Consider the following 57,671-nt stretch of genomic DNA (forward strand, 5'->3'; position numbering starts at 1 on the left):
AAGAATATCGTCCCAGCTTAATACGCCGGTCAGCAACAGGATCGATAAACCAATTAGCGCGGCGCTGGTGGGATTAACGGTCCAGCCGCTGCCCATGAGCATCGCAGGAACACCCGCCCACAGGCACAGCAGCAAAATGAAAACGGCCAGGGTGATTTTTTCTGCCAGCGAGAGCGGGCCAAGCGCATCCAGCTTTTGCCGGGCGAACTGCGGCGCATTCGGCGTGCGCGTAATAGCAGGTGGGTAGAGCCACCAGATAACGATGGGCATCGCGACCAGGGACACTACGGCAGGAAGCAGCGCGGCAATAGCCCACATGCCCCAGGTCATATTCAGCACCCCATCCGTCCCCTTCGTCAAAAAGCTGACAATTAACGGGTTAGGCGCGGTTGCGGTAATAAACATCGCCGAACTGATCGGGTTAATGTTGTAGTTCACCAGCGCGAGATAACGCCCGGTGGACCCATTCTCGCTATTTCCCGGCTGCGAGCCGAGGCTTTCCGCAATCGCCCGCATCACCGGATGGATAATGCCGCCGCCGCGCGCGGTGTTGCTTGGCGTCACCGGCGCAATCAGCGTTTCAGCGAGGGTTAATGCCCAGGCGATACCCAGCGTTCTTTTACCGAACAGCGCGATAAATCCATAGCCAATACGCGCGCCCAGTCCTGTTTTCAACAGACTTTGCGACAGCATGATGGATAAGCCAATCAGCCAGATCAGCGGATTAGAAAAACCGCTCAGCGCATCGTTCAGCGCCGCCGAGGGCTTTCCTGGGTGGGTAACGCAGGTCATGGCTACCAGCATAATCGCCACAATTGCGATAGCGCCAATGGGCATGGCTTTACCGATAATCGCCGCGATCGTGCCGATAAACAGCGCCAGCAGATGCCACGCCTCCGGGGTAACGGAGGGGGGACACGGGATAACAAACCAGATAGTCAGCGTAATCACGAGCGAGATGATGGCTGGCCAACATCGGATGGGGGTCAATCTGTCCATGAATCAGTCCTTGAATTTCCAGTGCGCAAATCAGCGTCCGGTATTAACCTCCATCGGCATATATAAAACAACTCACCATCTCACAAAACAAAAAATTAACACCGTAGTGAAACTATAATTTTCCCAACAAATTAAACCAGGCGTAATCCAGCGGCAGCAGCACCAGCCAGGTTGCCAGCGCCAGCACAATGCACAGCAGCATTCCCGCTCTGGCTGGCACCTTGCCTAACGCCATCGCCACCACAATCGGCGAAGCCTGATAAGGCAACAGTGGCGTGGAATACCCCATAACCTGAATCATAATCACCGACAGCAGCGGAAAACCTGTGGCATCAGAAAAACTCTGCGCCAGCGTGGTATACAGCGCCGGAACGCCATTGGCCGTCATGATGAAGTTTAGTGCGGTAGTAATACCGTTCAGCGCCAAAAAGCTGGTAAAGGGCCGTTGCGGATCTAACGGCATTACGGTTAACAGCGCCTCTCCCACCGCATTACCAATACCGGTTTGCGTCACGGTAATTGCCAGCCCCAGAATCCCCGCCACGTAGATACAGGTGCGAATATTCACCCCGGTGGAGAACTCTTCTCCGCTGATGAACCCCACGCGCGGCAACAGCGTGATGACCGCCGCAGCCAGCCCTGTCCACGCAGGACCAACGCCGTGCCAGCTTTCGCTCACCCACATGACCAGCACCACCGCCAGCATCCAGGCCAGTCGTATTTCCGCACGACTCATCGGTTCAGGGGGCGTCAGTTCGCGCGGCGCGTGCGGCTTGCCCGGAAACAGCCAGCAGATAAGAACAATGAGTAACCCTCCTTTCAACCACCCCAGCACCGGCGTGTGCAACAGCAGATAGGGAAGATAATTCAGGTGGATGCCATAGGATCCCTCCGCCGCACCGCTCATGACCAGGTTGGGCACGTTGGCGGGAAGAATAGTGGCAGAAAGCTGGAAGGTCCCGAATCCAACGGCCAGCGCCAGGCCATACCAGGCACGGGTACCGTCGTTAATTCCGGCGCGTTTTGCCATCGCCGCGACAATTGGCATCAGCAGAGCAATACGCCCCATATTAGACGGCATTACAAAGGCCAGCGCATAGCTGAGCAGCACCACGCTTGCCACCATTAACGGCCAGGAGTCGGTTAACCTTGAGGACAACGCTCGCGCCGCCCTGTCCGCCAGCCCCGTTTTGCGAATGGCCACCCCCAGCACAAACCCGCTGAAAACCAGCCAGAATGCCGAAGACGCAAAGCCGCCAAAGATAACGTCCGGCGGCGCGATTTTCGCCACCATCGCGACGGAAAAGAACAGCAGCGCGGTTATGAATTCCGGTAACAGCGAGGTCGCCCAGAGGAGAATGGTGATGCCAACCACCAGCGAAGGGATAAACAGAGGGTGCGAAAGCCAAAGCGACATGCCTGTCTCCTGTTGTTTTTTTCAACAAGAATACGGGGACAGACATGCGGAGTAAATGCCGGATTAGCCAGGACTACTGATGGTGTTTATTCACAAGGACAATCAATCACACCCAATCATCCCGGCTGGCTTGCAAATGCATTTTGTTGCGTCGATTTATCTTAATTGACGCCAGAGCACCAGAGTCATGCCAAAGGTATTCCGCACCGCATACCGATATGCTGCCACCGCGATTACACCAATAAAATTGCTGATTTAACTGGCGACTCCCTCGCCGGGAAAACACCCTTTCTATTCCTCATTTGCCAGCAGCTTACAGTCGTGATCCTGAATCTCCTCTGCCGAGGCGCGATTAAGCGTCAGCAGATTACGCTGTGTCGCCAGCAGAACGAAAGAATCATCGCTCTGACGCGCCATCGCCAGCGCATAGCGCCCCATATGGTCACGCGCATCCGGAACTTCTTCCGCCAGCATCATAAAGGGGCTGCGCTGCACAAGTTCACTTTCCGTAACACGGCGCGCCAGATACTCATGTCCACGCAAACCGCCCGGCAGCGGTAGCCAACGGGTGCCGATTTTTGCGAGGTTATCGTCAAGCTGCGCTCTCACATCCGGCCGCAGGCAGGAAATATGGATGTGGAAGTGGTTTTGCGTCCGTCCGGTACGTGAGTTAATCGTCAGTGAGACGGTGCGGTCCGGGATATCCTGACCGTATTTCTGGCTCATAAAACTGCGTGCCTGCCAGGCCAGCCAGAAAAAGTTCGGCGTATACGGCTCTGTCAGTAACGAGCTTTCGGTTCCGTTAATACGGTACGTGGGCATCAGCAGATATTGCAGAGGACCGTGACGGTCCTTAAACACTACGTATCCGGCGTCGGGTTTAACTTCAATGCACGGCGCAGGACTTTGCCGTTGCAGTTGATTGGGTAAGCATTGCTCAAGGACAATCTTACGCAATGCATCCGGATTACCGGCAAACTTCCAGTAACCGATGCCCCCTGCGACGGTAATAACGATAATTGCCAGTAAAAAATAGCCTGCCTTTCTCATTACGCGTTCCCTGAATCTCAACGACCCGCAAGAGTAGCGCAAATCTATGACAAATAAAAAACCCGGTCGCGTTATGCCACCGGGCTTTGTTATTTTATTGACCTTAGCGTTTGCTGATCTGGTCGAACGTACCGCCGTTAGAGAAGTGCTCCTTCTGGGCTTTGCTCCAGCCGCCAAACTCCTCATCGATGGTGAACAACTTCAGCTTCGGAAACGCATTTTCGTATTTCTTCGCCACTTCCGCATCGCGCGGACGGTAGTAGTTTTTCGCCGCGATCTCCTGACCTTCCGGGGAATAGAGATACTTCAGATACGCTTGCGCCACCTCTTGCGTCCCTTTCTTCTCAACCACTTTATCCACTACGGAAACGGTCGGCTCCGCGAGAATAGATTCGCCAGGGGTGACAATCTCGAACTTATCTTTGCCCAGTTCATTTGTCGCCAGCAGCGCTTCGTTTTCCCAGGCGATCAGCACATCGCCAATACTGCGCTCAACAAAGGTGTTGGTTGAACCACGCGCGCCGGAGTCCAGCACTTCCACGTTCTTATACAGTGCCTTAACAAAATCCTGCGCTTTTGCCTGGTCGTTGTTGTTATGGTGCAGAGCGTAGCCCCATGCCGCCAGATAGTTCCAGCGGGCGCCGCCGGAGCTCTTCGGGTTCGGCGTAATCACCGACACGCCGGGTTTAATCAGATCGTTCCAGTCATGAATTTGCTTTGGATTGCCCTTGCGCACCAGGAAGACGATGGTGGAGGTGTACGGCGCGGAATTATCCGGCAAACGCTTGATCCAGTCTTTGTTGATGCGTCCACGTTCGGCAATAGCGTCAACGTCATAAGCCAGCGCCAGCGTCACAACATCGGCCTCAATACCGTTGATCACCGAGGTCGCCTGCTTACCAGAACCACCGTGCGACTGGCGAATGACCACATTATCACCGGTTTGCTGTTTCCAGTGCGCGCTGAACGCTTTGTTGTACTGCTCGTACAGCTCGCGCGTTGGATCGTACGACACGTTAAGTAACTGAATATCCTTTGCCAGAACGCTGGTCGATACCAGCAATAATGTTAACCCCACGCCCCATTTGTTCATCGCCCAGCTCTCTTATGTAGTGTTGAGATGAATAAAGCGTGCCAGAAAGGGATCCAAACATTAAAGAATAAAAAAAGATTGGATATAACTTGAGGGAATATATATTGCTACGGGGACGCCTGCGATTTTTGGCCGGATGGCGGCTCACACCTTATCCGGCCTGCTGGTCTCGACGAACTGCAGGCCTGATAAGCGTAGCGCCATCTGGTATAGGGAAAAACGATTAGTACAGTTTTTTCGCGCAGTCCAGCCAGTCACCTTTGAAAGGACGCTTCATATTTTCGATAGCATCAATGATGTCGTGGTGAACCAGTTGCTCGTTCTGGATGCCCACGCAGCGGCCACCGTAGCCTTCCAGCAGCAGATCGATCGCATAAGAGCCCATACGGGAAGCCAGAATACGGTCGTAAGGTACCGGAGAACCCCCGCGTTGAATGTGGCCCAGAACGGTGGCACGCGTTTCACGCCCCGTCTCTTTCTCAATGTAGTGCGCCAGTTCGTCCACGTCACACATATGCTCGGTAATCGCCACGATGGCGTGTTTTTTACCTTTTGCGATACCCGCCTTGATTTCAGCCACCAGGTCATCACGGCTGAATTCGACTTCCGGCACGACGACGAACTCACAACCACCGGCAATAGCCGCCGCCAGGGTCAGATCGCCGCAGTAGCGCCCCATCACTTCAACGATGGAGATACGCTGGTGAGAAGAAGAGGTATCACGCAGGCGGTCAATCGCTTCCACTACAGTACCTAACGCGGTGAAATAACCGATAGTGTAGTCGGTTCCTTTGATGTCGTTGTCAATGGTGCCCGGCAGACCGATGCACGGGAAGCCCGTTTCAGTCAGGCGTTTTGCCCCCATATATGAACCGTCACCACCGATAACGACCAGTGCGTCGATACCGCGTTTCTTCAGGTTTTCGATAGCCACGGCACGGACATTCTCATCACGGAATTCCGGGAAGCGAGCGGAGCCGAGGAAGGTACCGCCACGGTTGATCATATCGGACACGCTGTAACGGTCGAGCTGCACCATGCGATCTTCATACAGACCCAGGTAGCCATCATAAACACCCATTACTTCCAGTCCTTCCGTCAGCGCTGCACGTACAACACCACGGATTGCTGCGTTCATGCCCGGCGCATCACCGCCGCTTGTCAACACACCGATTTTCTTAATCATGACTACCTCTGAACTTTGGAATGCAAAATGAAATCTGTAGCCGGAACACTTTCCTGCACATCGAAACGCTCCAGTGAATATGCAGATAGTATAACAACCACTTCCTGCTGAATTGATTCAGGTCAGGCCAAATGGCGGTAATTTATACACAAAATGCGGGTCAGGCTCTCTTTTTTCACTGACTTACGAAAGCTCAAACCGTTTACCTTCCCTGGGAACGACGGAACAGGGATCCTGATGAATAATCACATCCGATCCTGGAAAACGCCGCAAAATAGCCTGCTCTACTTGTTCAGCCACCACGTGCGCCTGAACGAGAGGCAGATTGTCTTCCATTTCCAAATGAATCTGAATAAAGCGGGTCGGCCCTGACTGCCGCGTGCGAAGATCGTGCGCGCCATTGACCCCAGGCCACGACGTCACTATATCAATAATTTCCTGACGTTCCCCATCAGGCAATGCGCGATCCAGCAATGATTGCACCGCGTCATACCCCATGCGCAACGCGCTATATAAAATATAGATGCCGATTCCCAATGCAAATAGCGCATCAGCCCGATGCCAGCCATACCAGGCCAGACCGAGCGCCACCAGAATCGCACCGTTCATCATAACATCAGACTGATAATGAAGCATATCTGCCCGCACGGCCTGGCTTTGCGTCTTACGCACGACCCAGCGCTGAAACGTGACAAGAATAATAGTGCATATCAGAGCGATAACGGTAACCATAACCCCCACACCGGGATCTTTCATCGGCGTGGGGCTAATCAGATGCTGAATTCCGGTCAAAAACAGAAACAGCGCCGAACCGGAAATAAACATACTTTGCGCCAGCGCCGCCAGCGATTCAGCTTTTCCGTGACCAAAGGTATGTTCATCATCCGCCGGTTGCAGCGAATAGCGCACCACTAACAAATTGGTGAGTGACGCAGCAATATCCACCAGAGAGTCAACCAGCGCAGCCAGAATACTCACCGATCCGGTATACCACCACGCAAAAATTTTGATCAAAAGTAACAGCGACGCCATCACTGTCGCAGCAATTGCCGCCCGGCTGACCAACTGACCATAGGTTTGATTCATAAGCACTCCTGCTATCCGATGCCGCTAGTATAACGGATGGAGTAAATCAGTTAGTGAATAAGAAGATGACAAATTCAGGGCAAAAAAAACCCCCACATCATGTGGGGGAAGACAGGGATGGTGTCTATGGCAAGGAAAACAGGGTTTGTTACTGGGAACGTGAGTTGCTACTACTCAATAACTTCAACGATGAACTTTTTTGCCATTGCGTCACGTCACGCAACTGCTCCATTCGTTGTTGATGTTTCTGGTTCAAAACCGCTTGCTGCTCCGGCGTTAACAGGCGATACATCTGATTGCGGACCCTGGCCATTTCCACCTGGCGTGCAATCTGTTCCTGTGCAATTTTTTCTGCCTGAGCGCGCACAGCGCTTTCATCAAAATTTTCTGCGGTGACAAGGCGATGCATTGTCTCCAGTTCGCTAACATTAACAGGAGGCTGTTCATGCCGTGCCTGCTGCATCAGATCTCGCATCTGCTGACGCTGATGTTCGGTTAAACTTATGCCGTCGAACATATGGCTCTGCGCATTACGCTGAGCTAGCCCTTCGCCTGGATGCCAGTTATCACCTGTAACGACTTCAGCGGCGTGGCTTAAAGGACTGAGTGCCAGCGTTGAGGCCATGACGACAGCGGTAACTTTGCGCATCATTTGCTCCCAAAATCTTTTCTGTCGCGATTCAACGAGAGACAGTTTACGATTCGGGCTGCAAACATGCGTCAGGGGGTGTAAAACAACGTAAAGTCATGGATTAGCGACGCCCGATGACGTAATTTCTGCCTCGGAGGTACTTAAACAATGAATAAAATCCTGTTAGTTGATGATGACCGAGAGCTAACTTCCCTGTTAAAGGAGCTGCTCGAAATGGAAGGTTTCAATGTGCTGGTTGCCCATGACGGGGAGCAGGCGCTTGAACTTCTGGACGACAGCATTGATTTACTTTTGCTCGACGTCATGATGCCGAAGAAAAACGGTATCGATACGTTGAAAGCGCTTCGCCAGACACACCAGACACCTGTCATTATGCTGACAGCACGCGGCAGCGAACTGGATCGCGTCCTCGGCCTTGAGCTGGGCGCAGATGACTATTTGCCTAAACCGTTTAACGATCGCGAACTGGTCGCGCGCATCCGCGCTATTCTGCGCCGCTCTCACTGGAGCGAACAGCAGCAGAACAGCGATAACGGCTCGCCGACGCTGGAAGTGGATGCCTTAAGCCTCAATCCAGGTCGCCAGGAAGCCAGCTTTGATGGTCAAACCCTGGAGTTAACGGGCACCGAATTCACCCTGCTCTATTTGCTGGCACAGCATCTCGGCCAGGTGGTTTCACGTGAACATCTAAGCCAGGAAGTGCTGGGTAAACGCCTGACGCCTTTCGACCGTGCGATCGATATGCATATCTCGAACCTGCGTCGTAAGCTGCCGGAGCGTAAAGACGGGCACCCGTGGTTTAAAACCCTGCGCGGTCGCGGCTATCTGATGGTTTCCGCTTCATGATAGGAAGTTTAACTGCACGCATCTTCGCCATCTTCTGGTTGACGCTGGCGCTGGTGCTGATGCTGGTATTGATGCTACCGAAGCTCGACTCACGCCAGATGACCGAGCTACTGGACAGCGAACAGCGCCAGGGGTTGATGATTGAGCAGCATGTAGAAGCAGAACTCGCGAACGATCCACCCAACGATCTGATGTGGTGGCGTCGCCTGTTCCGTGCGATCGACAAGTGGGCGCCGCCTGGACAGCGGTTATTGCTTGTGACCACCGAAGGACGCGTGATCGGCGCTGAACGCAGCGAAATGCAGATCATTCGCAACTTTATTGGTCAGGCGGATAACGCCGATCATCCGCAAAAGAAGAAATATGGCCGGGTTGAGATGGTGGGGCCGTTTTCCGTCAGAGACGGGGAAGACAACTACCAGCTCTATTTAATCCGACCGGCCAGCAATTCCCAATCCGATTTTATTAATCTGCTGTTTGACCGCCCGCTCCTGTTGCTGATTGTCACCATGCTGGTCAGTTCTCCACTACTGCTTTGGCTTGCCTGGAGCCTGGCAAAACCGGCGCGTAAGCTGAAGAACGCGGCGGATGAGGTGGCTCAGGGCAATCTGCGCCAGCATCCTGAACTGGAAGCAGGTCCGCAGGAATTTCTTGCGGCAGGTGCCAGCTTTAACCAGATGGTGACCGCGCTGGAACGGATGATGACCACCCAGCAGCGTCTGCTGTCGGACATCTCTCACGAGCTCAGAACGCCACTTACGCGTCTGCAACTGGGTACCGCGCTGTTACGTCGCCGCGCCGGTGAGAGTAAAGAGCTGGAGCGCATCGAAACCGAAGCACATCGGCTGGACAGTATGATCAACGATCTGTTGGTGATGTCGCGCAATCAGCAGAAAAATGCGCTGGTTAGCGAAACGATGAAAGCCAACCATCTGTGGGGAGAAGTGCTGGATAACGCCGCCTTTGAAGCCGAGCAGATGGGCAAATCGTTAACGGTTAACTTCCCGCCGGGGCCGTGGCCGCTGTACGGTAACCCAAATGCGCTGGAAAGCGCGCTGGAGAACATCGTTCGCAACGCCCTGCGCTATTCCCATACGAAGATTGAAGTCGGCTTTTCTGTGGATAAGGATGGCATCACGATAACCGTGGACGATGACGGTCCGGGCGTCAGCCCTGAAGATCGTGAGCAAATCTTCCGACCATTCTATCGTACCGATGAGGCGCGCGATCGCGAGTCTGGCGGTACCGGTCTGGGTCTGGCGATTGTTGAAACGGCGATTCAGCAGCATCGCGGCTGGGTGAAGGCCGAAGACAGCCCGTTGGGTGGTTTACGGCTGGTGATCTGGCTACCGCTGTATAAGCGTTCTTAACCGGCTTCCCCGGTAATGTATTGCCGGGGAAGCACAAACCTTATGCTGCTACGGTCGCTGCCGTGAGTTTCTGCTTTTTAATCCGCTTCACCAGCAATGTCGAGCAGATAAAGCCCATCAGACTAAACGCAATCATCACGCTAAAGACATAGTTATAGCCCGTGATGCCGCTGTGAGTATCCAGTAAATAGCCATATAGCGTATAGGCAAACATAGCGGGCATATAGCCGATGATACAGCCAAATGCCATTGCGGAACCCGCATACTCACGTGGGGTACCAATCTCATCCATCGGTGCAAAGAAAATGGCGCGCTGTGAGAAAATAATCGCCCCGAATCCCAGCGTCGCCGCCATACCGATATACACATTCATCGTTTGATGTGGCAGCAGCATAAAAACAACCATAGCTGCAGCAGAGATCAGAAACGTCCACTTCAGGTAAACCGTAGGTGATTTAGCCACCTTATCCGCCAGCAGCCCCCCAATCGGCCCGCCCACCATCTTTAACGCATACTGGTTAATGATGCCGTACGCGCCGACTAATGCCACCGGCAGCATATAGATATCTTTTAAGAACGGAATGAAGTAGGTAAGCCCACAGTACGCGGCGTAAACGAAGAAAATACCTAAAGACGCCAGCCAGACGTTAGTACAGGTCAAAACATGTTTGATACCTTTTAATACTTCTATGTTGGCACTGGCCTTTTCACCGCCTTTAATTTTGTCATCATCGACAATAAAGTAAGTGAGAACGCCCGCAGCCAGCGTAATTAGCGTATAAAACAGCAGTCCAGCCTGCATACCTGCTTTCCCTTCACCAAACTGAACGAAGACAAACAGCGCACCGGAAGCGACAATCACATCCACCACACCGCGTCCGGCTTCTAAAAAGCCAAACATGCGGCCTTGTTCTTCTTGCGTGCCCAGCAGACGAACGGCTTTCAGCAATACAGGCCAATAAACCACATCAGCAAAGAAAGCCATCGCGGCAAAACAAATGAGATAGCCGGTAAATGACGGCAGCGTCGCTAAATACAAGCCGCATAGTCCGACACCGATTAAACCGAATGGAAGTAATATTTTCTTGGAGTAACGGTCTGCTATATAAAGCGAAAGAAAAAGCCCGGTGGTCTGGACGATCGTATAAACCGTAAAACTCAAGCCAATTTGTGTATTGGTTAAACCCCAGTCATTCTGCATTGGTACATAGAACACATCTTTCATACTTGAAAGTTTGAATATGGTTCCGCCGCCTAAAATTAAAAAGCAGAGTCGTGCCCATTTATTCATGAACATGTTTACACCCTCATTGCTTGTTGAGAGAAATATCCAAATAAAGTTAACAATAAAATGATGCAATCAATAAATTTATGGTTTTATTTCCATAAGTTCTTTCGCATTTAATAAGTATTGAGGAAATTACTGGTTATCTACAAATTTGTCACATAAGTCACGAATGTATTTTATTTGAGAAAGGGCATGTTCTTTCTCCTCTGCCAGACGCGCATCAACCAGATGACTATCAGGTAACGGCGTATAACTTGCTTCTCGCCACGGGATCCAGGGATTATCACCTTCATCGTCAAAACGAAATGCCGGAGCATAATATTCGACTTCTTCTTCCAGACCAAAGGCGTGTACTTGTGGCTTATCATCCCCTAACAGTAATAACGTCCTGAGCATCTCTTCCATCGGTAAATCGCCGTACCCGGAACGACAAGCTTCGTGCCCCCAGCCTTTCCCCTCTTTAATCATTTTAGCGTCCTTGATATGTACCTGAGTGATAAGTGGAGACATCACCGTTAAGGCCGCCAGTGGCTGCTCATTTGCATTAATCATGTTGCCAAAATCAAACAAAATAGAGAGATTTTTCATCCTGCTGTTATTAACCAGCGTCACCAGTTCATGGCTCTGCAAATCTTCATGTTGTTCGATAGTAAAGCTCAAGCCGCAATCGTCAAACTGAGACAACCACGCAATATCACTGGAGATCTTATCCAGCACATCGTTCAGATACCCTTCATAACGAGGGTAGAAGCGCACTGAGGTTGCACCAGTTGCAAAAGCAATACGGATAGCATCGGTCAATGTCTCTTTATCCGATGCGCTCGTTTCTATATGCACATCCAGATTATAATTTTTAGCCTTCTCTTTGAAATTTTGTAATTGCAGATCGTTCATTTTCTGAAGGGATTGTGACTCACCATCCTCCACATGTATTTTCACTCCCTTTAATTTTTGCTGATATGCAATATCCAGCAGATCTGCAGGGAGGACTCTCTCGTAGCGCATGTTCAGATGAAACGCATAAGCATGTAAGTACAGTGGTATATTCCTGGCTCGTTCAGCAAGACGCTCTCGGTTAAATTTTTCCATTTTTTTCTCATTCATCACGAATTACAAGTTCCACTGATTCAAGTCGCCAGTATTCAAAATCAACCTGAACCACTTTTTTATCTCGGGTAGCCCGATGTTTTTCTACTAAAATGCCATAAGTATTGGGAGCAACGCCCAGTTCCTTGCAGGCAACCTCTGGCATATTGACGGGTTTAAAAATCATTTCTTTGATATTTAAAACATAGCCAAACTCATCCTCCCAGACCCTGGCAAAAGACTGAGTATCCAGTTTGTTGATAAATCCTGGCGCAACGTTGGCATCGATATAGGACTCATGATAAAACACGCGATGTGAGTCCAGGCCACACCATCCGGTAATCAAATATCTGCTACCCGAAGAAAGAAAAACCTCCTCAACATGATACGGCACCGTCTCGATGGTCTCTTTTGATAAATAGTCCCAAAAAGGTTTGCGCCCCTGGGCACGCGCTTCAGCATTGAAGCTGGAAAGTGATTTTGGGTTATAAATAAATCGCTTCGCCGAAATAAACCAGCCACTGCGATTCTTTCTGAAAATACGCGAATCAATTTCCAGTTCAATCAGAACCTGACGTAAGGTCATACGCTTTGCATCCAGTAACTCACATAGCTCCCTCTCAGAAGGTAATTTTGAGCCAGCGGGCAAATTTTTCTCGTTTAGCCAGCTTTCAAAGCGTTCTCTCAGCACATCAACATTGTTTTTCTTTTTCATTTTGACCAATCTGGTTTAAACCAATTTACAGTTAAGATATTTGAGTACAGGAAATACTCAAGTCTTTTTTCAATACAGAGGTTTTTTTTGTGGACCAGGTATCAAGAATGGATTTTGAAGGGTGTCGTGACAGGCTGGTTGTTAACCGCCATTGGTACGTTGAGTGTATGGAGCATGGCTGATATAAATCAGGGTTTTATCCCTGATTTATAAGGAAAAACTCAGAGGCAGGTTAATTTACTTTCCCCATAAACGCCGGGAATTGTCTTCGATAACACCGCTAAGCCGGCGCTTTTGCATCGTCCGTGTCCAGCTTTTTGACAGCCCGGCAGCGGACAATAAGCGATGGTACTGCTCATCATCAAACGGCATATGCCACGCAATCGCGATCGCTTCCTGCACGCTGACATCACTCACGCGCGACACCCGTTCCAGCGGCGCGTCTGCCGAAACCTGCCCCGCCGCAATGACGCTGCACAGCCAGCCGGTCCTGCCCGCTTCCTGCATCTGGCTTGCCATGTCGCTGATACCAAAATGGTAGTTAAGTTTGAAGCACGGCGAGCGGGGTTGAGTGACCTGAATCAGCGCCTCTCCCCAACGGAAAATATCGCCAATATAGACATTCTGTTCGGTCAGACCTTCCGTAGAGAGATTTTCGCCAAAGGCCGGGGCAGCAAACAAATCCGCCTGTTGCGGAAACGCCCGCATCCAGTGCAGATAGTGTTCACGCGGGTAGTGACACAGCGCACGATCCGGCCCACCGTGAATCTTCTTTTCCGCCTGTTCATCGCCTTCCAGCCCCAGTTCCGTCAGTATCAGCTCGCCATCGACCTGAATTTTCGCAATGGCGCTGGGACGGCTTCCCGTGTAGTCCAGAATCTTGCCTGTAAAAACATCGACCGGATATCGCATCTGTTCCCTCTCCCGCTAAATTTTCTCCATTACACCACATTTATTTTACCTCAGTCGCTCAAAATGAGAGCACGGTTCACATGAAACACAGGTACACGTGATATCAATGATGTGGGTTTTTGAAACGTCATTTCAAATAAGGAGTCAACAACGTGGCTGGTCAATCGCAATTTGCTGGCGTCTGGTGCCCTTCCATCACGCCAATGGATAATGATGGCAGGATCGATCTCAACGGTCTGAGCCAGCATCTCAAACGCCTTACCGAAGCACAGATCGATGTGATTTTGCTGATGGGCAGCATTGGGGAATTTGCCTCTTTCACACTGGAAGAGCGGCTGCTGCTGATCCGTGAAGCGCGCACCATGAGCACGTTGAAAATGGTCGCCAACGTCTCTTCTACCTGTACCCAGGACGTATTGCAGATGGCGCAGGAGGCATATCGCGTCGGTTATGATGCGGTAATGATTCTGCCGCCATACTACTACGGACAAACGCCAAAACAGCTCCTGAGCTACTTCCGCCATCTGGGGAAAACGCTTAGCGGTCAATGGTTCGTCTACAATTTTCCGGCGCGGACCGGCTGCGATCTGACGCCTGGGTTAGTCGCCACACTCGCCGCAGAATTCCCCCGTTTTGCCGGAATCAAAGATACCGTCGACTGCCAGTCCCATACTCGTAGCATGATCCAGCAAACACAAGCCGTCCGGCAGGATTTTGCCGTACTGTCCGGCTATGACGAGTATTACATTCCAAATCTGCTGGCAGGTGGTGCGGGGATTATCTCCGGTTTGAATAACGTCATGCCGGAGCTGTTTGTCAGAGCACGCGAGGCGTTTAAGCAGGGTGATATGCAGGCATTGCAGAATATTCAGCAGAAAATCGGGACTTACATGTCCATCTACGCCATCGGCGAGGATTTTGTCACCACCATCAAAACCGTGGTGTCGCGCAAGTTTGGTTACTGCACCGGTGTGTCACGCAATGCGGGCGGTGCGTTAAGCGAGAATGAGTGTCGGACGATTGATGAAGTGTTTCTGGCCAAAGGCTAAACGGTAAAGCCGGAGGGTGCAGACCATCCGGCTTTACCATACTTCGCATATCGATTGCCGCCGCCAGGCGGCTTCAGCCATACGGAGTCAGACTCACTCAAACTTATTTCTTTGCGGCAAAACGCGCTGCGGCTTCGTCCCAGTTCACGACGTTCCAGAACTCTTTGATGTAGTCCGGACGGCGGTTCTGGAATTTCAGGTAGTAAGCGTGTTCCCACACGTCCAGACCCACAATTGGGAAGCCGGAGGCGCCAGAGATGGCTTCACCCATCAGCGGGGAGTCCTGGTTAGCAGTAGAAACAACAGCCAGTTTATCGCCTTTCAGTACCAGCCACGCCCAGCCGGAGCCGAAACGGGTGGCAGCGGCTTTTTCGAATTCCGCTTTGAAGTTGTCTACGGAACCGAAGTCACGCTCGATAGCGGCTTTCAGGTCGCCCTGCAGGGTGGTGCCTTTTTTCAGGCCTTTCCAGAACAGACTGTGGTTAGCGTGGCCGCCCGCGTTGTTGCGCAGTACGGTTTTTTTATCCGCTGGCAGCTGATCCAGTTTGGTAATCAGCTCTTCAGCAGACAGATTAGCGAATTCCGGCAGACTTTCCAGCGCCGCATTGGCGTTATTCACGTAAGTCTGGTGGTGTTTAGTATGGTGGATTTCCATCGTCTGCTTATCGAAGTGCGGTTCCAGTGCATCATAAGCGTACGGCAAGGATGGCAGTGTATAACTCATATTCTTCTCCAGTCGTGTCGGGCGACGCGTGTTAACGTCGCGTAAGCAATTGGTTCATTATAGTTAATTAAATGATATTGAAAATGATTATCAATGCCGTACTTTTTGTGTGGGTATATCTCCTCGCTTAATGACGTTTTTTACGCACCGATGACCTCCGGCGCACCCAGGTAAAGTCCGAGAAAGATCGTTATGTGAAACAGGGTTTCAATATCTTTATTTCGGTGCCAAATTTTGTCAGCGTTGGCAATATCAAGAAGGTTATTATTTCCTTACGCAATTAGATTCCTGGCAAATGATTACAATTGTGAGGGAATCATGAAGCAACCTGGTCTTAAGCGTCTGGCTATATTGGCCTTTCTTTCCACACTCTCCTTTTTTTCCCACGGCGAAACCGTTTTGCGCCTGGCTTATGCTGAAAACAGCCAGCCGGTGAAGGATGCATTGCACTTCTTCGGGCAGCAGGTGGAAGAGAAAACGGGCGGCGATATCAAAGTACAGTATTTCCCGGATGGTCAACTTGGCGGTGAACGCGAGCTGGTCGAGCTGACGCAGGTCGGCGTCGTGGATATCACGAAGGTCTCATCCGGACTGATGGAGAGTTTTTCTCCCGCCTATGGCGTGTTCTCGCTGCCGTACCTGTTCGCCAGCGTAGAGGAATACTACGCGGTAATGGACAACCCTACGGTGATGGATCCCGTTTACCAGTCTACGTCGGCACAAGGCTTTGTGGGCGTCGGCTGGTACGACTCAGGGGCGCGTAACTTTTATATGAGTAAAGGGCCGATCAAAAGCATTGAAGATCTGCGAGGGAAAAAGATCCGCGTCATGCAGAGCGATACGGCAATTCAAACCCTCAAATTGCTTGGCGCTTCGCCTATCGCTATGGGCCAGGCTGAGGTTTACACCTCATTGCAGCAGGGCATTCTGGATGGCGCGGAGAATAACGAATTCGCCCTGACTATCGCCCGCCACGGTGAGGTCGCACGCTATTACACCTACGATATGCACACCCGCATTCCCGATATTTTGCTCATGAGCACGCTCACGCTGGAAAAACTGACGCCAGAGCAGCAGCGCATCGTGAAGGCCGCTATCCAGGACTCCATCGAATATGAAAAAGCCGCATGGGACAAAGCCGTCGAAAAAACCCGGCTGGCGGCGGTGAAAGATTTTAACGTCGAATTTTTCGAGATCGATAAAAAACCTTTCCAGGAGGCGGTGCAACCTATCTACGAAAGCCTGAAGGCGAAACCGCAACTCTACGCGTTGTATCAACGGATCCAGAACGCCAAAAACTAATCTGTACAGGAAACGAAGATGAACACATTTAGAAAGGGACTTGATACGCTGCTCGGCGGCGTTTGCAGCCTGGTGCTGGCCATTATGGTCGGTATCGCCTGTTGGCAGGTTATCAGCCGGTATATCCTGGGCGTGCCCAGCACCATCACAGAAGAGACGTTGCGCTTTTTACTGGTCTGGGTTTCCATGCTGGGCATGGCCTATGTCGCTGGTCAAAAGCAGCATATCAGCCTCACCCTTCTGCTGGATAAAGTTTCTCCGGGGCTACGCGGCTGGTGGGACATCATCCTGCAGGTCATTTTTATCGCGTTCTCCATTTGGGTTTTGATCATTGGCGGTCTCAAAATTTCTGCCATCTCCATGCTGCAAATTTCGCCTGCGCTGGGTATTCCGATGGGGAAAATTTACTATGCGCTTCCCTGCGCTGGCGTGCTGATCATCCTCTATAGCGTGCTGAATATCGTTGAATCGCTGAAAGCTATCCGCTCCACAACGGATGCCTCTGAACCGACTCTGGAGAAATCACATGATTGACCCGATTTTTGCATCCGGCACGCTCATTGCCGTGTTCGTTGTTTTACTGGCGATGGGAGCCCCGATTGGAATCTGCATCGTAATCTCTTCTTTCAGTACGATGATGCTGGTGCTGCCGTTTGATATTTCCATGTTCGCCACCGCGCAGAAAATGTTCTCCAGCCTGGACAGCTTCGCCTTGCTGGCGGTTCCGTTCTTTGTGCTGTCTGGCGTGATCATGAACAGCGGGGGCATTGCCGCCAGGCTGGTCAATTTCGCCAAACTGTTTACCGGTAAATTGCCGGGTTCACTCTCCTATACCAACATCGTGGGTAATATGATGTTTGGCGCCATTTCCGGATCCGCCATTGCCGCCTCGACGTCGATTGGCGGCGTGATGGTGCCAATGAGCGCACGCGAAGGTTATGACCGCAGTTTTGCCGCAGCGGTGAATATCGCCTCCGCACCGACCGGGATGCTCATTCCGCCAACGACGGCCTTTATTCTGTATGCGCTGGCAAGCGGAGGCACGTCCATTGCGGCGCTGTTCGCGGGTGGTCTGGTCGCAGGGGTGCTTTGGGGCGTGGGATGCATGCTGGTTACGCTGGTCGTCGCGAAACGTCGCAACTATCGCGTCTTTTTCTCTGTACAAAAAGGCATGGCGTTAAAAGTCGCCATCGAGGCGGTTCCCAGCCTGCTGCTGATTGTGATTATCGTGGGGGGAATTGTTCAGGGGATTTTCACCGCGATTGAAGCCTCCGCCATCGCCGTGGTCTATACGCTTCTGTTAACCATGGTGTTTTACCGTACGCTGAAAATCAAAGACCTGCCGTCTATTCTTCTGCAAACGGTGATCATGACTGGCATTATTATGTTCCTGCTGGCCACCTCTTCGGCAATGTCTTTCTCCATGTCGATAACTAATATCCCGGCAGCGTTAAGCGATATGATCCTCAGTATTTCCGCCAATAAGTTGGTCATTTTACTGGTGATCACCGTGTTCTTACTGATCATCGGCGCGTTCATGGATATCGGCCCTGCGATTCTGATTTTTACCCCGATTCTGCTGCCGATTATGACCAAACTGGGCGTCGATCCCATCCACTTTGGCATTATCATGATCTATAACCTGGCGATTGGCACCATTACGCCCCCCGTCGGCAGCGGTTTATACGTCGGGGCCAGCGTAGGGAAGGTAAAAGTTGAAGAAGTCATTAAACCATTAATTCCATTTTATGGTGCGATAATAGGGGTACTTTTATTAATCACCTATATTCCGGAACTGACGTTATTCTTACCACGACTGCTGGGTGTCATGTAACAGCGAAGCCCCCATATAAGCTGGGGGCTTAGAGATAGCCCTGATGGACCGCAAACAAAAAAATGGTTACCTGTACGGGTAACCAAAATAGGGAATATTTTTATATTCCTGCAACTTGAATTATTCAGGGAATCATCAAGGATTTTTATCAGAACGTGTAACCGACACCAACGCGGAAACGGGTTTGTCGCTCATCGCTGTTGCTGCTGACAGAAACATTCCCTACTTCAACGAACGGAGACCACTGGTCAATGATATACGCCGTTCTGAAGTTATATTCATAGTTGTCTTTCCCACCGTCATACAATTTATATTTGTCGGCTTTCTTATAAATACCTTCAATAGTCCAGTCAAAATTATTCCACTTATACCCTGCCCAGGCGTCCATACGATTTATCGTATCGTCATCACGCACATCAGAAGAGCGACGAACGTATTCAAAGCGGTAACGAGCGCCCACCCACCAGCTCTCGTTTAATGTCCAGGTCGCGCGGAAATACGGTTTATAGGTAGAGTAACCATCTCCCGTTTCCAGCACAAAACCCGGCTGCCACGCGACGTTGCCGGTAGTGAACTGATAGCTGGCGGTGTATTCGTTGCCCTGAACCTCCAGATCATTAAACGCTTTACTGGTATCATCACCACCGGATTTAGAAATGGCCTCAATAGCAAAACCGAAGCCGTTTGCAAAACGATGAGAGATATAAGCACGATCATAATTTGCTTTACTGTCATCAAGATATTCATGACGAACATCGACATATACTGCGTGCGCACTTGTTACCATAAGAGGTAATAGTAAGAAAAGAGATTTTCTCATAGCAAGGTCCATTTGATTAAAATTTAAAACGCTATTTTATTAAAACTACGGCAACAGTAATACGCAATTTATTTTTTCAAAACAATATAAATAAACAGCTTTAACTTAAATTTGAGAGTGTGTTCAAAAAGCAAAATAAAATAAATGAAATTTATATTCGCAACAAAATAAATAGCGCCCTGAAATATAAACATGTTTTATATGAGGATATTCTTATGATTATATCACTTTGATTTTCATTATTTATTTTCTTTTATTAACCATGTGAATATAAAAATCAAATTCAAATAAACATTATATATACGGATTTTCGAGGGGGTAAAGTGCTTTTATTTTCAAGGATGTGATCTCACTCGTATCTATCTTTGCATTATTGCCAGCTAATAAGTCTCATGTCTTTATTATTAAGGTATTAAAGGTATTTCTTACTCATCAGTATTTTATCGCAGCAAAGTGAATTATAGCGTCTGTTTCGACATTTTTAAAACGTGACCTTAATCACCTCATTAACGCGCTGATTGCCAGTGAAAGAGAAATGACGGCAATCATTAAAAGGTTATGCTGCTGGACAATTTTTAAACTCCTTACGTTGGACAGGTAAAACCGACCATAAAAACAATGAGGATATGACGTGATGAGTAACGCGATTACGATGGGTATTTTTTGGCATTTTATAGGTGCGGCCAGTGCAGCCTGTTTCTATGCCCCGTTCAAGCAGGTTAAACAGTGGTCATGGGAAACGATGTGGTCGGTTGGCGGGATTGTCTCCTGGCTCATCCTGCCGTGGACCATCAGCGCCATGCTGTTACCCGATTTCTGGGCCTACTACAGTTCCTTTAACCTTTCGACTCTGCTCCCTGTTTTCCTGTTCGGCGCCATGTGGGGCATCGGGAACATTAACTATGGCCTGACCATGCGCTATCTTGGCATGTCGATGGGGATCGGGATCGCCATCGGCATTACGCTGATTGTCGGCACGCTGATGACGCCGATCATTAACGGCAATTTTGATGTGCTCATCAACACCGAAGGCGGACGGATGACCCTGCTGGGCGTGCTGGTCGCGCTGATTGGCGTGGGCATTGTTACCCGTGCGGGTCAGTTAAAAGAACGCAAAATGGGCATCAAAGCGGAAGAGTTCAACCTGAAAAAAGGGCTGGTTCTGGCGGTCATGTGCGGGATCTTCTCTGCCGGGATGTCATTTGCGATGAATGCTGCTAAACCAATGCACGATGCCGCCGCCGCGTTGGGCGTCGATCCGCTGTATGTCGCCCTGCCAAGCTACGTAGTCATCATGGGCGGTGGTGCGGTGATCAATCTGGGATACTGCTTCATTCGTCTGGCAAAAATGAAAAACCTGTCAGTAAAGGCCGACTTCTCTTTAGCAAAACCGCTGATTATCAGCAATATCCTGTTTTCTGCGCTTGCTGGCCTGATGTGGTATCTCCAGTTCTTCTTTTACGCCTGGGGCCATGCCAAAATTCCGGCGCAGTATGATTACATCAGCTGGATGCTGCACATGAGCTTTTACGTGCTGTGTGGCGGGATTGTCGGTCTGGTGCTGAAAGAGTGGAAGAACGCGGGCCGTCGTCCAGTGAGCGTGCTGAGTCTGGGCTGCGTGGTGATTATCATCGCCGCCAACATCGTCGGCATGGGAATGGCAAGCTAGTCGCTTTGCGTACTGAGATGACGCCACTGACTGGGCGTCATCCCGGTTTCCCGGGTGAAGACCACCGAAAAGTAGTTACTGTCCTCAAATCCACACTGCATTGAAATCTCGCTGATCATCAACCGGCTATGTTGCAGCAAGTATTGCGCATGGCAGACCCGCACCTGGCGGAGATACTGATTAATCGTCATGCCGGTCTGACTGCGAAACTGCTGGCGCAGCACCCGCTCGCTACACGCCTCCTGCTCACAAAAATTATCCAGCGAAAACGGGCGCTCCAGGCTGTTCGCCAGGGCGGTAATCAGCTTGTCCAGCAATGTTTCACTGGAGGTAGCCGGAAGATTATCGATGGCATAGCGATGGCGCTTTAGGGTCATCACCAGCTGGCCAAACAGCAGCTCCGCCATACCAAAGGCCAGCGGATCGCGATGTGTGCTTTCATGCTCAAGCTGACCAATAACCTGTCGCGCCTGCGCCATTCCCTGGCTCCCCAGCCGCCAGTGCGGATGGCGCTCGCTGCCGTTAAAGCCGGGGATCGTCTCATCCCAGCAGAGATTCAGCTTCAGCCGCTCCGGGCAGTAAATGACGTTCTGGAGAACCAGATCGTTAACAGAAGTGTAGGAATGTTTATCCTCCGCACGGATATAAAACAGATCGCCGCGGGTAATGCGATAAGGTCGGTCGTTGAGCACATGCAAACCGTTGCCGCGCCAGACCAGCACCAGTTCGCAAAAATCATGAGTATGTTCGGCAAAGACGTTTTGCGGATAGCGATCCGCCACCGCAACGGCCTGATTGTCATCCGCAAAAAAGTCTTTTTTCAGAAGGATTAACTGATTTGCCACCGCAGCACCTCAACCTGAACGCTTGCCGGATGGCACTATGTCTATCCCGCCTACGGATCGTCACCACAGGTCGAATAAACGTAGTGCCATCCGGCACTTAAAGAACATCATTATCGGAAAACTGACGAAGAAAAACGTTGATATCATTCGCGTTACTGGAGCAACGCATCGCGCCCCTGGCGAATATCGCGCGGCGACCAGTCAAACTCGCGGCGAAAAAGCGTAGAAAAATGGTTACTGTCGCCAAAACCGCAGCGATAAGCGATATCCGTGACGCTTTCATCACTATGGCGCAATAAATGGCGAGCTTTGACTAAGCGCAGACGGTTGAGGTAACGCTGCGGCGTCATACCTGTCTGCTGTTTTAACTGCCGATGCAGAGTACGCAGAGAGAGCGAGAACTGGTCTGCCACCGACTCCCAGTACACCTCTTCGGCAAAATGATCCTCCAGCCAGGCCAGCAGCTGATTGAGCCGCGCATCATGATCCGTCGCGCCTTCAATCAGGCTGCCTCGGCGTAACAGCACCAGTAGCTGCATAAACAGGATCTCACGGTTCGCCACCGCTGGCAGATCAAGCTCTTCATCAATTTGCTCCATTTGCGCCACCAGCTGGCGCACCTGCTGCAACGTACTCTGATTGACGCGCCAGTGGGACGGGTACTGCCCGTTCTGTTCCTGCGGCAACAGCTGGCTCAACCCCGCAAGAAACTGAAATGCATCTGGCGAACGGTAGAGCACGTTGGTCAGACAGAGATTGTCAGTATGTTCATACAAGTGCCGGTCATGATCGCGTACAAAACACACCGTACCCCCGCTGATGGTATACGGCTGGCCGTTAAACACATGAATGCCGGTACCATGTTCAACAATCACAATCTCATGGAAATCATGATGATGTTCAGGGAAAGCAGGCTGAGGCAGCCGGGGTTCAATGGCCACAGACGCTTTACCTGATGGAAAAAAATCCACGCTATGCAGTACGGTCATGACAGCTTCCTTCCTGAATGAACATGGCTGAATAGTAATTAAGGGTTACTACCCTCACCTTAAATTTTTGACGCTAAAGCACGTAAACACGGTCAATTTTTCAAGAACAACAGAGAAAAATCAGGAATTGCGGAGGCGGTCACACCCACTCACACCAGGGCGACTCGCGGAAATTGTGAACGCTATCACGTTCATCTTTGCCTTGTTGCCAGCGGCTAATTATGACTGTCAGTTACAAGAAGGTACGTGAGCGAGGGGTTTTTTAGACTGATTGCACTGACTTTCAGAAGGACCTCATCATGACTTTTCGCCATTGCGTCGCAGTCGATCTCGGCGCATCCAGCGGACGCGTAATGTTAGCGCGTTACGACAGTGAACATCGCAACCTGACGCTGCGTGAAATTCACCGTTTCGTGAACTGTCTGCAAAAAAAAGACGGTTTTGATACCTGGGATATCGACAGCCTGGAAGAAGCCATCCGTATCGGGCTGGAAAAAGTCTGCGATGAAGGTATTCGCATTGACAGCATCGGCATTGATACCTGGGGCGTGGATTACGTCCTGATCGATAAACAGGGGCAACGCGTCGGTCTGCCGGTCTCCTACCGCGATAGCCGCACCGCGGGCATTATGCAGCAGGCGCAAAAACAGCTCGGCAAAAGCGATATCTATCATCGCAGCGGCATCCAGTTTTTGCCGTTCAATACGCTGTATCAGCTGCGCGCGCTGGTCGCACAACAGCCCGAACAGGTTCCACAGGTGGCGCATGCCCTGCTCATCCCGGATTACTTCAGCTACCGTCTGACGGGCGAAATGAACTGGGAATACACCAATGCCACCACCACCCAGATGGTCAATATTAACAGCGACGACTGGGATGAGACGCTGCTGGCGTGGACCGGTGCAGACAAAGCGTGGTTTGGTCGCCCCACCCATCCGGGTAACGTCATTGGGTACTGGATCTGCCCACAGAAGAATCAGATCCCCGTCGTCGCCGTCGCCAGCCACGATACCGCCAGCGCGGTGATCGCGTCTCCGCTGGCGGACAAGCACAGTGCTTACCTCTCTTCCGGCACCTGGTCGTTGATGGGTTTTGAAAGCAAGTTGCCTTACACCACCGAAGAGGCGCTGGCCGCCAACATCACGAACGAAGGCGGGGCCGAAGGTCGCTATCGCGTGCTGAAAAACATTATGGGATTGTGGCTGCTCCAGCGTGTCCTGAAGGAGCGGCAGGTTACCAGCCTGCCAACGCTGATCGCCCAGACGGAAGCCCTACCCGCCTGCCAGTTCCTGATCAACCCGAACGACGATCGGTTTATCAATCCCGCCGACATGAGCGCGGAGATCCAGGCAGCCTGTCGCGAATCCGGACAACCGGTACCCGACAGCGATGCCGAACTGGCACGCTGCATCTTTGACAGTCTGGCGCTGCTGTATGCCGACGTCCTGCAGGAGCTGGCAAGCCTGCGCGGGGAAACGTTCACCCAATTACACATTGTCGGTGGTGGTTGCCAGAACACCCTGCTGAACCAGCTGTGCGCCGATGCCTGTGGTATACGCGTGATCGCAGGCCCCATTGAGGCCTCCACCCTCGGCAATATCGGCATTCAACTCATGACCCTGGACGAACTGAATAACGTTGATGAGTTCCGTCAGGTCGTGAGAGCGAACTATGACCTGACGACTTTTACCCCTAATCCAGACAGTGAAATTGCCCGCTATGTTGCGCAGTTTCAACCAACACGACAGACAAAGGAGCTTTGCGCATGACCACTCAACTTGAACAAGCCTGGGAACTGGCGAAACAACGTTTCGCGGCGATTGGTATTGATGTCGAGGAGGCGCTGCGCCAGCTCGATCGTCTGCCGGTGTCTATGCACTGCTGGCAGGGCGACGACGTAGCCGGGTTCGAAAATCCGGAAGGCTCGCTCACTGGCGGGATCCAGGCCACCGGCAACTATCCGGGAAAAGCGCGTAACGCAAGCGAACTGCGCGCCGATCTGGAGCAGGCGCTGAGCCTGATCCCTGGGCCGAAGCGTCTGAACCTGCACGCCATCTATCTCGAGTCCGATACTCCGGTTGCCCGCGACCAAATCAAACCTGAACATTTTAAAAACTGGGTGGAGTGGGCGAAAGCGAACCAGTTAGGGCTGGATTTCAACCCGTCCTGCTTCTCACACCCGCTGAGTGCCGACGGCTTCACGCTGGCGCACGCCGACGACAAAATCCGCCAGTTCTGGATCGATCACTGCAAGGCCAGCCGCCGCGTCTCGGCGTATTTCGGTGAGCAGTTGGGCACCCCGTCGGTGATGAACATCTGGATCCCGGACGGCATGAAAGACATCACCGTTGACCGGTTAGCGCCGCGTAAGCGTCTGCTGGAGGCGCTGGATGAGGTAATCAGTGAGAAGCTGGATCCGGCGCATCACATTGATGCCGTGGAGAGCAAGCTGTTTGGTATCGGCGCGGAGAGCTACACCGTCGGTTCTAACGAGTTCTACATGGGTTACGCCACCAGCCGCCAGACCGCACTGTGTCTGGACGCCGGTCACTTCCATCCGACCGAAGTGATCTCTGACAAAATCTCCTCCGCCATGCTGTATGTGCCGCGCCTGCTGCTGCACGTCAGCCGCCCGGTGCGCTGGGACAGCGACCACGTGGTACTGCTGGATGACGAAACGCAGGCCATTGCCAGCGAGATCGTGCGCCACAACCTGTTCGACCGTGTGCATATCGGCCTCGACTTCTTTGACGCCTCCATCAACCGTATCGCAGCGTGGGTTATCGGCACCCGCAATATGAAAAAAGCGCTGCTGCGCGCCCTGCTGGAACCAACCGAACAGCTGCGCCAGTTTGAAGCCCGCGGTGATTACACCGCCCGCCTGGCTCTGCTGGAAGAACAGAAATCACTGCCGTGGCAGGCCGTGTGGGAGATGTACTGCCAGAGTCACGACACGCCAGCGGGCAGCCAGTGGCTGGAAAACGTTCGGGCGTACGAAAAAGAGATTCTGAGCAAACGTAACTGATCCTTTTGCCGGATGGCGGCCTCGCCTTATCCGGCCAACTGGAATGATGCACACCGTAGGCCCGATAAGCGCTGAGCCATCGGGCATTAAATGAGACAGGTATAAAAACATGCAAAATATTACCCATTCCTGGTTTGTCCAGGGGATGATCAAGGCCACTTCTGATGCCTGGCTGAAAGGCTGGGATGAGCGCAACGGTGGCAACCTGACGCTGCGTCTGGATGAAGCGGACATTGCGCCGTTCAGCGCTGACTTCCACGAAAAACCGCGTTACATCGCCCTGAGTCAGCCGATGCCGCTGCTGGCGAATACGCCGTTTATCGTGACCGGCTCCGGTAAATTCTTCCGCAACGTACAGCTCGATCCGGCAGCGAACTTAGGCGTAGTGAAGATCGACAGCGACGGTGCGGGCTACCATATTCTCTGGGGCCTGACCCACGAAGCGGTACCGACCTCTGAACTGCCTGCGCACTTCCTCTCTCACTGCGAACGCATCAAAGCCACTAACGGCAAAGACCGCGTGATCATGCATTGCCATGCGACCAACCTGATCGCCCTGACCTACGTGCTGGAAAACAACACGCCGCTGATTACCCGCAAACTGTGGGAAGGCAGCACCGAGTGTCTGGTGGTCTTCCCGGACGGCGTTGGCATCCTGCCGTGGATGGTGCCGGGTACCGACGAAATCGGTCAGGCAACCGCCGGGGAAATGCAGAAACATTCGCTGGTACTGTGGCCATTCCACGGTGTGTTTGGCAGTGGACCGACCCTCGACGAAACCTTCGGCCTGATCGATACCGCCGAGAAGTCTGCGGAAGTACTGGTAAAAATCTATTCAATGGGCGGTATGAAGCAGACCATCACGCGTGAAGAGCTGGTAGCACTGGCTAAACGCTTTGGCGTGACCCCGCTGGCCAGCGCCATCGCGCTGTAGATCGCCTCAATCCAACGCCGGATGGCGGTTTTACCTTATCCGGTCTGACAGGCCCGATAAGCGCAGCGCCATCGGGCGATAACGCAAAGGAAAATGTTTATGAGCTTTATGCTGGCACTGCCAAAAATCAGCCTGCATGGCGCCGGAGCCATCGGCGATATGGTTAACCTCGTCGCGAATAAGCAGTGGGGTAAGGCGCTGATCGTCACCGATGGTCAGCTGGTGAAGCTGGGCCTGCTGGACAGCCTGTTCGCCGCGCTGGATGAGCATCAGATGTCTTACCATCTGTTCGATGAGGTGTTCCCGAACCCGACCGAAGCGCTGGTCCAGAAAGGCTTCGCCGCATACCAGGACGCCGCCTGTGACTACATTATCGCCTTCGGCGGCGGTAGCCCCATTGATACCGCCAAAGCGGTGAAAATCCTGACCGCTAACCCCGGTCCTTCAACGGCTTACTCCGGCGTGGGCAAAGTGAAAAATCCGGGCGTTCCGCTGGTGGCCATTAACACCACCGCGGGTACCGCTGCGGAGATGACCAGCAACGCGGTGATCATTGACTCTGCGCGTCAGGTGAAAGAAGTGATCATCGACCCGAACATCATCCCGGATATCGCCGTGGATGACGCCAGCGTGATGCTGGAAATTCCGGCCTCCGTTACGGCGGCAACCGGTATGGATGCCCTGACCCACGCGGTAGAGGCTTATGTTTCCGTCGGCGCGCATCCGCTCACGGATGCCAACGCGCTGGAAGCGATTCGCCTGATCAACCTGTGGCTGCCAAAAGCGGTCGACGACGGTCATAACCTCGAAGCCCGCGAACAAATGGCGTTTGGTCAGTACCTCGCAGGGATGGCGTTTAACAGCGCCGGTCTTGGACTGGTTCATGCGCTGGCACACCAGCCAGGCGCGACCCACAACCTGCCGCACGGCGTCTGCAATGCCATCCTGCTGCCGATTATCGAAAACTTTAACCGCCCGAACGCCGTTGCCCGTTTTGCCCGCGTGACGCAGGCAATGGGAGTGGACACCCGCGGGATGAGCGACGAAGCGGCAAGCATGGAGGCGATCAACGCGATTCGCGCCCTCAGCAAACGCGTGGGAATTCCGGCGGGATTCAGCCAGCTTGGCGTAACCAAAGAGGATATCGAAGGCTGGCTGGACAAAGCCCTCGCCGATCCGTGCGCGCCATGCAATCCGCGCACTGCCAGCCGCGATGAAGTCCGCGAGCTGTACCTGGAGGCGTTATGATCCGTAAAGCCTTTGTGATGCAGGTGAATGCCGACGCGCACGTTGAGTATCAGCGCCGCCATAACCCCATCTGGCCGGAACTGGAAGCCGTGCTGAAGGCCCACGGTGCGCACCATTACGCGATTTATCTCGACCAGGAACGCAACCTGCTGTTCGCCACCGTCGAGATTGAGTCAGAAGAGCGCTGGAACGCCGTTGCCAGCACCAATGTTTGCCAGCGCTGGTGGAAACATATGCGTGACGTTATGCCCGCCAATCCGGACAACAGCCCGGTCAGCGCTGAGTTAAAAGACGTGTTTTATCTGCCTTAACCGCTCTGTTTCCTCTCCTGACGGGGAGGAAACCTTTTTCTCCCGTAAGCAGCATTACTTTCGTTTTGTCACCCACGTCATTGCCCCACGACCCGGCACCTGCTCAGGCCTGCCGATGCTGAAAGTCTCCGGCGTCACCAAACTGGAAGACGGGACGGCATTTAACGACTCGTGTAGCGACAACCGCGCCGACAAGTTCAAAATCAAAAATAACCGGGTGGAAAAATAAAAGCCTGATGACCAGGCTCTAAGAAAAAAGCGCCTGAATCCAGGCGCCTGAGAACAGAAAATCAGAAGAAGTATTTGAAGCGGAGACGCGCGCCGTAACGGTCGTCGTCACTGGAAATTTTCTCATCGCTCTGGATTTTGGAATAATAAGTACCGAGGTAGATATTAAAGTTCTGCATATCCATCACATTCGGGATCAGGTAAGAAGCATGGACGGTATGGATATCGTAAGTCCCTTCATCAGTGATGACGCAGTCGTTATCGCATACAAAACCCTCCGCAAAGTCATCGATTTTGTTATGCGCGTAAATGTAACCAAGTTCGAAGTTTTTCCACAGGGCGTTGGCCGCAGCAGTGAAGTCTTTTTCATTATCCGCATCGAGATAAGCGGTATTCAGGTTGAACACCACGCCATTTTCCGGGTCGGTTTTCAAACCGTTCCACGTCATGGTTAAACCGTAACCGGTACGATCGGACTGATCGACAAACTCACCGGTACTGGTGTATCCGTAGGCGTTATTTACCACCTGCGATTCCATTGCTGCTGCGAAAGAGAGTTCGGTCATTGGCGACCAGGAAACAACAGGACGCAGGTAGACAACGTTTTTCTCTTTTACCATCTCACGGCCATGATAGGTACGCCCTTCAGCAGCAACATTATCACCGTCGGCATAAAGCGATGTACCGTCTTCAATCAGCGAGTTCAGTTCAAAGTACCAGTTATCAATTTGCTTACTTAACAGGAAGTTACCACCAGCATCGGAACGGCCCCGAGCCTCTTTCATCATATAAATATAGCCCTGACCATCGGTATACAAATCGTTGGCCGTATTACCGGAATGCTCAACAAAGGTATCCTGATTCAGCGGGAACATATCGTAAGCTTCGAAACGACCGACTTTTACTTTCCAGTCATTTTCCTGACCGAAGTTAAAATAAGCATCATCAAGGTTCATTTTGCCATACATATCCGCCAACGGTTGCACAGAGAAACCCGCAAAACGCCCGTCATCCAGCTTACGCATTCCGTCGAAACCAATCAGGATACGGCCATCCATATCCCACTGTTCAGTCGTATTATCTTCGTTGAGCCTGGTGAGCGTTCCTTTGCGACTTTCCGCATCCATATTGAATTCCACGTCGCCGTAGATTTTCAAATCGCCATAGCCGGAGAGCACCAGGTTAGGAGTGGTGGCGTTCTTTTTGGTCTCTTGTGCGGGCGTTGTGCCGTTGACTGGCGTATTCCCCTGAGCAACTTTAATTTCCTGGATCTCCGCAGCCTGCTGTACCTGCAATTGCTGCACCTGATTTTCCGCTTTTGCCGCACGGTTTTCCGCTGCTTCCAGCCGGGCTTCCAGTTGTTCGAGCCGCTGTTCCAGAGTCATTTTTTGCGTTTTAGCAAAGCCATTATTTGCCACTAATAATAGACCGATTGCTAAAGCTAACGTCGATTTCTTCATTATTTGCTTTCCTTGAAATAAAGAACGCCCAACGTCTTCCGACCGGAAGACGCGCAATATGCAAATCAAAAAAAAATTATTTTTATAGGTAATACGATGCCGATGACTGAAATAAAATCAGAACATTAAAACGTGGCACCAGTACAGGCTAATATTTATTATCATACTGATTTTTATGTGTAACGTGGATATTTTTAAGAATGTGAGGGATATAACACTAGTGCTGAAATTAACACAAAATAATAAAAACAATTTTATATGGTTCACAGCGAAATATAATTACAAATAATAAAAAAGCGCGAACGATAATCGCTGCGCTTTTATTTAATAAACGTTCAATTAATTCTGTTCAGCCACCAGGATCGCCTGAGTGTCAGGCTCCAGTGCTTTAAAGATATGCGCTTGATCGGCGGGGTAACAAATATAATCGCCCTCACCTAACTCTTCCGGCGCTTCCGTCAATCCCACCATCGCCTTACCCTGCGTTACGATAATATGTTCAACCGATCCCGGTGGATGCGGTTGTGAAATACGATCCGCGCCCGGCTGCGTCAGCAGCAGATAGATATCCCGCCGCGCGCCCGGTGGGCAGGCGGCCAGTAAAATGGCCTGATAGTGGGCCTGCTCGGCCACGACTTTTGTCCCTTCGCCGCGGCGAATCACCTGCGTTTTTTGCTCCTGCGGTTCCATCAGGCGCGCAAAGGGAATATCTAACGCCACACACAGTGACCAGAGCGTTTCCAGACTGGGATTGCCATTACCCGCTTCCAGCTGAGAAAGCGTGGATTTTGCGATTCCCGCTCGTCGGGCGATTTCCGCCAGCGACAGGCCGGTACGCTGACGTTCACGAACCAGACTTTTGGCAATCACACTGATGGGCTGTGTCATACACGACTCCATGTTTTTTATATCGAACGAATCGTTCGCCTTGTAAAACAAATTTTCTACGTTCATTATAATGGAAATTCGTTCGATATGGCTAAAGAGTATGAAACACCCTTTTTCATGTCTCAAAGGAGACACCGTCAAAGCAATATTTTTAGTGTGTCTGGCCGTCGGGATTGTCGGCATGTCTTACGGCTCGCTGGCAATAGCCTACGGCTTCCCCATTTGGGTACCGTTTGTACTCTCCATTTTTGTACTGGCCGGGGCGTCCGAGTTTATGTTTATCGGCATTGTCGCCAGCGGTGGTAATCCACTGGCAGCCGCCGCGGCCGGTTTGCTGGTTAACGCTCGTCACATCCCGTTTGGCGTGACGGTACGCGATCTGGTCGGCACACGCACCGCCAGCTTTTTTGGCTGCCATATCATGAATGATGAAAGCGTGGTGTTCGGTCTGTCGCAAAAAACGCCAGAGCAGCGTAAAGCCGCCTACTGGCTGTGCGGCCTTGGCGTGGCGATCCTGTGGCCGCTGGGAACGTTGCTGGGTACTGTCGTCGGCAAGCTGCTCCCGGCGCCGGAAACGATCGGGCTGGATGCGGTTTTCCCGGCAATTTTACTGGCACTCGTTGTCCCGGCATTTAAAAACCGCACCACGCTGGTCCGCGCCTGTAGCGGCGCGGCGCTGTCGCTTGCCGCCGTCCCCTTTGCCCCGGTGGGGCTACCGGTTCTGCTCTCCCTGCTTGGCTTACTGACGAGGAAAAAATAATGGGTAATATGACGCTGTTTATCGTTGGGATCGCCATGTTATCTCTGGGAACGTATTTAATGCGTTTAGGGGGAGCTAAGCTTGGAAGCCGTTTAGCGTTCTCAGAACGCTCACAGGCGCTGCTTTCCGATGCTGCAACGGTGTTACTGTTCTCCGTCGCCCTGGCAACCACTTTTTACGAGGGAGAGAATTTTGCCGGAATGGCGCGCGTGCTCGGCGTGGCTTTTGCGGTATTTCTCGCCTGGCGCAAAATGCCGCTAATCTTGGTGATCGTTGCCGCCGCGGTGGTAACCGCACTGCTACGAATGGTGGGCATACACTAAAAATATAATTACCCTGGCGAAATATTCATCAGGGTAATTACCTGTAGCGTTATGTGTTTTACCCCACAAAAACAGGCGCTAACTCTGCCTCAAATTGTCACTCCCCCCTGACATATTGCCGCTCATCTCTTCACCGGTTCACCGTTAAAATCAATTAAACAGTTTTTAACGGAGTCCCACTATGACAGCCCTTACAGCTAACTGCATTGACCTGAATATTCAGGGGAATAGCGTTTATGCCATCCTCAAGCAACTGGCGAATATGGCGCTTCAAAATGGCTACGTCTCTGACCGCAGCGCCTTCCTGCAAACGCTCCTGATGCGGGAAAAACTGCATTCTACGGGATTTGGTTCGGGTATCGCCGTCCCTCACGGCAAAAGCGCCTGCGTGAAACACCCCTTTGTTCTGTTCGCCCGTAAAGACCAGCAGGTTGACTGGCAGGCCAGCGATGGCGAAGCCGTCAACTGCTGGATCTGCCTCGGCGTGCCGCAAACCGGCGAGGACGCCCAGGTCAAAATCATTGGCACCCTGTGCCGCAAAATCATCCACCAGGATTTTATCAACCAACTGAAACAGGGTGATGTCAGTCAGGTACTCACTTTGTTAAATCAGACCTTAACCTCATAGGGAAGCGGCTATGGAGTCATCCTTACGTTTAGTGGCGATCACCAACTGCCCGGCGGGTATTGCCCACACTTACATGGTTGCAGAAGCGCTGGAGCAAAAAGCGCGCTCGCTCGGCCATACGATTAAAGTTGAAACCCAGGGCTCAAGCGGCGTCGAAAACCGACTGACCAGTGAAGAGATTGCCGCTGCCGATTACGTTATTCTGGCCACCGGTCGCGGCCTGAGCGGTGAAGATCGCGCACGCTTCGCCGGGAAAAAGGTGTTTGAGATCGCCATCTCCCAGGCGCTGAAGAATATCGACCAGATTTTTACCCGGTTACCCTCTCATTCACAGCTGTTTGCCGCAGACAGCGGCGTGAAGCTGGGTAAACAAGATGTGCAACAGGGCAGCGTGATGAGCCACCTGATGGCGGGGGTTTCTGCGGCTCTGCCGTTTGTTATCGGCGGCGGTATTCTGGTGGCTATCGCCAATATGCTGGTGCAGTTTGGCTTACCCTATACCGATATGTCGAAAGGCGCGCCGTCGTTTACCTGGATTGTCGAATCCATCGGCTATCTGGGCTTCACCTTTATGATCCCGATTATGGGCGCGTATATCGCGTGGTCGATTGCAGACAAACCCGCGTTTGCTCCGGCATTCCTGGTGTGTTATCTGGCCAATGATAAAGGTCTGCTCGGCACTCAGTCGGGCGCGGGTTTTCTCGGTGCGGTGGTGCTGGGGCTGGCGATCGGCTACTTCGTGCTGTGGTTTCGCAAAGTGCGCCTCGGCAAAGCGCTTCAGCCGCTGCTCGGTTCAATGCTGATCCCGTTTGTCACCCTGCTGCTGTTTGGCGTGCTGACCTATTACGTCATCGGGCCGGTGATGTCCGATCTTATGGGCGGCCTGTTGCATTTCCTGAATACCATTCCCCCCTCAATGAAAATGGGCGCGGCTTTCCTCGTAGGTGCGATGCTGGCATTTGATATGGGCGGGCCTGTCAATAAAACCGCCTGGTTCTTTTGCTTCTCGCTGCTGGAAAAACATATCTATGACTGGTACGCCATCGTCGGCGTGGTCGCGCTGATGCCGCCCGTCGCGGCGGGTATCGCCACTTATCTGGCACCGAAGCTGTTTACCCAACTGGAGAAAGCCGCCGCCAGCAGCGCGATTGTGGTCGGCGCAACCGTCGCCACCGAACCGGCGATCCCTTACGCACTGGCTGCGCCACTGCCGATGATTACCGCCAATACGCTTTCCGGCGGCATTACCGGCATGCTGGTGATCGCCTTCGGAATCAAACGTCTCGCGCCGGGGTTAGGTATCTTTGACCCGCTGATTGGCCTGATGTCTCCGGTGGGGTCGTTTTATCTGGTGCTGGCGATGGGTCTGGCGCTGAACATTTCGTTAATCATCATTCTGAAAGGGTTGTGGCTAAGGCGTAAAGCCGCGCAACAGGAGCTTGCCCATGAACATTGAGTTACTTCAGCAATTATGTGAAGCCAGCGCCGTCAGCGGTGATGAGCAGGAAGTTCGCACCCTCCTCATTAACACGCTGGAACACTGCGCGGATGAAATCACTTTTGACGGTCTCGGCAGCTTTGTCGCCCGCAAAGGCAACTGCGGGCCGAAGGTGGCGGTAGTGGGCCATATGGATGAAGTCGGCTTTATGGTAACCCATATCGATGATGCTGGCTTTTTGCGCTTCACCACCATTGGCGGCTGGTGGAGCCAGTCGATGCTGAACCACCGGGTCACCATTCGTACCCGCAACGGCGTGAAGGTACCCGGCGTTATCGGCTCCGTCGCCCCTCATGCCTTAACGGACAAGCAGAAACAGCAGCCGCTGACATTTGACGAAATGTTCATTGATATGGGTGCGAACAGCCGTGAAGAGGTGGAAAAACGTGGCATTGCGATTGGCGACTTCATCAGCCCGGAGGCTAACTTTGCCCGCTGGGGAGAAGATAAGATTGTCGGCAAAGCGCTGGATAACCGGGTGGGCTGCGCCCTGATGGCAGAACTTTTACAGGCGGTGGATAACCCCGAAATCACTCTCTACGGCGTTGGCAGCGTTGAAGAAGAAGTTGGCCTGCGCGGGGCGCAAACGTCGGCGGAGCATATCAAACCTGACGTGGTGATCGTGCTGGATACCGCCGTCGCCGGCGACGTGCCCGGTATCGACAGCATTAAATATCCGCTCAGGCTGGGCAAAGGACCAGGTCTGATGCTGTTTGATAAACGCTATTTCGCCAGTCAGCAGCTGGTCGCGGCCTTAAAAGAGAGCGCGAAAAAAAGCGACGCCCCCTTGCAGTTTTGCACCATGAAAACCGGGGCAACGGACGGCGGGCGCTATAACGTAATGGGCGGCGGGCGTCCGGTCGCCGCGCTGTGCCTGCCCACCCGCTATCTGCATGCTAACAGCGGTATGATTTCCGCCGCAGATTATGATGCGCTGTTTACGCTGGTGCGCGAACTGCTGACCTCACTGACGGTGGAAAAAGTGAAGTCCTTCACCGATTTTCGCCAGGAGGGTTAATGTTAAACGAGCGCCAGTTAGCCATCGTGGACAGCCTCGAACAGCAGCCATGCTCGCTGGGCGAGCTGGCGCGGCAAACTGGTGTTTCGAGCCGGACTATCCTGCGCGATATTGATTATCTCAACTTCACGCTCAGCGGTAAGGCCCGTATTCAACCCGGCGGCAGCGCGGGCTATCAGCTGGAAATCGTCGACAGGCGCAGCTTTTTCCAGCTCCTGCAACGTCATGATAATGATGATCGGTTACTGGCGTTCCTGTTGCTGAACACCTTCACGCCCCGGGCACAGCTGGCCTCTGCGCTCAACCTGCCCGAAACCTGGGTTGCAGAGCGGTTGCCGCGCCTGAAGCAGCGCTATGAGCGCGCATTTTGCCTGGCCAGCCGGCCGGGCGTCGGTCATTTTATTGATGAACCAGAAGAAAAACGCCTTATCCTGCTGGCGAATCTGCTTAAAAAAGATCCGTTATTGATTCCACTACCGGGCATTACCCGGGACAACATCGAGCGGCTTAGCGCGGCATGCGAACACCTGGATGAGTTTCCTCTGATGTCCGGAGAATATCTTGCCAGTCTGGTACTGGCGGTCTATGCCCTGCGTAATCAGCTCTCCACCGCAGGGCCGGAATGTCGACATGCCACGCTGAAAAAAGTTGTGGAGCAGGGAGGGATCTATCTGGGCGATCGCGCGTGCGCAACGCTGATTGGTCTTCTGGAAAACCGGCAGCGGCAGGCAATGACCATTTCCACCGATGTCGTGGTTTCTCTGTTACAAAGCATACCTGGCGTCGCCTCGCTGAATATTATCGACACCCAGCTGACCGATAACATCACCGGACATTTACTGAGGTGTGTTTCAGCCCCCCTGTGGATACCGGAACATCGCCAGAGCAGCATGAATAACCTGAAAGCAGCCTGGCCCGCCGCCTTCGATATGAGCCTGCGCTTTATCGCCCTGCTGCGCGAACGGTTAGATATTCCGCTATTCGACAGTGACCTGATTGGGCTCTATTTTGCCTGTGCCCTGGAGCGGCATCAAAATGAGCGTCAGCCGATCATTTTGTTATCCGATCAGAACGCCATTGCCACCATTAATCAGCAGGCTATTGAGCGCGACGTACTGAATTGTCGGGTAATGATTGCGCGAAATCCCGGTGAGGTGAAGGCCATCAGTCAGGAGGTTGAGCCACTGCTGATCGTCAATAACAGCCACTATTTGCTGGACGATTCCTCAAGAAACGTCCTGACCATTAAAAACATCATTACAGCCTCCGGCACAGAGCAGATTAAAAGCTATCTCGCCACGGCGTTTATTCGCCAGCAGCCGGAGCGTTTCTTTTCTGAATCAGGCAGTTTCCACTATCCGAATACCCCGGAAGAAGGCTGGCTCAGCATCACCCGCCAAATTTGCGTCCGGCTCATGGCTCAGGCGCATATTACCCAGGATGAAGCACAGCGCATCTGCGCCCGTGAAAGTGAAGGTGAGAACCTGATTGTCAATCACCTGGCCATCCCCCACTGCTGGAGTGAACAGGAGCGCCGTTTTCGCGGATTCTTTGTCACCCTGGCCCATCCCGTGCAGGTTAACAATGAACCGGTCAGCCATGTGTTGATTGCCTGTGCCGCCGCCGATGCGCGTCATGAGTTAAAAATATTCAGCTATCTGGCCAGCGTGCTGTACCGCCATCCGGCAGAAACTATTTGCGGATTAAATGGGCATGAGGCGTTTATTGCGCTGTTAAAACAGTAATAGCCGACAACAAAAGCGCCTCAGGGGGTGATGCGGGTCACTTAAGGATTGATTAACCGCAAAGCCCTGTGCGGGGAAGACTCAATATGCCGGATTCGGTTAATTATTCCGTTCACGTCATGTTCTGCGCCTTTCTGACATCCCTGCTCCTGTGAACGGGTTAAGGGTGCTATCGCCGCACCCTTAACAATCCCGGCTCCCGGCAGGAAAATTGTCGCTTCGCGATACCCTCCGTTTATTCCTCCAGGCTACCGGGCCGGGCGCGATGTAGCGACCCTGCAAAACGCGCCCTGAACCCGCATCCATGCGGGTTCTCCCGGCCTTACGGAAACACGTCGGCAATTTTCAGCCGGACTGTTCCACACCTGGCCCCTTGTGCGGTCTGTATTTTTATTAAAGCGAAACGGATTTAACTGAAAGTCAGCGTGCTGAAGCGATGGGCCTGGTCCGGCATGAAAATCGATGAGACGTTGGCGGATGACCGGGTCCGCCCGCAGGGATGCGGGCGGAGGGGACGGCCTGCATGGACGCAGGCTCGTCCCCGACCCGAAGGAAGACGACATAAGGCGAATGGACCACGAAGTGGCGATTTTCCCTGCCGGGAGCCTGGGTTGCAAGGGAGGCGGCGGCGAGCCTCCCTTGCCCGTTCACGGGAATGAGGGTTTCAGAGAAACAATGAACATATGGTGAACGGAACCCTTTGCCATTGTTAAAAATTCTCCGTTATCTCTTAAACGGTTGGCATCAGCCCCTGAGGCGCTTACTTCGACAATGGCGATATTGTTATTTCAGCAGTTCAGCGGTCATGTGCACGCGGTTACCGGTATAAGCAGAGGTGATTTTATAATCGCTGGCGCCCGCCTGCTGTGCCTGAGCCGCAATTTTTGCTTCAGCGCTGTCCAGCGTGGAGCCGGTAGCAGTAATTGACTGGGCGGCAAAAGAACCGAAAGAAGTAGCGAGAGCGATGACTGCGACAAAAGTTTTGATGCTTTTCATGGTATAAACCCTTTAGTTTTGTTGTTTGAGTAAGGCACTATGCCTTGATTTAATAAATCATAGGCTGATACTCAGGCAACTAAAAGCGGAAGGATTTGCCCATCTCATTCAAATTAATTGACAATTATTTATTCAGCGGTAAGACGCCGGGGATGAGTATAAATCGTCGCCCTGCCCGGCTTGCAAAAACCCACCAGCGTCAGGTTGCAGCGCTCGGCCACTTCAACGGCGAGCGTCGTCGCTGCGGAAACCGCAAACAGAATCTCCACGCCGCACATTGCCGATTTCTGCACCATCTCATAGCTCGCGCGACTGGAGACTAACACCGCGCCATGTTGCCAGGCGGCGCCTTCGGCGGCACGACGGCCAAGCAGTTTGTCCAGCGCCACGTGACGACCAACATCCTCGTGCCCACCCGCCAGATCGCCCGACGGCATCATCCACGCCGCCGCATGCGTGCAACCAGTGAGTTGCCCCACGGGTTGAAAATCATTCAGATGTCTTAGCGCGTGGTCAAGATTTGCCAGGCTGAAACGCTGGGAGAAAGGTAAAGGCTGAACTGGCCTGCCGATGTCATTGAGCTGCTCAACGCCGCAAACGCCGCATCCGGTTCGCCCGGCCAGCGCACGACGGCGCGCTTTCAGTCCCATAAAACGGCGGCTGGAGAGTTCAATCTGGACTTCAAGACCGTTACAGGAAGGGACCACATCCATCCCGAAGATCTCGCCTGGGCTTTCAATAATTCCCTCTGACAGGGAAAAACCCACCGCAAAATGCTCAAGATCTTTCGGCGAAGCCATCATCACCACGTGGGAAATACCGTTGTATACCAGCGCAACGGGGACTTCTTCCGCTACCTCGTCCGGCTGAGGATGTTGCAAATCCTCGCGTTTCCAGAGGGTGAGCTGGCGAAAGCCTGTGATATTTGTCACATTATGGACTTCTTCTGGATGTATCTTATTCACTTTCTTTTAACCGTATAAGAACACGCGTACCAACATTGTGGTATTCTGTCACAAACCCCTCCTGGATGGAGGGAAATTGACCCAATTCTGGACCTTTGCGGTCCCGTCCGCAAAGAAAAATAACAATCACGCCCCGGCACTCATGAATGTGGAAGGGATGTGACAATGTCGAAACAAGGAGTGAACCATGCAGGTCAGCAGAAGGCAGTTCTTTAAGATCTGCGCTGGCGGTATGGCAGGCACCACGGCGGCGGCACTGGGTTTTGCACCCAGCGTAGCGCTCGCGGAAACACGGCAATACAAACTGCTGCGCACCCGCGAAACCCGTAACACCTGCACTTACTGCTCCGTTGGCTGTGGGCTGTTGATGTACAGCCTCGGCGACGGTGCAAAAAACGCCAAAGCATCTATCTTCCATATCGAAGGTGACCCGGACCATCCGGTTAACCGTGGCGCGCTCTGCCCGAAAGGGGCCGGTCTGGTGGATTTCATCCACTCCGAAAGCCGCCTGAAGTTCCCGGAATACCGCGCGCCAGGCTCAGATAAATGGCAACAAATCAGCTGGGATGAGGCATTCGACCGCATCGCTAAGCTGATGAAAGAAGACCGTGACGCCAACTACATTGCTCAAAACGCCGAAGGCGTGACCGTTAACCGCTGGCTCTCCACCGGGATGCTGTGCGCTTCCGCATCCAGTAACGAAACCGGCTTTTTAACGCAAAAATTTGCCCGCGCGCTCGGCATGCTCGCGGTCGACAACCAGGCGCGTGTCTGACACGGACCAACGGTAGCAAGTCTTGCTCCAACATTTGGTCGCGGTGCGATGACCAACCACTGGGTCGACATCAAGAACGCCAACCTCATCGTGGTGATGGGCGGTAACGCCGCTGAAGCTCACCCGGTAGGATTCCGCTGGGCGATGGAAGCCAAAATTCACAACGGCGCGAAGCTGATTGTTATCGATCCGCGCTTCACGCGTACCGCGTCAGTGGCCGATTTCTATACGCCAATTCGTTCAGGTACTGACATTGCCTTCCTGTCAGGCGTCATACTGTACCTGCTGACTAACGAAAAATATAACCGCGAATACACTGAGGCTTACACTAACGCCAGCCTGATCGTGCGTGAAGATTTTGGCTTCGAAGATGGCCTGTTCACCGGCTATGACGCGGATAAACGCAAGTACGACAAAACCAGCTGGAACTACGAGCTGGACGAAAACGGCTTTGCCAAACGCGATACGACGCTGCAACACCCGCGCTGCGTCTGGAACCTGCTGAAACAGCACGTTTCCCGCTATACGCCGGATGTGGTGGAAAATATCTGCGGCACGCCAAAAGCCGACTTCCTGAAGGTGTGTGAGTACATTGCAGAAACAAGCCGCGCGGATAAAACCGCGTCGTTCCTGTATGCGCTGGGCTGGACGCAACACTCCATCGGTTCGCAGAACATCCGCACCATGGCGATGATTCAGCTGCTGCTCGGCAATATGGGGATGGCCGGCGGCGGTGTTAACGCCCTGCGCGGTCACTCGAATATTCAAGGGCTGACGGATCTGGGCTTACTGTCGCAAAGTCTGCCGGGTTACCTGACGCTGCCGAACGAAAAACAGGCTGACCTGCAAACCTACCTGACCGCCAACACGCCGAAACCGCTGTTGAAAGACCAGGTAAACTACTGGGGCAACTACCCGAAATTCTTCGTCTCACTGATGAAGTCCTTCTACGGCGATAAAGCAACGGCGGAAAACAGCTGGGGCTTTGACTGGCTGCCAAAATGGGACAAAGGGTACGACGTACTGCAATACTTCGAAATGATGAAAGAGGGCAAAGTCAATGGCTACATCTGCCAGGGCTTCAACCCGGTCGCTTCATTCCCGAACAAAAACAAGACGATTGCTTCACTGTCCAAACTGAAGTACCTGGTGACTATCGATCCGCTCAACACCGAAACGTCCACCTTCTGGCAAAACCACGGTGAGTCGAACGACGTTGATCCATCGAAAATCCAGACCGAAGTGTTCCGTCTTCCGTCCACCTGCTTCGCTGAAGAGAACGGTTCAATCGTTAACTCCGGCCGCTGGCTGCAATGGCACTGGAAAGGCGCGGACGCCCCAGGGATTGCCGTCACCGATGGCGAGATTCTGGCCGGTATCTTCCTGCGTCTGCGTAAGATGTACGCCGAACAGAGCGGCGCCAACCCGGAACAGGTGCTGAGCATGAGCTGGAACTACTCCACCCCGCATGAACCGGCCTCGGAAGAAGTGGCGATGGAGAACAACGGTAAGGCGCTGGCAGATCTTGTCGATCCGGCAACCGGTGCTGTGATCGTGAAAAAAGGCCAGCAGCTCAGCTCGTTTGCTCAGCTGCGTGATGACGGCACCACCGCCAGCGGCTGCTGGATTTTCGCCGGTAGCTGGACGCCGGAAGGCAACCAGATGGCGCGTCGTGACAACGCAGACCCGTCAGGTCTTGGCAATACGCTGGGCTGGGCGTGGGCGTGGCCGTTGAACCGCCGCATCCTGTACAACCGTGCTTCCGCTGATCCACAGGGAAATCCGTGGGATCCGAAGCGCCAGATCCTGAAATGGGATGGCGCGAAATGGGGTGGAATGGATATTCCGGACTACAGCGCCGCCGCACCCGGCAGCGATGTCGGACCGTTCATCATGCAGCCGGAAGGAATGGGTCGCCTGTTTGCTCTCGACAAGATGGCGGAAGGGCCGTTCCCGGAACACTACGAGCCGTTTGAAACGCCGCTGGGTACGAACCCGCTGCACCCGAACGTTATCTCTAACCCTGCCGCCCGTATCTTCAAGGGCGACGCCGAAGCGTTGGGTAAAGCCGATAAGTTCCCGTATGTCGGAACCACTTATCGTCTGACCGAGCACTTCCACTACTGGACCAAACATGCGCTGCTGAATGCCATCGCGCAGCCGGAACAGTTTGTGGAGATTGGTGAGAAGCTGGCGAATAAACTGGGTATCTCCCATGGCGATACCGTTAAGGTCTCCTCCAACCGCGGCTATATCAAAGCCAAAGCGGTGGTGACCAAGCGTATCCGCACGCTGAAGGCCGACAGCAAGGATATTGATACCATCGGTATTCCGATTCACTGGGGCTATGAAGGCGTGGCGAAGAAAGGGTTTATTGCTAACACCCTGACGCCGTCCGTCGGCGATGCGAACTCACAGACGCCAGAATTCAAGTCCTTTCTGGTAAACGTGGAAAAGGTGTAGCGGAGACGACTTATGGCTTATCAATCTCAAGATATTATCCGTCGTTCCGCGACTAACGGTTTCACCCCTGCGCCGCGTGCGCGGGAGCATCAGGAAGAGGTGGCGAAGCTTATCGACGTCACCACCTGCATAGGCTGTAAAGCCTGTCAGGTCGCCTGTTCTGAGTGGAACGACATCCGTGATGAAATCGGCAGCAACGTCGGGGTGTATGATAACCCGGCGGATTTAACCGCCAAATCCTGGACGGTAATGCGTTTCTCGGAAGTGGAGCAGAACGACAAACTGGAATGGCTCATCCGTAAGGATGGCTGTATGCACTGCGCCGATCCGGGCTGCCTGAAGGCGTGTCCGGCGGAAGGGGCAATCATTCAGTACGCCAACGGGATTGTCGACTTCCAGTCTGAGCAGTGCATCGGCTGCGGCTACTGCATTGCGGGCTGTCCGTTTAACGTGCCGCGCCTCAACCCGGAAGACAACCGCGTCTACAAATGTACGCTGTGCGTTGACCGCGTGGTGGTAGGCCAGGAACCCGCCTGCGTGAAGACCTGCCCAACCGGCGCTATCCACTTTGGATCTAAAGAGGATATGAAAACGCTGGCGGCTGAACGCGTGGGCGAGCTGAAAACCCGTGGTTACGACAACGCGGGCCTGTACGATCCGGCTGGCGTGGGGGGGACGCACGTGATGTACGTGCTGCATCACGCCGACAAGCCGAATCTGTATCACGGCCTGCCGGAGAACCCGGAAATCAGCGCCACCGTGAAGTTCTGGAAGGGTATCTGGAAACCGCTGGCAGCGGTTGGCTTTGCTGCCACTTTCGCAGCGAGCATCTTCCACTACGTCGGTGTCGGTCCGAACCGTGCGGATGAGGAAGAGGACAATCTGCATGAAGAGAAAGACGAGGTGCGCAAATGAAAAGACGTGACACCATCGTGCGCTACACCGCGCCGGAACGCATCAACCACTGGGTCACCGCCTTCTGCTTCGTGCTGGCGGCGGTGAGCGGGCTGGGCTTTTTCTTCCCGTCCTTCAACTGGCTGATGCAGATCATGGGTACTCCGCAACTGGCGAGAATTCTTCACCCGTTCGTGGGCGTTATCATGTTCGCCTCGTTCATCATCATGTTCTTCCGTTACTGGCATCACAACCTGATCAACCGTGACGATATCTTTTGGGCGAAGAACATTCGTAAGATCGTCGTCAACGAGGAAGTGGGCGACACCGGGCGGTATAATTTCGGCCAGAAATGCGTGTTCTGGGCGGCGATTATCTTCCTGCTTCTGCTGCTGGTGAGCGGTGTGATCATCTGGCGTCCGTACTTTGCGCCAGCGTTCTCCATCCCGGTGATCCGCTTCGCGTTAATGCTGCATTCATTTGCCGCCGTGGCGCTGATTGTGGTTATCATGGTGCATATTTACGCCGCGCTGTGGGTAAAAGGCACGATTACTGCGATGGTCGAAGGCTGGGTTACCCGCTCGTGGGCGAAGAAACATCATCCACGCTGGTACCGCGAAGTCCGCGAAAAGCAGGATAAGAGCCAACCGTAAGCGGTCGTGCTTTGTGGATCTTAAAATGGCGTCGTATATCGGCGCCATTTTTTTAGCGGATGCGGTGAATTTTTGACAACTTTTTGACAACTTTATACAGGTATCAGACCAAACGGGATGCAGACCGCATGAGAATGGAAGCGATTCTTTTGACAAGGAGACGTATCGTGAATCTGAAACACCTCTTCGCTGCCCTGACGTTAGGTTTGCTGGCGACAACAGCGGGCGCACAGCAGACTGCTCCGAAAGTGGCCATAAAATCTGAACTGGCCTCCCCTGTTGTACTGGAAAATACGCAGGACAAAAACTACCTCAAAGTGTCCCTGACAGGGTTTCCGCTAAATGCCACCAAACGTAGCCCGATTAATCTTGCGCTGGTAATCGACCGTTCGGGCTCGATGAGTGGCGATCGTATTGAGCAAGCCACAGAAGCCGCGGTGATGGCGGTGAATACCTTAAGCGCCCAGGATATGCTCTCCGTGGTGATTTACGATGACGTCGTGGATGTCATTGTGCCAGCGGCTAAGCTCGGCAATAAAGAAAAGCTCATTCATCAGATCCGTGAACGGCTGACCGCCCGTGGCGGCACCGCGCTGTTTGCTGGCGTCAGTCGCGGTATTAAAGAAACCAGTAAATATCTCGATAAAGCCCATGTTAACCGCATTATTTTGCTCTCTGACGGTCAGGCAAACGTCGGCCCGTCTTCAACCAGCGAGCTGGCGGAACTGGGCAAAATCGCGGCCCGCAAAGGCATTGCCATCACAACGATGGGTATCGGCAACGGCTACAACGAGGATTTAATGGCCGCAATTGCGCAATACAGCGATGGCAACCACGTTTTTGTGCAGAACACGGCCGATCTGGAAAAGGCGTTTGCCCATGAGTTTGGTGATGTGATGTCCGTTGTCGCCCAGGATGTGGTGGTGGAAATCAAAGTGGCCGATAGCGTGAAACCATTACGTCTGCTGGGACGCGAAGGCAATATCCGCGATAACACGGTCACCGTAAAACTGAATCAGCTTTACGCCAACCAGGAGAAATATGTCATGCTGGAGGTGCTTCCGGCGAAAGGCAGCGCGGCACAGAGCAAACCACTGGCTGATGTGAATGTGCGCTATGACAACCTCGCCACCCGCCAGAAAGATCGCTGGGATGAAAAAATGACCATTACATACACCGCGTTAGCCAGCGAGGTAGAAAAAGCGCAGGTGGAAGATGTGGTCGTTGATTCGGCAATTCAAAAATCGGCCATCCAGAACGAGCAGGCTTTAAAGCTCATCGACGAAGGCAAAATGGATGAAGCGAAAGCGGTGCTGATGGGCAGCGTTGACGCGCTAAGCTCTCTGCCGCTCAGCGCACCGGCGCCAAGAATGAAAGCGCAGGAAAGCGCGGAAGAGAACCGTCAGCTGCTGCAAAAGCTGGAAACTGAAAGTAAAGAAGCGTCTCGTAAATCACTGAAAGAACAAAACTATAAAACCCAAAATCAGAGTTCGAAAGCGAACTAATCCACAAGGAGCGCTGGATGCCCAAAGGCAAGCTGATTTATCTCATCGTCACGCTGATGTTTTTTCTTCTGCTTGCTTATTTGGGTATTCGCACTCTGGAGCATGAAGTCCTGTTGCGTCAGTACCAGACGCAGACGCAGGCCAAAGCCCAGACCACCCGTGTTGCTGCCGGAATCGAAAGCCTCCTGCAACAAAAGGCCTCACGCCTGCATACTATCAGCGATTTTATCGAACCAGATGATGCCGCCGCGCTCAGCACCCTTAAAGAGAATGACAGCGATATTGCCGCCGTGTTTACCCTGCGTAAAAACCAGCTTCTCTATCCCGATGAGCGCCAGCCGCTGAGTAATGAGGATAAAGAGTGGGCACAGCAGCTGTCTTCGCTGGTTAACGATCCCAGCCAGCTTATCAGCCATATCGCCCACGGTGAGCAGGAAACGCCGCAGGCCGGATGGTTTATGACCCATGAAACGCAGGAGCCGCTGCTGATTTACTGGCAGCAAAAAGGCCACACTATCATCGGATTTCGCCTTTCATATGTGCAACTGATGATGGATATTGCGAATAACATTCAGGTAAATCCGCAAGAGCAGCAGATCGTTCGGGTCACTGAAAATGGTCGTCAGCTTTATCAGAACGCACAGGCAGACCTGAATCAGCTAACGCTGCTGGATTCGCGTACGCTGGATTATCCGCTGACCACGTGGCAAATCTACGTTTATGGTGTGACGTCATCTCTCTGGCACGTCTGGCTATGGGGGAGTCTGTTAATTGTTCTGTTGCTCTCGGCTGTTGCCCTGTTGAGCTATTCACTGTGGCGGGAATACACCCGCACCGCGCGACAGGCGCGCCAGCAGGTGGATTTTGTCAGCCAGGTTTCACACGAGCTGAAAACCCCGCTGACCAATATCACGCTTTATGCTGAACTGCTGCGCGAAGGACTGGATGATGAACAGACGCAAGAACAGCGCTACCTGGACGTCATCACTCAGGAAGGGCAACGGTTAACCCGGCTTATCCAGAACATCCTGACCTTTACGCGAGCGCCTAAGCTGCATCTCCGGCAGGTGGATATTTCCTGCCTTATTACGGAGATTGCCCACATCTTTACCCCTGCCCTACAGGCCAGGGGAATGAAAATTCATATTACCTGTCCTGAAAAGCTCACCTTGCAGACCGATCGCGACGTCATCACGCAAATTATCAGCAACTTTATGAGTAATGCGGAAAAATATGCCATGCCAGGTCAGCAGGTTGATATCCAGGTAACAACCACGCCGGAACATATTAAGATCGCCGTTCGTGATTATGGTCCAGGCATCGCGGAGAAAGAGATGAAGATGATTTTCCGACCGTTTTATCGGGTTAAGTCGTCCATCACCGAAGGGGTTTCGGGAACCGGGATTGGGCTGACTATCGCCTCTCAGCTGGCGCAGCGCCTGCAGGGAGAAATTCTCGTTACGGCGGAAAATCCCGGCGTACGCTTTACCCTGATACTGCCTCAAGGATGAGAATATGAAAATTTTGATTGCGGAAGATGATGCCAATATTCGCCAGGGCCTGGTTGATGCGCTGTCGCGTGAAGGTTATACCCTGATTGCCGCCGCCGATGGTCGGGCCGCGTTGACTCTCTATCATCGCGAAATGCCAGACTTCGTTCTGCTGGACATTATGATGCCCGAAATGGATGGCTACAGCGTTTGCCGTGAGATTCGTCGACACAATGAGCATATCCCCATAGTGTTTCTCTCCGCGAAGGATGAGGAAATTGACCGCGTTGTCGGGCTGGAACTGGGTGCGGATGACTACATCAGCAAACCTTTTGGTATCCACGAGCTACGGGCCAGGATAAAGACCATAGCCCGCCGCTGCTTAAGCCATAATGCCCCGCAAAGCAGGCTCAGCTTTCCCTTCGGGGATTTAACGGTTTTTCCCAACGAGTTATGCGCATGGCGCGGCGAGCAGAAGCTGGAACTTTCTCTGCGGGAGGTGCAAATCCTGAGCTGCCTGGAGCACCATAAAAATCAGGTAGTTACCAGAGACATGTTGTTTGACGCCGCATGGGGCTACGATTATGTCCCCAACAGCCGCACGCTGGATCAACACATTTCCCGGTTACGCAAAGTGATAGAACAGGACGCCAATCATCCTCAGCTAATCCGAACGGTGCATGGTCTGGGGTATCGATATCAGGTATCGTAACGCACACATTGCGATGTCATGGGTATATCCCGTAGCTCGATTGCGGTTATCATTAATGACATTCACCTGAGCGGGTGCGTGATGCCCGCCAAATCATAGAGCGGACGCAACCGTACCCGAATCTGCTGAAACCTGGAAATGACTAAATGAGCATTCGTATCATCCCGCAAGATGAGCTGGAAAAGAGCGAGAAGCGCGCGACGGATATGATCCCGCCGTTATTATTCCCCCGGCTCAAAAATTTATATAACCGTCGCGCCGAGCGTCTGCGCGAACTGGCCGAGAAAAACCCGCTGGGTGATTATCTGCGCTTTGCTGCGCTGATCGCCCATGCTCAGGAAGTGGTGCTGTACGACCATCCGTTACAGATGGATTTGACTGCGCGTATCAAAGAAGCGAACGAGCAGGGAAAACCACCGCTGGATATCCACGTACTGCCGCGTGATAAGCACTGGCAGACGCTACTGCATTCGCTGATTGCTGAACTGAAACCTGAAATGAGCGGTCCGGCGCTGGCGGTGATCGAGAATCTGGAAAAAGCATCCGGGCAGGAACTGGAGCTGATGGCGGGCGCGCTGTTTGAGTCCGATTTCGCGTCGGTCAGCAGCGATAAAGCGCCGTTCATCTGGGCTGCACTGTCGCTCTACTGGGCACAAATGGCCAGCCTGATCCCGGGCAAAGCCCGCGCAGAATATGGCGAACAGCGTCAGTTCTGCCCGGTGTGTGGGTCTATGCCTGTTTCCAGCATGGTACAAATTGGCACCACCCAGGGTCTGCGTTATCTTCACTGCAACCTGTGCGAAACCGAGTGGCATGTTGTGCGCGTGAAATGCAGTAACTGCGAACAGAGCCGCGATCTGCACTACTGGTCGCTGGATAACGAGCAGGCGGCAATCAAAGCCGAAAGCTGCGGCGACTGCGGCACATACCTGAAGATTCTCTACCAGGAAAAAGATCCCAAAGTGGAAGCCGTCGCCGACGACCTCGCCTCACTGGTACTGGACGCGCGTATGGAACAAGAGGGCTTTGCCCGCAGCTCCATTAACCCTTTCCTGTTCCCTGGCGAAGGGGAGTAACGGCAGATATCAGAGGGTGATGACAAAACCTGAAATGCCTGATGGCGCGCCACTTTAAGACCTGGGTGAATTGCATAATATACTGAAAATATTGTGTTCCCCAGGACGGATAAGTGCTTGCAACGCCATCCGGCAACGCTAACTGCGTGTATATAATACCAACCATAGCGGCTTAGACTTCAGTCTCTGACAGCATAAGTTTCTTGCATTTCTTGTCCCCACAGCTGGATTTTCGTTAAGTGCGTCTTGACCGCACTCCATTCCTGCTCACTGGCAAGCTGTTTCTGGGGATCGCCATACTCGACAAAACCTTTCCCTTCGACTTTCTCTTGTAGTAAGGACGTCGCTTGCGGTTGCGTAACAGACAGTCCTTGCAGCAGGGTTGTCACGCTTCTCATTTTATTTATGCCAACAGCGCTCTGATATGTATCACAAGAAAGAAGATGATTTATATGCTTATTCAAACCACTTAAATTATGAGCAATCTCTTCAGGAGAACCTAACATGTTCAACATTTCCTGTTTCAGCTTATCGGCTTCTGACTTCTGCGCCAACGCTAATGAATCCGGAGAAACAGTAACAGGCGTTGAGATTTCAGCTTTTTTCTGCTTGTTATTAGCATCGTGATAAAGCTGTATGATTGATTCTTTTTTTAAGTCAAGTTTTACTTGCATTGTTAAATAGTGATTAAGTTTTTCCGCTTTATAGTTATTTTCACAATTACGGATTGTTTTCAGCTTACTTGCTATATGACTCTCAACTTTTTGAATATCATAGCTATCTTTCAACGCCAGCTTCACCATTGAATCGGTATTGTGAAATATATGCGCTTTGCTCCAGGTAACGATTCCCATCATGCATCCTCGCTTTAATGTAATGAACTTATACCCGTCATACTTCACGTTGCAGTATGACGGGTATATCTGCACACATTATCCTGAACCCACTACGGATAATTCTATAAAGCGACCTTTAGAAGCAGGATGTCGGGTATACAAGGATTACGGGGTATTTATAATCCGTATACTGCATCTGCTCATGGACCCAATGCTGCACTTAAGATAAAGCCCTACTCCTCCTCGTTTCCACCCTCTACATATGGACCAAAAGGTTTCGCGGGCAGGACAATATAAATGCCTTCAAAAATGGCGCCGGGGGTGTCGTCACCCAGGAGTTCCACCTGCAACTGGACGCGTGCTTTTTTACCCCGCGCCAGACGGTCTAAATCTCCGCTTAGCGACCCCAGATCGGCAACAGCGCCTGGCTTGCCGCTGATGGGGCTGCTGTAGCGGATATGGGCATCCGCAAGAATAATCGTGCCGCCCAGATGGCGCTCGCGCAGCATCAGCCAGATAAGCCCCCAGCCGGTCAGCGTCGCCAGGGAAAACAGGCTACCGGCAAACAGCGTATGGTGCGGATTCTGATTACCCGTTTCCGGCATAGTGGTAATAAATTTTTGTCCGGTGTACTGCTGAATGCGCACACCCATTTTTTCACTTAACGGGATGTGCTCGTACCAGGCCTGCTGAAGCTGCCCGCACCAGTCACCGCGATGCAAAATATCATCCAGCGTGGCAACAGGTTTGATCATCAGAAAATGGCGCACTGGCGTAGTTTGCGGGGTCGTAATTTCACCTTGATTCACAAAACCAAGCTTAGAAAAGAATTCCACCGCATCTTCACGCGCGCTACAGGTGACGCGCTTCACCCCTTCCTGGCGTGCGACGGACTCCAGGGTCATCGCCATGAGCGTCCCCAGCCCCTTTTCTTGCACGGCGGGATCAACCGCCATAAAACGGATTGAGGCCTCGTTATCGGCATTGATATATAACCGTCCGACGGCGACCAGATTTCCTTCCTCGTCCACAACCATCTGGTGATGCGCCATCGCATCCCAGGCATCGCGTTCAGAACCTTTTGGCTGATGCAGCGGTTTACGCAGCATCTCCCAGCGAAATTGGTAATAACGTTCTAATTCTTCTTCTGTTTGCGGAACCCGAAGGTGATACATAGCTGTACTCTCTCTTGTTACCCGCGGCCATACAGGGAGCTGGCTCATACCTGTAACCAGAACGTCACGGGACCGTCATTCACCAGCGCAACCTGCATATCAGCAGCGAAGCGGCCGGTTTGCGTGTTCATTTCCTGCTGGCGACAGCGCTCAACAAAGTACTCATATAACGCTTCTGCGCGATCCGGCGCAGCGCCTTTGGAAAAACCGGGACGCATACCGCGTTCCGTATCGGCGGCCAGGGTGAACTGCGACACCACCAGCACACTCCCGCCAGCTTGCTGCACATTCAGATTCATCTTGCCTTCAGCATCGCTGAAAATTCGATAACCCAGCACACGCTCACACAGGCGGTTCGCTTTCTGTTCGTCATCATCCTTTTCGACACCCAATAACACTAAAAGTCCGGGGCCAATCTCGCCCGTCACCTCGCCCTCCACGGTAACGCTGGCACGGGTTACGCGCTGAATTAATGCAATCATGGTTACTCTGCTTCTTCTTGTTCTGCGGCTTGTTTAAGTTTGCGGTATTCCTCGAGAGTGACAGTTATTTCCGCGCCAAGCAAGACGATACACCACGTCCAGTACACCCAGACAAACAAAATCGGGATGACGGCCAGCACGCCATAAATGAGCTGATATGAGGGGAACATGGTGATATAAAGCGCGAAACCTTTCTTTCCTGCTTCGAACAACACGGCAGCGACAAACGCACCAACAATCGCATCACGATTCTGCACCCGCGTGGTCGGAACAATGCTGTAGAGCAGCCAGAACGACAACCATGAAAGAATCAGAGGAAAGATACGCAGGACATTATCGATCACCGTATTGAGATCGCTGGCCCAGCGCAGAGAAAGCAGATAAGAGCTGATCGCGAGGCTGGCGCCAGCCAGTAGCGGACCAAGCGTTAAAATCATCCAGTAGACGGCAAAAGAGTAAACTTTTGGCCGCGTTCGTTTGCTCCGCCAGATGGCGTTTAACGCATTATCAATAGAATACATCAGCAAAAGTGCCGTCACGATCAGCCCGCAGGCACCCACCGCCGTCATTTTGTTAGAGTTGGCGACGAACTGCTCGATATAACGCTGAATCACGTCTCCCGTCGCGGGGATAAAATTCGCGAAAATAAAATGGCGCAGCTGAACGCTGACGTCTGAAAACATGGGAAACGCGGCGAAAAGAGCAAACACAACGGCAATAAGCGGCACTAATGAGAGCAAAGAGACATAGGCAAGATTCCCTGCCAGCGTCGTCATATTGTCCTCATCAATGCGCCGCCATAATAGCTTCAGCCAGGACCATACCGGACGCGTGTGGTGCCTGACCTTTTGATAAACGGTTTTTAGCATAACAACTTCGCGAAGTAGTCAGGGATGGTGGATTTCCCCGTCACCAGAATACTGGTTATCCCCAGCTGGTTGGCCCCTTCTATATTATCGGCATTGTCATCGAAAAAGACCGTATCGGCCGCAGAAAAACCTTCCGCCTGCAGGACATGCTGATAAATACGCGCCTCTGGCTTACGCATCATCAACTCCTGGGAGAGGTAAATATGATCGGCGGCCTGGCGAATCTCCGGATATTCATCCGGCCAGAACGTGGTGTGCAAACGGTTAGTATTCGACAGCACAACGACGCGATGTCCCTGCTCACGCAATTTATGCATAATGTCGATCACATCAGGACGCAGCGCGACAAAAACGGCCTGCCAGCCGTGAGAGAATTGTTCATAACTCAGCGGCAGTTCCATGTCATGGCAAATCGCTTGTGCGAATGCCTCATCCGTTATTTCTCCCCGCTCATGTTGATGAAAAGCTTCACCCATCGTAAAGCTTTGCTTGAGCGAAGCCAGCGGGACACGGCTCAGATCACTCCATGTGCCTAACACGCGGTTGAAGTCGATATCGACAATCACATTACCTAAATCAAAGATATAGAGCATGTTCTTCTCCTTGCTAGCCGTGGATGAATAACTGTAGCGGGAAAGAAGAACTTTGACTATGTGTCGGACAACGAAAAGATTAACTTAAGTTCGTGGAAAAAAATGGCGATGCCCTGCATCGCCATTTATCTCACAACGCACACTCAGAAGCTGTATTTCACACCCAGCACCGCAGAGGTATCGCTGTAGCTGTTATCACCAACCTGTTGGGCTACGTTGCCCCATACCTGCAGACGTGGATTAATTTGCCCTTCAACGCCCACTTTCACCTCGCCAATATTTTTGGTGCCGCTAATCTCATCACGGACAGCGCCCATCTGAACGGCCTGATTGTTGGTGTTATGGATCCAGTTCACTTCCACAAAGGGCTGGAACTCACGATCTTTCCCCGCATCAATGACATGATGCCCCTTCATATACGCACGTACGCCGAGCCGGGTCATCAGGTTACCGTTCGTTTTGTCCTTCACCTGAGTGCCATTGCTTTCACGGTGCGAATCAGCCTGCACATCCATCCAGATCGCCTGGGCTTTTGGCTGGATCCAATAGCGGGTACGTTCGCTTTCGCCTAACAGGAAGGTATAACCTCCTTCAACAGAGGCGGTGATACCGTCGGATTTGTATTTTTCACTGGCAAGACGATCGCCGTTCACCGTGTTATCGAACCAGTTATACAGTATCCAGCTATCCAGATAAGTCCCGGTTTTATCCGCTTCGTTAGCATACCAGGTGGCATACAAACCAACGCTATAGCCGTTCACATGACCGCGGGAAGCGTAGCCATTGCGCGTGTTATGCGTTTTGCTTTTCTGGTTGGCGTAACCCGCCATCGCCCCCAGATGCCAGCGTTCAAGACCATCACGACTCCATTGCGCCAGGTCGCCCCCCATTTGTAGCACATAGCGATTAGCCTGAGTTTTCAGCTGGTTACTACCATCGGTAAAGCGAGTGTGCCCACCCACGTTACGCATCCACATGCTGGTCACTTTTTGCTCACCGGTCAACATGTCGGTGTACTGCGTTTCCCCCAGACGATCGTGCAGACGGGTGATAAACAACGTATTGGCGGCGTAGTTGTTCGCCAGATAGCTACCGAATTCCGGACGGTACTGATGCTCACCAGGCCCGGGGGCTGGCGGATCAACCGGATCGACCGGGTCTGGTTCTGGCTCAGGTTGCGGCTCAGGTTGCGGCTCTGGTTCCGGTTCTGGCTCTGGCTCAGGTTCCGGGTCGACAGGAGACAATTGACTGGTGAGGTACCAATTACTGGCTTTTTTCACCACGTCATAATCGTAGCCACCGGCCACAATACGACCGAATTTAGTAAAGATACCGTCAGAGCTGCCTTCAACCTCGACAATTTCAATGCCATCAACCGTGAGTTCACCCATACCGCCGATATTGTTAATACCCACATGGGTATTACCGGAAGTATCACCTTTGACAATAAGTTTATCCGTTAAGGAATCATTACCTTCAAGCACTGTATTCATTATCAGTAAAGCATCAGTACCAATATAGTCACCCATCACCGTCAGGGTTTTAAAGGTATTTGGATCGTCACGAGACACACCATCTGCGATATAGCGTAATGTGGACTGATTCAACGTCAGGTTAGAAAGAACTGAAGTTCCCGTCATCGTCCATTCGCTGTTTTGGCCTTTAATATTCAGATCCAGCGTACCATGATAGTTGGCGTTACTATTTTGTTGTGACGAATCCGTTTTACCCACAAAACGGCTCCCCTCTTCCATCCGCAAATCCATGGTACCGCCGTAATAAGCGCGTAGATTTCCTTCAATATCGTATACGCCAGAGCCAGCGCTATCAGTCGCATAATCCCATGAGCGAACCAACGCCTGCGAACCATAGGCGTAAATGGCATAAGCGCCGCTATCGGTCACCTGAATTTTACTGTCACCGCCAAGATTCGCCGTTGCAGAATCCGTCGTTGAATACGCATAAACACCATGCGCAGTCGCCCCCGTGGTTTTTAAATCCACGTTATTAAGGTTTATTAACCCCTTACGAGCCACGTATATCGCATGGGCATTACGTCCCGACGTCGTGACTGATGCGGTACCGTTAACCGTAATACTTGCATCGCCTTTTGCGGTTCCTGTAAATTGCGCAGGATCTCTGCCGGCATAAATGCCATATCCCGTATTGGCACCACCAGGACCACGGGTAACGATATCAGCATCACCATGAATAATTATTGCTGACTTAGCGTTATCTTTATTCGCTGACGCGTTAGCACGAAGCCCCATTCCGTTATCAGCATCCACTGTTACATTGCCAGTAACTTCAACGATTGAATAATCAGCCTGTAATTCACGACCAATATTTATTCCATCAGCACTACTTCCTGCCGCGGTAATATAGATATTATCGGCAACCAGCTTGCCGCCGGCATTTTTAGAGTGGATACCATCTGCCGCGCTGCCTGTGGTGTTGATGACCAGGTTTTTAAATTTATATCCAGTGCTGTCGATATAAACACCCCAACCCGTTAACCCCGCGGTGGTACCATCAAAGGTGGTATCGATACGCACTTCATCAAATCCACGATAATCCCGGCCATCTCCGCCGAGTGGGTTACCGTAATGATAGATAGTGGTGTTGTCACAAAACAGTTGTACCGTTGTGGTATAGCTACACCCTGCAATGGCTTGTCCGCTTAACCCACCCAGCGCCAGCGCACTGGTAATGCAAAGCGCAAGCTTTGCCGGGACAAACGGTTTTTGAATGGAATGACAGATTTTCATGAGAGCCACCTTTTCCATAAGGTTTTTCAGGTAAAGAACAGCAAAGTGTCGTTTAAATAAAAAACGGAAGACAAATAAGCCCGTGATTCTTTAAAAATAAAGAATCAGTCAAATTAAAATGGGGTAGACATTGCCTTTTATTGATTAGATACAGAGAATAATTCAACATGTCAATAAATAGCCAGTGAAGAGAAAATGACAAATTTAAATTTTACATGGCGATATTTGTATTATTCCGACAGGCTAATCGCAGAAAATATCTCTTATATACTCTAAATAATTCGAGTTGCGGGACAAAACGGCGCAGTCGTTTTGAACAGCGCCTGCGCTGGCTCCGCAGGAGCAGGGCCGAAGGCCGGGTAACAAAGTCACCGCACCCGCAACCTGAAATATGACGAAGATAAAACAAAGCGAACCCATCCCGGCACGGCAAACAAGTGGAATATATTAAGAATTTTCCAACTTATACCAGGATGATTATCTATTTATAAAAAATGTGAGAAGCCCCCCTTTTCAGGCGGCTCTTGATGGCGGGTTCAGAGTCAGTACGCATTAAAACGGTAAGCGTGTACTTCCACGCGGCATGATTTCAAATCCAACATCAATAATTTCGCCTTGCCAGGCCTTATCCTGAGCCATTCTCAGCATCATTTCTGCCGTCCTGTCCGCTATCTCATCGGCATTCCATTTAATGCTGGATAACGTTACAGGAGCAAGCCAGGCGCTGGAGGGAAAATCACCAAACCCCAGAATGCTCAACTGCTCGGGCACCCTGATTCCCCTGGCCTGTGTTTCCATCAGGAGCGCTGTCGCAATCGCATCGCTGGTACAAAAAATTCCATCAACATCCCGTTCTTTTACCAACGTTTGCATCAGAATTTCACGGCTGGCCTGCCAGATATTCGGGGTTTGCGGGATATCAACCAGCAAGGGCTTCTTCCCTTTTTCCTCAAGCGCACGACAAAATCCGTTGTAACGTGTACGCGCACGGATGTCATCATCAAAACGCGTCGTAAAATAGGCCAGTTGGGAACAGCCGGTATCAAGCAAATACCGGGCTGCCGAATAACCTATCTGCTCCTGGTTATTCCCGACCTGCGCGGAAAATGCACTGCCATCCACCTGCCACATTTGCACCACAGGTACGCCGCTGTTTTTCAGCATCTTAAGCGTTGAGGCTTTATGATCGGCACCGGCAATGGCAATGACGGCGGGCGACCACTGTAAAATGGCCCGGATCTGTTCTTCTTCTTTATCCAGGCTGTGATCGTGAGAGGCGATGGATAACTGAAATCCTTGTTCGCTGACCGTCGACTCTATCTTCTGGATAACATAGCTAAATGTCACGTTCGCCAGTGAGGGTAAAACCACGGCCATATTGCAGCTGCGCCCACCGGTAAACTGGCTGGCGATCTTATTGTGCACGTAGCCAAGATTATCGATAGCCGCCTGGATTTTTTTCCCGGTCTTCTCCGAGACACGGTCGGGCTGGCGAATATACAGGGAAACCGTGGACGGCGACACGCAGGCCTGGTGCGCAACATCATCAAGTTTTACAATTTGACGCGATCTCTGACGCATTCCTCTCCCGTATTCCCATTAATCAACACCCTGTCTTGTCGACGATGATGACGAGCCAATCCCACAATCAGTATCAGCGCAGCCGCCCAGACCAGCCCCAGCAGTGGGCAAAATGAATCCGGAATTCCCTGCGTGTTTGCCAGTCCAAGCGGCGACAATGTGATGAATATACTGATTAAAACCGCCATCATAATAACACTTACACAGTGAGCATATCGCCATTTTTGCATAGGGATACTGGCGGGTTGCGAGTCCGGCACATAACGTTTTCCAGGAACAATTTTCCCAATCAATAACATCATTGCTGTTTCAATCAGAAACAATATGCCCATGATGTGGATAAAATGTAGCGGAATCCATTTTTCACCCCCGGCAAAAGTGTATAGCCCGTAAGCGATGACATGAAAGCCAAGCACCCATTTTGCCGCCAGTGCCGGCACTTTTCGGGTTAAAAAACCCACCAGGACAATCGTGATAATAGGAATGCTGTAGAAACCGGTAAAGCGGCGCATCAGGTCAAAAATTCCGTTAGGGCTCCACAGCAGCAGAGGGGCTATCACGATCGATATAAGCGAGACGACAACGGAGGCTATTTTGCCGACACGCACTAGTTTTTTCTCATCCTGACATCCCGTCAAAGGGGCATACAGATCGATCACAAACAGCGTGGCGCTTGAATTTACTACAGAGTTGAAATGGCTAATCACCGTCCCAAAAATCGCAGCGGCGAACATGCCAATCAACCACCAGGGGATCACCGCTTTAACCAACGCCGGATAGGCGTAATCGACATTAGTAAAAACCGGTCCAAAGAGGTTGAAAGCAATCAGCCCAGGCAGC

Annotated in this window: 52 protein-coding genes (2 of these 52 cut by a window edge); 25 read left to right on the forward strand and 27 right to left on the reverse strand. The window is 52.2% G+C overall.

Annotation, left to right across the window (positions count from 1 at the left end):
• The 7 genes from C3432_RS24990 to cpxP form a co-directional block, all read right to left on the reverse strand.
• Positions 1–999: the 5' portion of a DASS family sodium-coupled anion symporter gene (locus C3432_RS24990; RefSeq protein ID WP_103779984.1), read on the reverse strand. The gene continues 474 nt to the left of window position 1, outside the view; only the first 999 of its 1,473 coding nucleotides appear in the window; the start codon lies at positions 997–999; its stop codon lies off the left edge, out of view.
• A gap of 112 nt (positions 1,000–1,111) precedes the next feature.
• Positions 1,112–2,416 carry an SLC13 family permease gene (locus C3432_RS24995; protein ID WP_103779986.1) on the reverse strand — a complete coding sequence of 435 codons (1,305 nt, stop codon included), beginning with the start codon at positions 2,414–2,416 and terminating at the stop codon, positions 1,112–1,114.
• Positions 2,417–2,707: 291 nt separating this feature from the next.
• Entirely contained in the window at positions 2,708–3,466 is a 759-nt protein-coding gene (locus C3432_RS25000) for a CDP-diacylglycerol diphosphatase (RefSeq protein ID WP_103779988.1), read from the reverse strand.
• A 103-nt stretch (positions 3,467–3,569) separates the two neighbouring features.
• Entirely contained in the window at positions 3,570–4,559 is a 990-nt protein-coding gene (gene sbp / locus C3432_RS25005; protein WP_103779990.1) for a sulfate/thiosulfate ABC transporter substrate-binding protein Sbp, read from the reverse strand.
• Positions 4,560–4,782: 223 nt separating this feature from the next.
• Positions 4,783–5,745 (reverse strand): 6-phosphofructokinase, encoded by a 963-nt coding sequence (gene pfkA / locus C3432_RS25010; protein WP_103779992.1) that lies wholly within the window; start codon positions 5,743–5,745, stop codon positions 4,783–4,785.
• Between the two features lie 183 nt (positions 5,746–5,928).
• Positions 5,929–6,831: a CDF family cation-efflux transporter FieF gene (gene fieF, locus C3432_RS25015; RefSeq protein ID WP_103779994.1), complete on the reverse strand. Its 903-nt coding sequence runs from the start codon at positions 6,829–6,831 to the stop codon at positions 5,929–5,931.
• A gap of 148 nt (positions 6,832–6,979) precedes the next feature.
• On the reverse strand, positions 6,980–7,480 hold the full coding sequence (gene cpxP / locus C3432_RS25020; RefSeq protein ID WP_103780143.1) for a cell-envelope stress modulator CpxP: 501 nt from the start codon (positions 7,478–7,480) through the stop codon (positions 6,980–6,982).
• Between the two features lie 150 nt (positions 7,481–7,630).
• On the opposite strand from cpxP, the gene cpxR reads away from it, so the two are divergent.
• Both cpxR and cpxA read left to right on the forward strand, forming a co-directional pair.
• A complete protein-coding gene (gene cpxR / locus C3432_RS25025; protein WP_103779996.1) occupies positions 7,631–8,329 on the forward strand; it encodes an envelope stress response regulator transcription factor CpxR in 699 nt (232 codons plus the stop codon).
• Positions 8,326–9,699, forward strand: a complete 1,374-nt coding sequence (gene cpxA, locus C3432_RS25030; RefSeq protein WP_103779998.1) for an envelope stress sensor histidine kinase CpxA — start codon at positions 8,326–8,328, stop codon at positions 9,697–9,699. The genes cpxR and cpxA overlap by 4 nt, the downstream gene beginning before the upstream one ends.
• 40 nt (positions 9,700–9,739) lie before the next feature.
• On the opposite strand, the gene C3432_RS25035 is transcribed toward cpxA, so the two are convergent.
• The 4 genes from C3432_RS25035 to yiiM form a co-directional block, all read right to left on the reverse strand.
• A complete protein-coding gene (locus C3432_RS25035) occupies positions 9,740–10,990 on the reverse strand; it encodes an MFS transporter (protein WP_103780145.1) in 1,251 nt (416 codons plus the stop codon).
• Between the two features lie 129 nt (positions 10,991–11,119).
• Positions 11,120–12,076, reverse strand: a complete 957-nt coding sequence (locus C3432_RS25040) for a sugar phosphate isomerase/epimerase family protein (RefSeq protein ID WP_103780147.1) — start codon at positions 12,074–12,076, stop codon at positions 11,120–11,122.
• 7 nt (positions 12,077–12,083) lie between these two features.
• Positions 12,084–12,788, reverse strand: a complete 705-nt coding sequence (locus C3432_RS25045; RefSeq protein WP_103780000.1) for a GntR family transcriptional regulator — start codon at positions 12,786–12,788, stop codon at positions 12,084–12,086.
• A 237-nt stretch (positions 12,789–13,025) separates the two neighbouring features.
• Positions 13,026–13,700 carry a 6-hydroxyaminopurine reductase gene (gene yiiM, locus C3432_RS25050; protein WP_103780002.1) on the reverse strand — a complete coding sequence of 225 codons (675 nt, stop codon included), beginning with the start codon at positions 13,698–13,700 and terminating at the stop codon, positions 13,026–13,028.
• A 152-nt stretch (positions 13,701–13,852) separates the two neighbouring features.
• On the opposite strand from yiiM, the gene C3432_RS25055 reads away from it, so the two are divergent.
• On the forward strand, positions 13,853–14,749 hold the full coding sequence (locus C3432_RS25055) for a dihydrodipicolinate synthase family protein (RefSeq protein ID WP_103780004.1): 897 nt from the start codon (positions 13,853–13,855) through the stop codon (positions 14,747–14,749).
• 103 nt (positions 14,750–14,852) lie between these two features.
• On the opposite strand, the gene sodA is transcribed toward C3432_RS25055, so the two are convergent.
• A complete protein-coding gene (gene sodA / locus C3432_RS25060) occupies positions 14,853–15,473 on the reverse strand; it encodes a superoxide dismutase [Mn] (protein WP_103780006.1) in 621 nt (206 codons plus the stop codon).
• Positions 15,474–15,791: 318 nt separating this feature from the next.
• Here sodA and C3432_RS25065 point away from each other — a divergent pair, with 318 nt between their 5' ends.
• From C3432_RS25065 to C3432_RS25075, 3 genes are read left to right on the forward strand one after another with little or no spacing between them, the layout of a single operon-like run.
• Entirely contained in the window at positions 15,792–16,775 is a 984-nt protein-coding gene (locus C3432_RS25065) for a TRAP transporter substrate-binding protein (RefSeq protein WP_103780008.1), read from the forward strand.
• Positions 16,776–16,793: 18 nt separating this feature from the next.
• A complete protein-coding gene (locus C3432_RS25070; RefSeq protein WP_103780010.1) occupies positions 16,794–17,309 on the forward strand; it encodes a TRAP transporter small permease in 516 nt (171 codons plus the stop codon).
• Positions 17,302–18,609, forward strand: coding sequence for a TRAP transporter large permease (locus tag C3432_RS25075; protein ID WP_103780012.1), 1,308 nt, complete (start codon positions 17,302–17,304; stop codon positions 18,607–18,609). Before C3432_RS25070 ends, C3432_RS25075 begins: the two co-directional genes overlap by 8 nt.
• Before the next feature lie 148 nt (positions 18,610–18,757).
• Here the strand turns inward: C3432_RS25075 and C3432_RS25080 are convergent, their stop codons facing one another.
• Positions 18,758–19,429, reverse strand: coding sequence for an oligogalacturonate-specific porin KdgM family protein (locus C3432_RS25080; RefSeq protein ID WP_445432940.1), 672 nt, complete (start codon positions 19,427–19,429; stop codon positions 18,758–18,760).
• A 634-nt stretch (positions 19,430–20,063) separates the two neighbouring features.
• Here C3432_RS25080 and rhaT point away from each other — a divergent pair.
• Positions 20,064–21,098 (forward strand): L-rhamnose/proton symporter RhaT, encoded by a 1,035-nt coding sequence (gene rhaT / locus C3432_RS25085; protein WP_103780016.1) that lies wholly within the window; start codon positions 20,064–20,066, stop codon positions 21,096–21,098.
• Here rhaT and rhaR read toward each other — a convergent pair.
• Together rhaR and rhaS are read right to left on the reverse strand one after the other, a co-directional pair.
• Positions 21,095–21,943 carry an HTH-type transcriptional activator RhaR gene (gene rhaR, locus C3432_RS25090; RefSeq protein WP_103780018.1) on the reverse strand — a complete coding sequence of 283 codons (849 nt, stop codon included), beginning with the start codon at positions 21,941–21,943 and terminating at the stop codon, positions 21,095–21,097. The two genes, rhaT and rhaR, sit on opposite strands and share 4 nt — an antisense overlap.
• A gap of 152 nt (positions 21,944–22,095) precedes the next feature.
• Positions 22,096–22,932 carry an HTH-type transcriptional activator RhaS gene (gene rhaS / locus C3432_RS25095; RefSeq protein WP_103780021.1) on the reverse strand — a complete coding sequence of 279 codons (837 nt, stop codon included), beginning with the start codon at positions 22,930–22,932 and terminating at the stop codon, positions 22,096–22,098.
• A gap of 299 nt (positions 22,933–23,231) precedes the next feature.
• On the opposite strand from rhaS, the gene rhaB reads away from it, so the two are divergent.
• From rhaB to rhaM, 5 genes are all read left to right on the forward strand, one after another.
• Positions 23,232–24,701, forward strand: coding sequence for a rhamnulokinase (gene rhaB / locus C3432_RS25100; protein WP_103780023.1), 1,470 nt, complete (start codon positions 23,232–23,234; stop codon positions 24,699–24,701).
• Complete coding sequence (gene rhaA, locus C3432_RS25105; protein WP_103780025.1) at positions 24,698–25,957, forward strand: L-rhamnose isomerase; 1,260 nt, start codon at positions 24,698–24,700, stop codon at positions 25,955–25,957. Before rhaB ends, rhaA begins: the two co-directional genes overlap by 4 nt.
• Before the next feature lie 109 nt (positions 25,958–26,066).
• Positions 26,067–26,891 (forward strand): rhamnulose-1-phosphate aldolase, encoded by an 825-nt coding sequence (gene rhaD / locus C3432_RS25110; protein ID WP_103780027.1) that lies wholly within the window; start codon positions 26,067–26,069, stop codon positions 26,889–26,891.
• A 99-nt stretch (positions 26,892–26,990) separates the two neighbouring features.
• Positions 26,991–28,139, forward strand: coding sequence for a lactaldehyde reductase (gene fucO / locus C3432_RS25115; RefSeq protein WP_103780029.1), 1,149 nt, complete (start codon positions 26,991–26,993; stop codon positions 28,137–28,139).
• Entirely contained in the window at positions 28,136–28,450 is a 315-nt protein-coding gene (gene rhaM, locus C3432_RS25120) for an L-rhamnose mutarotase (protein WP_103780031.1), read from the forward strand. Before fucO ends, rhaM begins: the two co-directional genes overlap by 4 nt.
• A gap of 290 nt (positions 28,451–28,740) precedes the next feature.
• On the opposite strand, the gene C3432_RS25125 is transcribed toward rhaM, so the two are convergent.
• Together C3432_RS25125 and C3432_RS25130 are read right to left on the reverse strand one after the other, a co-directional pair.
• The gene (locus tag C3432_RS25125) at positions 28,741–30,138 is read right to left on the reverse strand and encodes a carbohydrate porin (RefSeq protein WP_103780033.1); all 1,398 of its coding nucleotides are present in this window, start codon (positions 30,136–30,138) and stop codon (positions 28,741–28,743) included.
• Between the two features lie 339 nt (positions 30,139–30,477).
• On the reverse strand, positions 30,478–31,026 hold the full coding sequence (locus C3432_RS25130) for a helix-turn-helix domain-containing protein (RefSeq protein ID WP_103780035.1): 549 nt from the start codon (positions 31,024–31,026) through the stop codon (positions 30,478–30,480).
• A 100-nt stretch (positions 31,027–31,126) separates the two neighbouring features.
• Between C3432_RS25130 and C3432_RS25135 the strand changes: the two genes are divergently transcribed.
• The 6 genes from C3432_RS25135 to C3432_RS25160 all read left to right on the forward strand — a co-directional run bounded on the left by C3432_RS25135 (position 31,127) and on the right by C3432_RS25160 (position 36,998).
• Entirely contained in the window at positions 31,127–31,786 is a 660-nt protein-coding gene (locus tag C3432_RS25135; protein ID WP_103780037.1) for an AzlC family ABC transporter permease, read from the forward strand.
• Positions 31,786–32,109: an AzlD domain-containing protein gene (locus C3432_RS25140; RefSeq protein WP_103780039.1), complete on the forward strand. Its 324-nt coding sequence runs from the start codon at positions 31,786–31,788 to the stop codon at positions 32,107–32,109. The genes C3432_RS25135 and C3432_RS25140 overlap by 1 nt, the downstream gene beginning before the upstream one ends.
• Positions 32,110–32,290: 181 nt before the next feature.
• On the forward strand, positions 32,291–32,737 hold the full coding sequence (locus C3432_RS25145; protein WP_103780041.1) for a PTS fructose transporter subunit IIA: 447 nt from the start codon (positions 32,291–32,293) through the stop codon (positions 32,735–32,737).
• Positions 32,738–32,747: 10 nt separating this feature from the next.
• Positions 32,748–34,193 carry a PTS fructose-like transporter subunit IIBC gene (locus tag C3432_RS25150; RefSeq protein WP_103780043.1) on the forward strand — a complete coding sequence of 482 codons (1,446 nt, stop codon included), beginning with the start codon at positions 32,748–32,750 and terminating at the stop codon, positions 34,191–34,193.
• Entirely contained in the window at positions 34,183–35,253 is a 1,071-nt protein-coding gene (locus tag C3432_RS25155; protein WP_103780045.1) for an aminopeptidase, read from the forward strand. The genes C3432_RS25150 and C3432_RS25155 overlap by 11 nt, the downstream gene beginning before the upstream one ends.
• Positions 35,253–36,998, forward strand: coding sequence for a putative frv operon regulatory protein (locus tag C3432_RS25160; RefSeq protein ID WP_103780047.1), 1,746 nt, complete (start codon positions 35,253–35,255; stop codon positions 36,996–36,998). Before C3432_RS25155 ends, C3432_RS25160 begins: the two co-directional genes overlap by 1 nt.
• A 783-nt stretch (positions 36,999–37,781) precedes the next feature.
• Here the strand turns inward: C3432_RS25160 and C3432_RS25175 are convergent.
• Both C3432_RS25175 and fdhD read right to left on the reverse strand, forming a co-directional pair.
• The gene (locus C3432_RS25175; protein WP_103780049.1) at positions 37,782–37,994 is read right to left on the reverse strand and encodes a YdgH/BhsA/McbA-like domain containing protein; all 213 of its coding nucleotides are present in this window, start codon (positions 37,992–37,994) and stop codon (positions 37,782–37,784) included.
• A 128-nt stretch (positions 37,995–38,122) separates the two neighbouring features.
• Positions 38,123–38,959 (reverse strand): formate dehydrogenase accessory sulfurtransferase FdhD, encoded by an 837-nt coding sequence (gene fdhD, locus C3432_RS25180; RefSeq protein WP_103780051.1) that lies wholly within the window; start codon positions 38,957–38,959, stop codon positions 38,123–38,125.
• A gap of 187 nt (positions 38,960–39,146) precedes the next feature.
• Between fdhD and fdnG the strand changes: the two genes are divergently transcribed.
• From fdnG to fdhE, 7 genes are all read left to right on the forward strand, one after another.
• Positions 39,147–42,197 (forward strand): formate dehydrogenase-N subunit alpha, encoded by a 3,051-nt coding sequence (gene fdnG / locus C3432_RS25190; RefSeq protein WP_146050969.1) that lies wholly within the window; start codon positions 39,147–39,149, stop codon positions 42,195–42,197.
• Between the two features lie 12 nt (positions 42,198–42,209).
• Positions 42,210–43,112 carry a formate dehydrogenase subunit beta gene (fdxH, locus tag C3432_RS25195; protein WP_103780057.1) on the forward strand — a complete coding sequence of 301 codons (903 nt, stop codon included), beginning with the start codon at positions 42,210–42,212 and terminating at the stop codon, positions 43,110–43,112.
• Positions 43,109–43,744 (forward strand): formate dehydrogenase cytochrome b556 subunit, encoded by a 636-nt coding sequence (gene fdoI / locus C3432_RS25200; RefSeq protein WP_103780059.1) that lies wholly within the window; start codon positions 43,109–43,111, stop codon positions 43,742–43,744. The genes fdxH and fdoI overlap by 4 nt, the downstream gene beginning before the upstream one ends.
• Positions 43,745–43,911: 167 nt before the next feature.
• Positions 43,912–45,249: a vWA domain-containing protein gene (locus C3432_RS25205; protein ID WP_103780061.1), complete on the forward strand. Its 1,338-nt coding sequence runs from the start codon at positions 43,912–43,914 to the stop codon at positions 45,247–45,249.
• 17 nt (positions 45,250–45,266) lie between these two features.
• Positions 45,267–46,760, forward strand: coding sequence for a sensor histidine kinase (locus tag C3432_RS25210; RefSeq protein WP_103780063.1), 1,494 nt, complete (start codon positions 45,267–45,269; stop codon positions 46,758–46,760).
• Between the two features lie 4 nt (positions 46,761–46,764).
• Positions 46,765–47,451 (forward strand): response regulator transcription factor, encoded by a 687-nt coding sequence (locus tag C3432_RS25215; protein ID WP_103780065.1) that lies wholly within the window; start codon positions 46,765–46,767, stop codon positions 47,449–47,451.
• Between the two features lie 146 nt (positions 47,452–47,597).
• Positions 47,598–48,527: a formate dehydrogenase accessory protein FdhE gene (gene fdhE / locus C3432_RS25220; protein WP_103780067.1), complete on the forward strand. Its 930-nt coding sequence runs from the start codon at positions 47,598–47,600 to the stop codon at positions 48,525–48,527.
• A gap of 179 nt (positions 48,528–48,706) precedes the next feature.
• Here the strand turns inward: fdhE and C3432_RS25225 are convergent, their stop codons facing one another.
• The 8 genes from C3432_RS25225 to C3432_RS25260 form a co-directional block, all read right to left on the reverse strand.
• Positions 48,707–49,384: a hypothetical protein gene (locus tag C3432_RS25225; protein ID WP_146050970.1), complete on the reverse strand. Its 678-nt coding sequence runs from the start codon at positions 49,382–49,384 to the stop codon at positions 48,707–48,709.
• A 212-nt stretch (positions 49,385–49,596) separates the two neighbouring features.
• Complete coding sequence (gene fabY, locus C3432_RS25230; RefSeq protein WP_181012977.1) at positions 49,597–50,538, reverse strand: fatty acid biosynthesis protein FabY; 942 nt, start codon at positions 50,536–50,538, stop codon at positions 49,597–49,599.
• Between the two features lie 44 nt (positions 50,539–50,582).
• Entirely contained in the window at positions 50,583–51,020 is a 438-nt protein-coding gene (gene dtd, locus C3432_RS25235; RefSeq protein WP_103780073.1) for a D-aminoacyl-tRNA deacylase, read from the reverse strand.
• A gap of 2 nt (positions 51,021–51,022) precedes the next feature.
• On the reverse strand, positions 51,023–51,889 hold the full coding sequence (locus tag C3432_RS25240) for a virulence factor BrkB family protein (RefSeq protein WP_103780075.1): 867 nt from the start codon (positions 51,887–51,889) through the stop codon (positions 51,023–51,025).
• Positions 51,883–52,482: a glucose-1-phosphatase gene (gene yihX / locus C3432_RS25245; protein ID WP_103780077.1), complete on the reverse strand. Its 600-nt coding sequence runs from the start codon at positions 52,480–52,482 to the stop codon at positions 51,883–51,885. The genes C3432_RS25240 and yihX overlap by 7 nt, the downstream gene beginning before the upstream one ends.
• A gap of 143 nt (positions 52,483–52,625) precedes the next feature.
• Positions 52,626–55,250, reverse strand: a complete 2,625-nt coding sequence (locus C3432_RS25250) for an autotransporter outer membrane beta-barrel domain-containing protein (protein WP_103780149.1) — start codon at positions 55,248–55,250, stop codon at positions 52,626–52,628.
• Between the two features lie 552 nt (positions 55,251–55,802).
• On the reverse strand, positions 55,803–56,831 hold the full coding sequence (locus C3432_RS25255; RefSeq protein WP_103780079.1) for a LacI family DNA-binding transcriptional regulator: 1,029 nt from the start codon (positions 56,829–56,831) through the stop codon (positions 55,803–55,805).
• Positions 56,804–57,671, reverse strand: partial view of a solute:sodium symporter family transporter gene (locus C3432_RS25260; protein ID WP_103780081.1) — the end only. The gene runs 890 nt beyond the window's last position; the window shows 868 of its 1,758 coding nt (coding positions 891–1,758); the start codon falls outside the window, past its right edge; the stop codon is at positions 56,804–56,806. Before C3432_RS25260 ends, C3432_RS25255 begins: the two co-directional genes overlap by 28 nt.

Source organism: Citrobacter amalonaticus (genome assembly GCF_002918555.1).
GTDB classification, from domain to species: Bacteria; Pseudomonadota; Gammaproteobacteria; order Enterobacterales; family Enterobacteriaceae; genus Citrobacter_C; species Citrobacter_C amalonaticus_A.

Bases quoted from the DNA above. Each gene is read 5' to 3' on its own strand.
- fieF (WP_103779994.1), bottom strand. From the start codon at position 6,831: ATGAATCAAACCTATGGTCAGTTGGTCAGCCGGGCGGCAATTGCTGCG.
- C3432_RS25040 (WP_103780147.1), bottom strand. From the start codon at position 12,076: ATGGAAAAATTTAACCGAGAGCGTCTTGCTGAACGAGCCAGGAATATA.
- C3432_RS25035 (WP_103780145.1), bottom strand. From the start codon at position 10,990: ATGAATAAATGGGCACGACTCTGCTTTTTAATTTTAGGCGGCGGAACC.
- fdxH (WP_103780057.1), top strand. From the start codon at position 42,210: ATGGCTTATCAATCTCAAGATATTATCCGTCGTTCCGCGACTAACGGT.
- C3432_RS25070 (WP_103780010.1), top strand. From the start codon at position 16,794: ATGAACACATTTAGAAAGGGACTTGATACGCTGCTCGGCGGCGTTTGC.
- yihX (WP_103780077.1), bottom strand. From the start codon at position 52,482: ATGCTCTATATCTTTGATTTAGGTAATGTGATTGTCGATATCGACTTC.
- C3432_RS25175 (WP_103780049.1), bottom strand. From the start codon at position 37,994: ATGAAAAGCATCAAAACTTTTGTCGCAGTCATCGCTCTCGCTACTTCT.
- fdoI (WP_103780059.1), top strand. From the start codon at position 43,109: ATGAAAAGACGTGACACCATCGTGCGCTACACCGCGCCGGAACGCATC.
- rhaS (WP_103780021.1), bottom strand. From the start codon at position 22,932: ATGACCGTACTGCATAGCGTGGATTTTTTTCCATCAGGTAAAGCGTCT.
- cpxP (WP_103780143.1), bottom strand. From the start codon at position 7,480: ATGCGCAAAGTTACCGCTGTCGTCATGGCCTCAACGCTGGCACTCAGT.
- C3432_RS25150 (WP_103780043.1), top strand. From the start codon at position 32,748: ATGGAGTCATCCTTACGTTTAGTGGCGATCACCAACTGCCCGGCGGGT.
- rhaB (WP_103780023.1), top strand. From the start codon at position 23,232: ATGACTTTTCGCCATTGCGTCGCAGTCGATCTCGGCGCATCCAGCGGA.
- C3432_RS25250 (WP_103780149.1), bottom strand. From the start codon at position 55,250: ATGAAAATCTGTCATTCCATTCAAAAACCGTTTGTCCCGGCAAAGCTT.
- C3432_RS25140 (WP_103780039.1), top strand. From the start codon at position 31,786: ATGGGTAATATGACGCTGTTTATCGTTGGGATCGCCATGTTATCTCTG.
- C3432_RS25130 (WP_103780035.1), bottom strand. From the start codon at position 31,026: ATGACACAGCCCATCAGTGTGATTGCCAAAAGTCTGGTTCGTGAACGT.
- yiiM (WP_103780002.1), bottom strand. From the start codon at position 13,700: ATGCGATATCCGGTCGATGTTTTTACAGGCAAGATTCTGGACTACACG.
- C3432_RS25125 (WP_103780033.1), bottom strand. From the start codon at position 30,138: ATGAAGAAATCGACGTTAGCTTTAGCAATCGGTCTATTATTAGTGGCA.
- fabY (WP_181012977.1), bottom strand. From the start codon at position 50,538: ATGTATCACCTTCGGGTTCCGCAAACAGAAGAAGAATTAGAACGTTAT.
- C3432_RS25145 (WP_103780041.1), top strand. From the start codon at position 32,291: ATGACAGCCCTTACAGCTAACTGCATTGACCTGAATATTCAGGGGAAT.
- C3432_RS25065 (WP_103780008.1), top strand. From the start codon at position 15,792: ATGAAGCAACCTGGTCTTAAGCGTCTGGCTATATTGGCCTTTCTTTCC.
- C3432_RS25210 (WP_103780063.1), top strand. From the start codon at position 45,267: ATGCCCAAAGGCAAGCTGATTTATCTCATCGTCACGCTGATGTTTTTT.
- C3432_RS25225 (WP_146050970.1), bottom strand. From the start codon at position 49,384: ATGATGGGAATCGTTACCTGGAGCAAAGCGCATATATTTCACAATACC.
- C3432_RS25075 (WP_103780012.1), top strand. From the start codon at position 17,302: ATGATTGACCCGATTTTTGCATCCGGCACGCTCATTGCCGTGTTCGTT.
- fucO (WP_103780029.1), top strand. From the start codon at position 26,991: ATGAGCTTTATGCTGGCACTGCCAAAAATCAGCCTGCATGGCGCCGGA.
- C3432_RS25255 (WP_103780079.1), bottom strand. From the start codon at position 56,831: ATGCGTCAGAGATCGCGTCAAATTGTAAAACTTGATGATGTTGCGCAC.
- C3432_RS25215 (WP_103780065.1), top strand. From the start codon at position 46,765: ATGAAAATTTTGATTGCGGAAGATGATGCCAATATTCGCCAGGGCCTG.
- C3432_RS25160 (WP_103780047.1), top strand. From the start codon at position 35,253: ATGTTAAACGAGCGCCAGTTAGCCATCGTGGACAGCCTCGAACAGCAG.
- C3432_RS24995 (WP_103779986.1), bottom strand. From the start codon at position 2,416: ATGTCGCTTTGGCTTTCGCACCCTCTGTTTATCCCTTCGCTGGTGGTT.
- rhaT (WP_103780016.1), top strand. From the start codon at position 20,064: ATGAGTAACGCGATTACGATGGGTATTTTTTGGCATTTTATAGGTGCG.
- C3432_RS25135 (WP_103780037.1), top strand. From the start codon at position 31,127: ATGAAACACCCTTTTTCATGTCTCAAAGGAGACACCGTCAAAGCAATA.
- C3432_RS25045 (WP_103780000.1), bottom strand. From the start codon at position 12,788: ATGAAAAAGAAAAACAATGTTGATGTGCTGAGAGAACGCTTTGAAAGC.
- sbp (WP_103779990.1), bottom strand. From the start codon at position 4,559: ATGAACAAATGGGGCGTGGGGTTAACATTATTGCTGGTATCGACCAGC.
- cpxA (WP_103779998.1), top strand. From the start codon at position 8,326: ATGATAGGAAGTTTAACTGCACGCATCTTCGCCATCTTCTGGTTGACG.
- cpxR (WP_103779996.1), top strand. From the start codon at position 7,631: ATGAATAAAATCCTGTTAGTTGATGATGACCGAGAGCTAACTTCCCTG.
- fdhE (WP_103780067.1), top strand. From the start codon at position 47,598: ATGAGCATTCGTATCATCCCGCAAGATGAGCTGGAAAAGAGCGAGAAG.
- dtd (WP_103780073.1), bottom strand. From the start codon at position 51,020: ATGATTGCATTAATTCAGCGCGTAACCCGTGCCAGCGTTACCGTGGAG.
- rhaM (WP_103780031.1), top strand. From the start codon at position 28,136: ATGATCCGTAAAGCCTTTGTGATGCAGGTGAATGCCGACGCGCACGTT.
- C3432_RS25080 (WP_445432940.1), bottom strand. From the start codon at position 19,429: ATGAGAAAATCTCTTTTCTTACTATTACCTCTTATGGTAACAAGTGCG.
- sodA (WP_103780006.1), bottom strand. From the start codon at position 15,473: ATGAGTTATACACTGCCATCCTTGCCGTACGCTTATGATGCACTGGAA.
- pfkA (WP_103779992.1), bottom strand. From the start codon at position 5,745: ATGATTAAGAAAATCGGTGTGTTGACAAGCGGCGGTGATGCGCCGGGC.
- C3432_RS25155 (WP_103780045.1), top strand. From the start codon at position 34,183: ATGAACATTGAGTTACTTCAGCAATTATGTGAAGCCAGCGCCGTCAGC.
- C3432_RS25240 (WP_103780075.1), bottom strand. From the start codon at position 51,889: ATGCTAAAAACCGTTTATCAAAAGGTCAGGCACCACACGCGTCCGGTA.
- C3432_RS25000 (WP_103779988.1), bottom strand. From the start codon at position 3,466: ATGAGAAAGGCAGGCTATTTTTTACTGGCAATTATCGTTATTACCGTC.
- rhaD (WP_103780027.1), top strand. From the start codon at position 26,067: ATGCAAAATATTACCCATTCCTGGTTTGTCCAGGGGATGATCAAGGCC.
- rhaA (WP_103780025.1), top strand. From the start codon at position 24,698: ATGACCACTCAACTTGAACAAGCCTGGGAACTGGCGAAACAACGTTTC.